Raw genomic sequence first — 55,665 nt, 5'->3', positions numbered from 1 at the left:
GGCCGCGAGGTCCGCGTCGGCGCGACCCTGGGCCTGGTCCTGGGCACCCTCGGCGCGGTCATCGCCGGCGCCCTCTTCGGGGTCGACGTGGGACTGGTCATCGGCGCCACGCTGTTCGGCGTCTGCACCATGTCGGCCACCGTCGGCGGGCTCATGCCGATCGTCGCGAAATCCATCGGCGTCGACCCGGCCGTCTTCTCCAACCCGTTCATCAGCACGTTCGTCGACGCGACCGGCCTCATCCTGTACTTCCTCATCGCCAAGGCGATCCTCCCGATCTGAGCACCACCCTGGAGGGGTGACTCTGCCGTCGCGGCCTTGGTGGTGGTCGCGTCCCCGTAGCGCTACTACGCTGGGGCCGTGCCCCTCGACATCGCCTCGGACCCGATCGACCTCACCGCCGCGCTGGTGGACATCCCCAGCGTCAGCCACGACGAGGAACGGATCGCGAACGAGGTGGAGGTCGCGCTCCGCGCGCTGGAGGGCTTCGAGGTGCTCCGCGTGGGCAACAACGTGCTCGCGCGGACGAATCGCGGCCTGCCGCAGCGGGTGATGCTCGCCGGCCACCTCGACACCGTGCCGATCGCCGACAACGTGCCCAGCCGCCGCGAGGGCGGCATTCTGCACGGCTGCGGCACCGTCGACATGAAGAGCGGCGACGCCGTCTTCCTGCACCTCGCCGCCACGATGGCCGAACCGGCGTACGACCTGACGCTGATCTTCTACGAGTGCGAGGAGATCGCCTCGCAGTTCAACGGTCTCGGCCGCATCGAGCGCGAGCTCCCCGAGTGGCTGGCCGCCGACGTCGCGATCCTCGGCGAGCCCTCGGGCGGGCTCATCGAGGCCGGCTGCCAGGGCACGATCCGGGTGCGCATCACCGCGGGCGGCGTCCGCGCGCACAGCGCCCGGTCCTGGTTGGGCGACAACGCGATCCATAAGCTCGGCCCCGTGCTCACGGCCCTCCAGGCGTACACCGCGCGCACCGTCGACATCGACGGCTGCGAGTACCGCGAGGGCCTGTCCGCCGTGAAGATCGAGGGCGGCGTCGCCGGGAACGTCGTGCCCGACGAGGCCTTCGTCGACGTCAACTTCCGCTTCGCGCCGGACCGCACCGTCGACGAGGCCGTGGCGCACGTCCGCGAGGTCCTCGCCGGACCGCTCGCCGACGGTGCCCTCGCCTTCGAGGTGACCGACGCCGCGCCCGGCGCGCTGCCGGGCCTCGGCGCCCCCGCCGCGGCGAAGCTCGTGGCGGCCGCCGGCGGGCGGTTCCGCGCCAAGTACGGCTGGACCGACGTCTCGCGCTTCGCCGCGCTGGGCATCCCGGCGGTGAACTTCGGCCCGGGCGACCCCAACTACGCGCACAAGCGCGACGAGCACGTCGAGACCGCGCAGATCACCGAGGTGGCCGCCGTGCTGCGCGCCTTCCTCGCTGGGTAGGTTGTGCGTCATGGCCTCCGATAAGAAGCCCTCCCACGACCACTACCTGCGCTACCGCGGACCCGTCCGCGTGCAGGGCGCGGCGGCGACGGAATCGTCGACCACCGACCAGCGGCTCCTCGCTAACGCGGACGACGCCGACTGGCTGCACCGCGACCCCTGGCGGGTGATGCGGATCCAGGCCGAGTTCGTCGAGGGCTTCGGGGCCCTCGCGGAACTGCCGCAGGCCGTCACCGTCTTCGGTTCCGCTCGGATCAAGCCGGATTCGCCCGAGTACGCCACCGGCCGAGAGCTGGGTGCGGAGCTGGTGCGCGCGGGCTACGCGGTGATCACCGGCGGCGGGCCGGGCGCGATGGAGGCCGCGAACCGCGGCGCCAAGGACGCCGACGGCCTCTCCGTGGGGCTGGGCATCGAGCTGCCCTTCGAACAGGGGCTCAACGACTGGGTCGACCTCGGCATCAACTTCCGGTACTTCTTCGTCCGCAAGACGATGTTCGTCAAGTACGCGCAGGCCTTCGTCTGCCTGCCCGGCGGTTTCGGCACCCTCGACGAGCTCTTCGAGGCCCTCACCCTGGTGCAGACGCACAAGGTGACCCGGTTCCCGATCGTGCTGCTGGGCTCCGCCTACTGGGGCGGCCTGGTGGACTGGATCCGGGGCACGCTCACCGAACAGGGCATGGTCTCGCCCGGCGACGCCGACCTGATCACCGTGACCGACTCCGTCGCGGAGGCCATCGACATCATCGTGCGCGCCGACGCCGCCCGCGAGCGCGAGGCCGAGGCCAGCGAGGTGGACCCCTCGTGACCGCCATCGCCGTCTTCTGCGCCTCGCGCCCCGTGCCGCAGGAGTACATCGACCTCGCGACCGAGGTGGGCCGGGGCATCGCCGCCGGCGGGGACTCGCTCGTCTGGGGCGGCGGGCACGTGTCCATGATGGGCGCGGTCGCGCAGGCCGCCCGCGACGGCGGCGCTCATACCCTGGGCGTGATCCCGACGGCGCTCGTCGATCGCGAGGTCGCCGACCACGGCGCCGACGAGTTACTGGTGGTCGCCACCATGCGCGAGCGCAAGCAGCTCATGGACGACAACGCCGGCGCCTTCCTGGTGCTGCCGGGTGGCGTGGGCACCCTCGAGGAGTTCTTCGAGGCGTGGACCGCCGGCTACCTCTCCATGCACGACAAGCCCGTGGTCGTCCTCGACCACGACGGCTTCTACGCGCCGCTGCTCGACTGGATCGACGGGCTCAAGGCCAAGGGCTTCGTGGGTGACGCCGCTCTCGGCAGGCTGCTGCGCGCGACAGACGTCACGGCCGCCCTCGAGGCGTGCCGTGGTACGGCGGTCCCACGGTAGGCTCGCCGCGTGAGCTCTACGCATAAGAACAGCACCGTCGGCATCGCGGATCTGGCGCGCGGCGTCGGCAAGCTGGTGCCCGACCTGCCCCTCCTGATCAAGGAGGGCCCGTCGATCCTGCTGCGCACGCCGAACAGCAAGGAGACCATCGGCACGGTGTTCGCCAAGCGCGCGGCGCAGCACCCGTCGCGCGACTTCCTGCGGTTCCAGGGCGAGGGCATCAGCTACGGCGAGGCGAACGCCACCGTGAACACCTATGCGCGCGTTCTGCTCCAGCGCGGCGTGAAGGTGGGCGACGTGGTCGGCGTCGTCATGCACAACCACCCGCAGATGGTGCTGGTGATGCTCGCCATCGTCAAGGTCGGTGCCACCGCGGGCCTGGTCAACTACAACCAGCGTGGCGCCGTGCTCGCGCACAGCCTCGGCATCCTCGACACCGGCACGATCATCGTGGGCGCGGAGGACCTCGAGGCCTTCGACTCGCTCGACGCCGCGGACCGGCCGGCCGACGGGGTGATCCTCACCGTCGATCGGCTCGCCGAGCAGGCCCGGCAGGCGCGGTCGGAGGACCCCCGGGCCACCGAGAACCCGGCCGTCACCGCCACGCTGCCCGCGAGCACCCGCGCGTTCTACGTGTTCACCTCGGGCACCACGGGCATGCCGAAGGCGTCGATCATGACGCACTACCGCTGGCTCAAGGGCATGGCGGGATTCGGCGCGACCGCCGTCCGCATGCGCCGCGACGACGTCATGTACTGCCCGCTTCCGCTGTACCACAACAACGCCGCGCTCGTGGCCCTCGGCTCGGTGCTGGTCTCCGGCGCCACGCTCGCCATCGGCCGCAAGTTCTCGGCGACGCGGTTCTGGGACGAGGCCAACGAGAACTCGGCCACGATGTTCATCTACATCGGCGAGATCTGCCGCTACCTGCTCAACCAGCCGCCCAAGCCGAGCGATCGGTCGAACACGATCCGGGTGGCCGCGGGCAACGGCATGCGGCCCGAGATCTGGCGGGAGTTCCAAGAGCGCTTCGGGATCGAGCGGATCATGGAGTTCTACGCCGCGAGCGAGACGAACATCGCCTTCGTCAACGTCTTCAACATCGAGGCCACCGTCGGCCTGTGCCCCCTGCCGCACGCGGTCGTCGAGTACGACATCGACACCGCCGGACCGCTGCGCAACGCCAAGGGCCGGCTGCAACGGGTCAAGAAGGGCCAGAACGGTCTCCTGCTCACCAAGATCACCAAGTCCGCCCCCTTCGACGGTTACACCGACGGGAAGGCGGGCGACGCCAAGCTGATCCGCGACGGCTTCAAGGACGGCGACGTCTGGTTCAACACCGGCGACGTGGTCACCAACCAGGGCTTCGACCACATCGCCTTCGTCGATCGTCTCGGCGACACCTTCCGGTGGAAGGGCGAGAACGTCGCGACCACCGAGGTCGAGGGCGCGCTCGACGAGGCCGATCAGGTGGAGGGCGCGATCGTCTACGGCGTCGCGATCCCCGGCGCCGACGGCAAGGCCGGCATGGCCGCCGTCAAGCTCGCCGAGGGCCGGGAGTTCGACGGTGCCGCGCTCGCAGCGCAGCTGCGGAACGAGCTGCCCGCCTACGCGATCCCGCTCTACGCGCGCGTCGTGCCGAGCCTGGAGGTCACCTCCACCTTCAAGAGTCTCAAGGGCGAGCTCCGCAAGCAGGGCTTCGCCGAGACCGGCGACGACCCGCTGTACGTCTTCGTCGGCGGCGCGGACGGCTACGTGCCCGCCTACGACGGGTACGCGGACGACGTCGCGGCCGCCAAGGTCCCGGATCTGCGCTCCTAGGATGACCGCACCGTCGGTGGGCCCGATCCCCGTGCGCCCCACCTTCTGCGGCCGCCCGGTGCCCGTGGACCGGGCGCTGGTGATGGCGATCATCAACCGCACGCCGGACTCCTTCTACGACCGCGGCAGCTACTTCGCCGTGGACGCCGCGCTCGAGCGGGTGGACGCGGCGGTCGCCGAGGGCGCCGATGTGGTGGACGTGGGCGGCGTCAAGGCCGGCCCCGGCCAGGAGGTCGACGCGACCGAGGAGATCGCGCGGACGGTGCCCTTCATCGCGCAGGTGCGCGACCGGCACCCCGACCTGCTGATCAGCGTGGACACCTGGCGGGCGTCGGTCGCCGAGGCCGCCGTCGACGCAGGCGCCGACCTCATCAACGACACCTGGGCCGGCGCCGACCCCGACCTGCCCCGGATCGCCGCCGCGACCGGCGCGGGCCTCGTCTGCTCGCACACCGGCGGCGCGGTGCCCCGCACCCGCCCGTACCGCGTGCGCTATCCCGACGTCGTCGCCGACGTGCGTGATTCCCTGGCCGCCGCCGCGGAGGCCGCGTTCGCGGCGGGCGTGCGGGAGGACGGCATCGTCATCGATCCCACCCACGACTTCGGCAAGAACACCCACCACGGGCTCGCACTGCTGCGGCACCTCGACGAGCTCGTCGGCACGGGCTGGCCGGTGCTGATGGCGCTGTCCAACAAGGACTTCATCGGCGAGACCCTGGATGCCGGGCTCGAAGAACGGGTGGCCGGGACCCTCGCCGCGACCGCGCTCGCCGCGCACGCCGGGGCCCGCATGTTCCGCGTGCACCAAGTGGCGGACACCCGCCGGGTGGTCGAGATGGTGGCCTCGATCGACGGCACCCGCCCGCCGGCCCGCGTCGTGCGGGGGCTCGCGTGAGCACCGCGCACCGGTTCTTCGAGGAGCCCCGCTGGAGCATCGACGAACTCGTCGCCGCGAAGGCGGGACGCACCGTCTCCGTCGTGCTCCCGGCCCTGAACGAGGAGGCCACCGTCGGCGCCGTGGTCGCAACGATCGCACCGCTGGTCGGGACGTTGGTCGACGAGCTGATCGTGCTCGACTCGGGTTCGACCGACGCCACGGCGGAGCGGGCCCGCGCCGCCGGCGCCACGGTGATCAGCCGCGAGGAGGCGATCCCCGGGCTGCCGCCGGTGCCGGGCAAGGGCGAGGCCCTCTGGCGCGGGGTGGCGGCGTCGTCGGGCGACCTGATCGCCTTCGTCGACTCCGACCTGATCGAGCCCGACCCGCGGTACGTGCCGCGGCTGTTGGGGCCCATGCTGTTCCACCCCGAGGTGCACCTCGTCAAGGCGTACTACCGACGCCCGCTGCGCGTCTTCAAGCAGGGCGAGGACCCCACGGGCGGCGGCCGCGTGACGGAGCTCGTCGCCCGGCCGCTGCTGGCGGCGCTGCGGCCGCCGCTGCGCGCGATCCTGCAGCCGCTGGGCGGCGAGTACGCGGGGACGCGGGACTTCCTCACCTCTGTGCCCTTCGCGCCCGGCTACGGCGTGGAGATCGGGCTGCTGCTCGACGCGGAGGCCCGCTACGGCATGGCGGGAATCGCCCAGGTGAACCTCTCCGTGCGCAAGCACCGCAACCGCGACCTGCGCGACCTGGGCGTGATGAGCCGTCAGATCCTCGGGACGGCGTTGCGGCGCTGCGGGATCGAGGACTCGGGGGAGGGCATCACGCAGTACCTGGTGGATCCGGGGCCGGAGGACCGCTTCACCGAGGTCACCACGGAGCTGTCGCTGCAGGACCGGCCGCCGGTGGCCTCGCTGCCGTAGAGGTAACTACTTGACGATGTGGAAAGTACTTTCTATGGTTGGGGGACCGATCACGGAGAGGGCTTCGTCATGACCGAGCACTTCGCACACCCGACCCCCGAGGAAGCGCGCCGCGCCCTCGCCCAGGCCGAGGGGGCGTCCGTCGCGACCCCGGCCGATCGCGCCCGGCTCGAGCGCGGTCTCATCGCGATCGGGCTCGCCGTCGCCGCGTTGGTACCCGCGCTGCGGCTCACCGTGGGGAATCCCGACGCGCCGCAGTGGTTCCGCGTCGGAGGGCTGGTCGTCGTCCTCGCGCTCTACCTGGTCGCGATCGCCGTGGCGACGATCTCCATGCGGCGAGCGTCCGCCGCCCCTCGGGGCTTCACCCTGCGCTACAACCTCGGGCTCGGCGCCACGATGCTGCTCTACGCCGTGTACGTCATCGTCCAGTCCGTGCGCGGCGACGACGCGCTGCCGTGGCCGTGGACGATCACCGCGGCGATGCTCACTCTGACGCCCGCTCTCCTGGGCGCGCGGGCCATCTCGACGCTGGCGCTGCGATGACGGCGACCGGCGGCCACGCGCGCCACCGTCTCGACGATGCGATCCATGCCCCCGTGCGGTTCTCCATCGTCGCGGCGCTGTCGAAGGTCGAGAACGCCGAGTTCGCCGCCGTGCGCGACGCGGTGGAGCTCTCGGACTCGGTGCTGTCCAAGCAGGCCGCACAGCTCGAGGCGGTGGGGTACGTCGCGATCAAGAAGGGGTACGTGGGCAAGCGGCCGCGCACCTGGTTGTCGCTGACGGCGGAGGGGCGCAAGGCCTTCGAGGCGCACCTCGCCGCGCTTCGCGCGATCGCCGAGGGGTAGACGCTCAGCCCAGCAGGGCATCGAGCGCCGCGGCGCCGGAGACGAGGGCGCGGCCCCGTCGGACCAGGTTCGCGTGCCAGCCGTCCAGCGTCGCGCGCAGCGGCTCCACGCCGCCCGCGTCGCGCAGGCGGTCCGCGAGCTCCGCGATCCGGGCGAGGCCGTAGCCGCCGCGCCGCAGCTGCTCGGCCATCCGCGCATCGCGGACGTCGGCGGGGGAGTACACGCGGTATCCGGTGGCGCGGTCCCGCTCCGGCCGGACGATGCCGGCCCGCTCCCACGAGCGCAGCGTGGCCGGGACGACGCCCAGGCGGTGGGCGACCTCGCCGACGAACAGGGCGGGGCCGCCGTCGTCGCCGGGGTCGCCCAGGTCCGCGAGCGCCGCGCGCACCCGGCGGAAGGTGTCGCGGTCGCCGGCCAGCTCCTCGTGCGCCTGGTCGAGCAGCGCGAACGCGGCGTCGGGGTCGTCGCGGTGCACGGCGCGCAGGATCGAGCCCGCCCGTGCGTGCCCGCACCCGGGGATCAGTGCGAGGAAGGCGTCGAGCGCGCGGCGGTGCCGCTCGGTGTAGGCACGGTAGCCCGACGGGGTGCGCCCGGCCGGCGGGAGGACGCCCTGCTCCTCGTAGTTCCGCACCGCCTGGGTGGAGAGCCCGTGCGGGCGCGCGAGGTCGACGGGGCGGAGCATGGATTGAAGGTTATCGGGCATGCTCCACGGATTCCTGCGATCAAGTTTCAACAGACGCTTCAACGATATCGTTGAGGGAATGATTCCGGACCAGGTAGACCTCGTTTCCTTCCTCGACGCCCAGCCCACCCCGACCCGCCTGTTGGCCCTCGGCGAGCCCATGCACGGATCGGAGGAGATCCTCCGCGCCCGTAACGCCGTGATCGAGGACCTGGTGCTCCGCGGCGGCTACCGCTCGATCGCCGTCGAGTCCGACCTGCACCGCGCGCCGCTGGTGAACGACTACCTCGCGGGCGCGGAGATCGACCCGCAGCGGGTCCTCGACGAGGGCTTCAGCCACCCGTACGTCCACGCACTGGAGGCGACGGGTGAACTGTTGCGCACCCTCCGCGCGCTCAACCGGACGCTGGAGACGCCGGTGCGGTTCTACGGCTTCGACGGGCCGATGGAGATGGCGGCGGCCCCGAGCCCGCGCGCGTACCTCCGGCGGCTGAGGGAGGCGCTGGCCGAGGTCGTCCCGGGCGTCGTCGCCGAGCGGGAGCTCGAGGCGCTGCTCGGCGACGAGGCGCGGTGGACCGAGGAGCGCGCGATGTACGAGGCGGACCGGGGCGTCGGGCGCACCGTCGACGCCGATCGCTTGCGCCTGCTGGCCGACGACCTGTTCGCGGTCCTCGACGCGCACGCGCCGGAACTGGCCGAGCGGGAGGACGATTGGTGGTGGCTGCGCGCCGACGCCGCGACCGCCGTCGGCCTGCTGCGGTACCACGCGATCATGGCGACCGAGACCCCCGACCGGCTCGGCCGGCTCAGCGCCCAGCGGGACGTGATGATGGGGCGGAACCTGCTGGCGATCGTCGACCGAGAAGCGCCCCGCGGCGGCACCCTTGCCTTCGCGCACAACCTGCACCTGCAGCGCGGGGTGAGCGAGATGCGGATGGCTCCGCACGTCGTGCGCTGGTTCAGCGGCGGCGCGCAGGCCGCGGCGCGCCTCGGCGACGGCTACCGGCACGTGGCGATGGCCATCGGCGCCGCGCCCGCGCACGGGCTCGCGGCGCCCGCGCCGGGCACCGTCGAGGGCGAGCTGTCGCGGGAGCAGGCCGACCCGGCCCACCTGTACGCGGGGCCGGAGCTCGGCGCGCGGCTGCGCGGCGCGCCCGTGCGGGCCGATCGGGACGCGCTCGGGGCGTACTTTCCGCTGGACGCCGACCGCCTGGCGGAGACCGACGGTGTCCTCTTCCTCAAGGAGGTTCGGGCATGATGGCCTCATGGTGATCGTGTTGTACGCCCTGGGACTGCTGGCCGTCGCGGCCGTGCTGTACGGCGTGGCGGCGCTGGTCTTCGGGCGGGGCGACGACACCCCGCCGCTGGAGACGGGTGCCACGCCGACCGTGCTGCCCGCGGAGGACGTCGCGGGCGTGGACGTCCGCGCGCTCCGGTTCCAGCAGGTGGTACGCGGGTACAAGCCCGCCGAGGTGGACTGGGCGCTCGAACGACTGGCGCGGGAGATCGACGTCCTGCGCGCGCGCCTGGCCGCCGAACAGGCGCCCGCCTCCACCGCGACCGGGGCCTCCGGCGAGGACGACTAGGCCCGCATTGCCAGCGGTCCGCGCCGATCGGTGCAGCGCACAGGCTAGAATGTACAGCGGACCCGCTGCGGGCTGCGCTCGGGCGGGTGAAGGATTTGAAGGGAGCAACGGATGGCGGCTATGAAGCCACGTACGGGGGACGGCCCCTTGGAAGCGACCAAGGAGGGGCGCGGGATCGTGATGCGCGTACCCCTGGAGGGTGGTGGACGACTCGTGGTGGAGCTCACGCCGGACGAGGCCGCCGCGCTCGGCGAGGAGCTGCGCGGCGTCACGTCGTAGCCGGTTGAACTGCTTTCCCTGAGATCCCGCGCGGTGCCACCGTGCGGGATCTCCTCGTTCCGGGGGTGTCCCATGGTGCAAGTCCCGCCCGGCCTGGTCGCTGCGCTGCCCGCGCTGGCCTGCCCGCACTGCGGCGGCGGATTCGACGTCGACGGCGGCACGCTGCTGTGCCCCGCGGGGCACGCCTTCGACGTGGCGCGGCAGGGCTACGTCTCCCTTCTCGCCGGCGATGCGAGCGGCCTCATCGCCGACGACGCCGCGATGATCGCCGCCCGCGAGCGCTTCTTCGCGACCGGCCACTACGAGACCTTCCACGCCGCGGTCGCGGCCGCCGCCACCGGCGCGCCCGCCGGATCCGTCCTCGACTGCGGCGCGGGCGAGGGCGAGTACCTCGCGCGGGCCTGTGCCGCGCGCGACGCGAACGGGCTCCGCGGCACCGGCATCGGGCTGGACCTGTCGAAGCCCGCGGCTCGGCGCACCGCCCGGCGGGGGCCGGCGATCGGTGCCGTGGTCGCGAACGGGTGGGCGCGACTGCCCCTCGCCGACGGTGCGGTCGCCGCAGTGCTGTCGGTCTTCGCACCCCGCAACGCCGCCGAGTTCGCGCGCGTCCTCGCGCCCGGCGGCCGCCTCGTGGTGCTCACGCCCGGGCCGCGGCACCTGCGCGAGATCGTCGAGCCGCTCGGGATGATCTCCGTCGAGGAGGGCAAGGTCGCCCGGCTCGACGGTGCGCTGCACGACTTCTCGCTCATCGCGCGCGAGAAGCACGAGTGGGTCATGGATCTCACCGCCGAGGCAGCGGCCGACCTCGTCGCGATGGGGCCGAGCGCGCACCACGGCGCGCCCGAGGCGCGCGCCGCCGCGATAGCAGACCTCACCGCGGGCGGCACCGCGGCCGTGACGGCGTCCGGCACCGTCAGCGTTTACGAGCTGCGGTAGCGGCGGGGCTCCGCGCTATCCGCGGGCGGCGATGGCGTGCCGGTAGACGTCCAGGGTCTGCGCGGCGATGGACTCCCAGCTGAAATCGGCGACCGCCCGAGCGCGCCCGGCGGCGCCGTACGCCGCGGCCCGCGCCGGGTCCGCGCAGAGCGCGTTCACGGCGTCGGCGAGGCCGGCCTCGAAGACGTCGGTGTGCGCCTCGTCGTAGTGCACGAGGGTGCCGGTCTCGCCGTCGACGACCACCTCGGGGATGCCGCCCACGTCCGATGCGACGACGGCGGTGCCGCAGGCCATGGCCTCGAGGTTGACGATGCCCAGCGGCTCGTACACGGACGGGCAGACGAACACCGTCGCGGCGCTGAGGATCTCGCGCACCTTCGGGGTGGGCAGCATGTCCTGCACCCAGTGCACGCCGTCCCGCGACTCGGCCAGCGCGGCCACCGCGTCGGCGGTCTCCGCGGCGATCTCGGGGGTGTCCGGGGCGCCGGCGCACAGCACGAGCTGGACGTCCGGATCGAACCGGTGTGCCGCGGCCACCAGGTGTTTCACGCCCTTCTGCCGCGTGATGCGGCCGACGAAGGCGGCGATGGGACGGTCCGGGTCGACGCCGCGCTCGACCAGCGGGGAGTCCTCGCCGAAGGTGGGGGCGGGGTGCCACACCTCCGAGTCGATGCCGTTGAGCACCACGTGGACCCGGGCGGGGTCGAGGTTCGGGTAGGCGTCGAGCACGTCGCGCGCCATGCCGCGGCTCACGGCGATCACCGCGTCCGCGTACTCGACGGCGTTGCGCTCGGCCCAGCTGGAGAGGCGGTAGCCGCCGCCCAGCTGCTCGGCCTTCCACGGGCGGTGCGGCTCGAGCGAGTGCGCGGTGAGGATGTGCGGGACGCCGTAGAGCTGCGCGGCGACGTGCCCGGCGAAGCCGGTGTACCAGGTGTGGCTGTGCACCACCTCGGCCTCCGCGGCGAGGTTCGCCATCCGCAGGTCGGTGGAGAACATCTCGAGGGCGGTGTTCGCGCCGGCGAGATCCGGGTCCGGACCGGAGACGGTGACCCCGTCCATGTCCGGGCGCGGGGCGCCCATGCAGTGCACGTCGACCTCGCAGAGGCTGCGCAGTCGCGCGACGAGTTCGGTCACGTGCACGCCCGCGCCGCCGTAGACCTCCGGCGGGTACTCCCTCGTCATCATCGCTACACGCATGGGCACCACGCTAGAGCGTGCCGGGGCCGCACGCAGGCGGTTCGACGGAGCCCGAACGGTGCGGTTCACCTGTGGTTCTCCGCCCGGACGCCTGTGCATCGCCGTGGAACAGGATGCACTGTCGCAGAACGCTGCACGGGTGCCCGGATTGGGGTTAGCGTGGACCCCGTGAGCAACCAGCCTCGAGTCCTGGGAATCGTCCTCGCCGGTGGCGAGGGCAAGCGCCTGTATCCGCTGACCGCGGACCGCGCGAAGCCCGCCGTGCCCTTCGGCGGTTCGTACCGCCTCATCGACTTCGTGCTGTCGAATCTGGTGAACGCCGGGTACCAGAGGTTGTGCGTGCTGACCCAGTACAAGTCGCACTCGCTGGACCGGCACATCAGCCAGACCTGGCGCATGTTCGGCTTCCGCGGCGAGTACATCACCCCGGTGCCGGCGCAGCAGCGCGTGGGCAAGCGCTGGTTCACGGGCAGCGCCGACGCGATCTTCCAGTCGATGAACCTCATCACCGACGACGACCCCGACTACATCGTGGTCTTCGGCGCGGACCACGTGTACCGGATGGACCCGTCGCAGATGGTGCAGGCGCACATCGAGTCCGGTGCGGGGGTCACCGTCGCGGGCATCCGCGTGCCGCGCGCCGAGGCGAAGGCCTTCGGCTGCATCGAGTCCGACGACTCCGGTCGCATCACCCAATTCCTGGAGAAGCCGGCCGACCCGCCCGGCACGCCCGACGACCCCGAGGTCACCTTCGCGTCGATGGGCAACTACGTCTTCAGCCGGCAGGCCCTCGTCGAGGCGATCATCGCCGACGCCGAGAACCCCGACTCCGACCACGACATGGGCGGCGACATCATCCCCGCGTTCGTGGCCCGCGGGGAGGCGGCCGTCTACGACTTCAGCGACAACCAGGTACCCGGCGCCACCGAGCGCGACGCCGGCTACTGGCGCGACGTCGGCACCATCGACGCCTTCTACGAGGCCCACATGGACCTCGTCTCGGTGTACCCGATCTTCAACCTCTACAACCGGCAGTGGCCCATCCGGTGTGAGAACGACAACCTGCCCCCGGCGAAGTTCGCCCGCGGTGGGCTCGCGCAGGAGTCCATGGTGGGCGCCGGGAGCATCATCTCGGGAGCGACGGTGCGCAACTCCGTCATCGGCGCCAACGTCACCATCGGCGACGGCGCGACCGTCGAGGGCTCCGTGCTCATGCCCGGCGTGAAGATCGAGGCCGGCGCCGTCGTGCGCCGCGCGATCCTCGACAAGAACGTCGTGGTCGGGCGCGGGGAGATCCTCGGCGTGAACCTCGAGCGCGAGCGCGAACGGTTCAACGTCTCCGCCGGTGGTGTGGTCACCGTCGGTAAGGGCATCCGGATCGGCTGACGGTGTCGCGACGCCGGGCGTGGGTCTACGCGCTCGGACTGATGCTGCTGTGGTGGTGCGCGACCTACGGGTTCGGCTCACTCGACCACCCCTTGGTGTGGCTGCGGTGGTTCCCGCACGTGGGCATGGTCGTCACGGATGCGCTCAGCTTCCTCGTCGTCCTGTTGGCGTCCTGGCGGCTGGGTCTGTTCGAGGGTGCGCTCTTCCGCCTCGGCCGGGTCCGGGCGTGGGTGTGGCTGCTGCCGCCGCTGCTCGTCGCGTGCCTGTACCCGCTGATCGGGCGCGACGGGGTACCCGGTATCCACGGCCCGTCGTGGGTCCTGCTGTCCCTGGCCGCCGGGACGGCCGCGGTGGGGGATCTCGGAGGAGTTCGGTGCGCGCGGCCCGGCGATGACGGCGCTGCTCCGCGTCGAACGCCCCGTGGTCGCGGCGGTCGCCACGTCGGTGGTCTTCGGCTTGATGCACCTGGGCAACGGCCTGTTCGGGCAGTCCGCGGGCGCGACGGCGTGGCAGGTGGTGACGGCCGGCTCCGCGGGGTTCCTGTGGGCGGGGGCCAGGCTGGTCACCGGATCGCTGTGGCCGGGGATCGTGCTCCACGCGTCCAGCAACTTCCTGCAGATCGCCTCGCCCGGGGCGGCGCCGCTGTGGTTCCAGTGCGCGGTCGTCGGGTTCTCCGTGGTCTGGGGAGCGGTGCTCATTCGCGTGGCGGGCAGGCGCGCGGCGGCCGCGTGAATCGGGCTTGCGTTCGAGCGCGCTCGAAGGCCTAGCTTCGCAGTCATGACGACGAACAGAGAATCGAACTGGCTGATCACCGGAGCTTCGCAGGGCTTCGGCCGGAGCCTGGTGGAGGACGCGCTGCGGCGCGGCGACGCCGTGACGGCGGTGGTCCGCGACGGGGCGTCCGTGCACGACCTCGTCGCCGCCCATCCGGGGCGGCTGGACGTGATCGAGGCGGACCTGCGCGACGAGCGGGCGGTGGATCGGGTCGCCGACCGGATCGCGCGGTCGCCGATCGACGTCCTGGTCAACAACGCCGGGCGCGCGATCAGCGGCTCGGCGGAGGACCTGGGGATGGCGCAGTTGCGGGAACAGCTGGAGCTGAACTTCTTCGCCGCTGCGGCGCTGACCCGCGCGGCGCTGCCGGGGATGCGGCACCGTCGGACGGGAACGATCGTGCAGATGAGCAGCCAGGGCGGCAGGTTGTCGTTCGCCGGCGTCGGCGCGTACTCGGCGAGCAAGTTCGCTCTCGAAGGATGGTCCGAGGCGCTGGCCGCCGAGGTGGCGGAGTTCGGCATCCGCGTGCTCCTCGTGGAGCCCTCGCGGTTCCGCACCGGCTTCAACACGACGCACTCGCTGGCCGTCGCGGCACCGTCCGCCGCGTACGGGGCGACCGTCGGGGTAGCGCAGGAGCGCCTGACGTCGGGCGACGGCCGCCAGGAGGGTGATCCGGTGCGGGCGGCGCGCATCATCGGCGACGTCGTCCGGTCCGACCGCGTGCCGCTGCGGCTGCCGCTCGGTGCGGAGGCGGTCGAGCGGCTGACCCGGACCTACACGACGGCGCTCGCCGACGTCGCGGAGTGGAGTGGGATCGCGCGGTCGGCGGACCATCCCGTGGATGCGCCGTGACGGTCCGCCCCGGCGAGCGTTCGCGGGGCGGCGTCAGGCGGCGTCGGCGCGGGCCAGCAGGCCGCCCGAGGAGCCGCGCAGGATGATCTCGACGACGGCGTCGGCATCGTCGGACATGGGGACGTGCCCGCTGCCCGGGAGCCAGATGTGCTCGGCCTCAGGGAGCAGACGGCGGGCCCGCCGGCCCTGGTAGGGCAGGAGCACGCGGTCCTGGGTGCCCCACGCGATGGTGACGGGGACGTCGGCGGCGATGTCGGCCTCGAACGGGAAGGCGCCGCCGATGATGTCGCGGAGCGTGTGCCGGGCGCCGACCATGTTGCGGAGGTCGCCGAGCACGCGGTCGGCGGTCAGGCGCTCGCCGTGCGTCATCAGCGAGGCGAGCATCAGGCGCCGGCCGATACCGCTGCGGGTGAGAAGCGGTGCGAGGGGCGCCGCCACCCGACCCGCGGTGATCAGCGCGGCGAAGTGCGCGCGGATCAGCTGGAAATCCTTGTCGTCGCGCCAGAAGCCGGCGGGGGAGAGGCCGGTCGCGCTGCTGACGATGCCGCTGGCCGCCGCCTCGAGCGCGATGCGGCCGCCCAGCGAGTTGCCGGCGATGTGCGGCCGGACGAGGCCGAGTTCGGCGAACAGGTCCTCCAGGTGCTGCTGCAACGCCTCCTGCACGGTGCGCCCGCCGAGCTCGAGCGCGGGGGACTCGCCGTGGCCGGGAAGGTCGAAGAGGACGACCTCGCGGTGCTCCGCGAGACGCTCGGCCACGGGGTACCAGGCCTGCCGGCGGTGCGCGATCCCGTGGACCAGGACCAGCGGATCACCCGAGCCGAATCGTTCGTACGCCAACATCTCGTGCCACCTCGTCGTGGTCGGGCGGGCCGGGCCCGCGGGGTCCGACGGTGCGCCGGACGGATTGTTCGGAGCGTACGGATTGATAGATGTGGGCGCAATACCTCTCAGAAAAGTCGCAGCTGATGGGTTTCGGTGGCGCGGGCGTCCTTGCGTCGATCGAGCGGCCCCGCTCGCGCGCCCCCAACGAGCCCTGCGGTCAGTCCCGGGCGAGGGCGGCGCGCACCTGGTGGGCGACGGTCGTGTGCTCCGCCGACTCGGGGAGGGCGTCGACGGGCCACCAGCGCAGGTCGTTCGACTCGTCGCTGATGGCGAGCTCCGGGGTGCCTGCGCCCACGGCGAAAGCGCGGAAGCGCAGGTCCAGGTGGCGGGTCGGGACGCCGAGCGAGCACCGGATCGGGTGGGTGTGCAGCGTGAGCAGGTCGGCGTCGAGGACGAGATCGGCGAGGCCGGACTCCTCGTGCCCCTCGCGCAGCGCGGCGGACGCCACCGTCGAATCGGTGTCCTCGCAGTGCCCGCCCAGCTGCAACCACTCGCCGACCCGGGGGTGGTGCGTGAGCACCACGTGGGTGCGGGCCTCGTTGAGGATGACCACCGACGCCGTGATGTGGCCGGGCACGTTCGCGCGGGCGCAGGCGTTCGGCTGGGCATCCAGGAACGCGAGCACCGTGTGGCGCAGGGCGTCGTCGCCATCGGTGCGGGCGTCGAACCGCGCGAGGACGTCGATCGCGGAGGCGTGCAGGGAGGCGAAAGTCACTCGGCTACCGCCCTTCCCGTGAGTCGGGCTCCGCGGCGCGCGCGCTGGGCCCGACCTCGATGAGCATCTCGCCCGGCGGGAGCGGCGGCCGGGGCGAGGCCAGTACGGACGGATCCGCCGGGTAGCCGACGGCGATCGCGCCCGCGGGGCGGTAGTCGCCGGGCAGTCCCAGTACCTCGCGCACGGTGTCGGCGGCGAAGATCGTCGATCCCACCCAGCAACTGCCGATCCCGCGCACGGCCAGCGCCACCAGGAGCGACTGCACGGCGGCGCCGACCGCAACGGTGAACATCGTCTCCTCGGCGGCGGTGCGCCGGGCGTCGGGGTAGGCGTGGGCGCCGTCGGGCACCATGAACGGCAGGATCAGCTCCGGGGCGTCGTAGAGCAGCTGCCCGCGGCGCACCCGCTTCGCCACGGAGTCGGGCGTGCGCCCGTCACCGTCGAGGTCCGTCGCCCACTGCGCCTTCATGGCGTCCAGCAGCGCCGTACGCCGCTCCGCGTCCCGCACCCACACGAACCGCACGGGATGCGTGTGGTGCGGCGCAGGGGCCGTCAGAGCCTCCGCCACGGCGTCGCGCACGTCGTCGGCCGGCACCGGCTCGTCGGCGAAGGCCCGGACGGAGCGTCGCACCAGCAGCGCCTGGCGGCGCGCGAGCTCGACGCCGGTGTGGAACAGGTCGTCCTCGCCCGGGCGCACGAGGCCGCGGGCGGTCGCGAGGGGCGAATCCGCCTCGGGCGCACGGACCGCGAAGCCGCGCACCACCGCGACGGGGACGCCGCCCAGCTTCCCCTTGACCAGGTCCGCGGCGGCGGCCAGCTCGTCGGCGACGGCGATCTCGGTGACCACCAGGTCGTTGCCGTAGGCGTCGACCGCGCCCGCGTAGCCGTGCAGCACCTCCATGCCCGCGGCGCCGATCGCGGCGTCCGTCTGGCCGTTGCGCCAGGCGCGGCCCATGGTGTCGGTGACCAGCACGGCCACGTCGACGCCGAGGCGCTCGCGCAGGCCTGCGCGCACGGCGGACGCGCTGCCGTCGGGGTCCTCGGGCAGCAGGGCGACGGTGTCGGAGGCCACGTTCGAGGCGTCCACGCCCGACGCCGCCTGGACGATGCCGAGCCTGTTCTCGGTGATCCAGGTGCGGCCCTTGGTCGCCAGGACGCGCACCGACTCCTCGGCGATGAGGCGACGCCGGAAGGCGTCCCGCTCCTCGGGGTCCGACGGCGCGTCGAGCACCCGGCCCTCGGCCTTCGAGAAGACCTTCGAGGTGATCACCACGACGTCGCCGTCCGCGAGCCACGGTGCGGCGTCGGCGAGCAGCGCCGCCACGTCGTCACCGGGCGTCACCTCGGGCACGCCGAGGACGGGGAGGATCTCCAAGGACGCGGCGCCGTGGTCGCGCTCGGGGCGGGAGCTCACAGGCCCACCAGCTCGAGGCCGGCGTCGATCATGGCCGCGGTGGCCTGCGGCGAGCTCATGAGCAGCGGCACCGCCGCGACGGGCAGGCCGTCGATCGCGACGCCCGCGTCCTCCTCCGAGACGAGCCAGCCGTCGAGGATGCCGTTGCTGCTGCGGGCGCCGAAGTGCTCGCCGATCGCCTGGGCGCTGGTCTCGATGCCGAGCACGTCCAGGCAGCGATCGGCCATGCCGCGCAGCGGCGCGCCGCCGATCACGGGGGAGACGCCGACGACCCGGGCCTTCGTGGTGCGCAGCGCGGCGCGGATCCCGCCGACGGACAGGATCGCGCCGATCGACACGACCGGGTTCGACGGGGCGAGGAAGACGACGTCGGCGTCCTCGATGGCGGCGATCGCGGCCCGCGACGCCTGCGCCTTGCCGGAGCCGCTGCCGTCCGCGCCACCCACCTGGGCGAAGCCGAAGGTCTCGATGTCGGCGCGGTACCGCACCCACCACTCCTGGAAGTGGATGGCCTTCTTCGCGCCGTCGGCGGAATCGGGGTCGGCGACCACCACGTGCGTCTCGTGCCGGCCGTCGGTGGCGGGCAGCAGCCGGACGCCCGGCTGCCAGCGGTTGCACAGCGCCGCCGTGACGTCCGTGAGGGGGTATCCCGAGGAGAGCATCTGGGTGCGGATCAGGTGAGTGGCGAGGTCGCGGTCGCCGAGGCCGAACCAGTCCGGATCGGCGCCGTACTTCGCGAGCTCCTCCTTGGCGTGCCAGGTCTCGTTGCGGTGGCCCCAGCCGCGCTCGGTGTCGATACCGCCACCCAGGGTGTACATGCAGGTGTCGAGGTCGGGACAGATCCGCACGCCGTGCATCCACGCGTCGTCGCCCACGTTCACCACTGCGGTCACGGAGTCGCCGACGGCGCCGGCGGGGGCCGGTCCGTCCTTCTCCGGGAACGGCGTCACCCCGAAGCGCTCGCGTGCGCCCTCGAGGAACCGCGCACCGCCGACACCGCCCACCAGCACCGTCACCTTCACTCCTCCGAGGGTAGTGGTCGCCCGGCGGAGGCTCTCGGGACGGGTCGAGGTGCTCGAGGAGGTCGCGCGGACGCCCTCTTTCCTGGCATGATCGAAGGCACGACGGGCCCGGGTGGTGCGTCGGCGAGCGCGTGTGAAATATGACGCGGATCACATCTCAACCACGTGTCGAGGGCTCGCATTCGGGCATCCAGGTGGTATTAGCTAATTTCCCGGTTCAGCTTGACGTGGCAGCTTTGCACGTGTGTAATCACAACCGTGTCATTCAGTGCGGCGATCTCTTCGCCGGCGCGGGGCATGCAGACAGAAAATCCATCGAACACCACGAAAGCAACGAGGGAGGCGGGCCGATGACGATCGACGCTCATCGTGAACCGTTCGGAAGCTTCTCCGGTGGGTCCAGCCGCGCGCACTTGAGTGTCGTGCCCGCGGGTTTCGAGGAACTCTACGAGGCCGTCGAGGATCAGTGGCAGGACCGCGCACTGTGCTCGCAGACGGATCCCGAGGCGTTCTTCCCCGAGAAGGGCGGCTCCACTCGCGAGGCCAAGCGCATCTGCCTGGGCTGCGAGGTCCGCAACGAGTGCCTCGAGTACGCCCTCCAGAAGGACGAGCGATTCGGCATCTGGGGCGGCCTGTCCGAGCGTGAGCGCCGGAAGCTCAAGCGCGGCATCATCTGACCGCTCGTCGAGCCCCGGCCGCTGCTGTTCAGAGCGCGTCCGGGCCGGCGAGCAGAGTCTCCTCGGTCACGCCGAGGTAATCGCTGATCTGATGCACGAGGATCGCGAGGATCTCATCGAGTAGATCCGCCTCCGTCTTCGCGCGACGCTGCAGCGGGCGGCGGAACAGGATCAGCCGCGCCCGCGTGCGATTGCCGCGGCGGTCGATGCCCGCGGGCACCATGCGCGCCAACGGGATCGGGCCGTCCGCCTCCACCTCCGCGGGCCACGACACCGCGTCCGGATCGTGCGGCAGGATGCCGGGAACGTCGTCGACCGCGATGTCCAGGTCGGACAGCTTGTCGTGCCACAGCGAGTCGATCTCCGCGAAGGCGTCGAGCACCACCTCGTCGAAACCCTGCGCCCGCGTCCGGTGTGCCGGGAGATCGCGGGGCACCAGCGGCCCGCGCAGCCCGTGGCCGCGCCGGTCCCGCGACACACGGCGCCGCATCCGCGCGCCGCCCTCGGGCGTCCTTCTCCTGCTTCTCATCGTGTTCTCAGTCTAGGTGGAACGGCCCGAGACGGCCGCCGCGCGGCCCCGTCCGGTGTGTCGGAAGCGCGCCGCCAGAGCCAGGGGTTAACCTTCTTGCTGTGAACCCCGTCCGTCAGTGCTGCCGCCCCGGCTGCAGGAACATCGCCGTGGCGACGCTGACGTTCGACTACCGCCAGTCGATCGCGGTGTTGGGCCCCCTGGGGACCACCAGCGAACCCCATTCCTGGGACCTCTGCGAGTTCCACGCCACCCGCATGACCGCGCCGCGCGGCTGGGAGATGCTCCGCAACCTGCCCGCGTACAGCGCGGCCTCCGTCGGCAACGCCGCCCTCGACGACGACCTGACCGCGCTGGCCGACACGGTCCACGAACGCGCCACCCGGGACCAGGGGCGCCACGCCCCCGAACCCGCCGACGGACCCCTGCGCTCCCTCCCGCCGATCGGTGCCATGCGCCCCGTCCACGACGGCCTCGGTGGGCCCCAGGTCACGCCCTCGGCCCAGCCTGGGGGATCGGCGCCCAAGCGCGCCGCCCGGCCCGGTCGCCGCGGCCACCTGCGGGTGCTGCCCGACCCCGTCGACTGAGAGTCGCCCGAGAAGCCGTCACGTCCCCCGCGCCGAATGCCGGTCCGCGCCCTGATTGCCGATAGGGTGGGGCGTCCGCACGGAGCCCGCCGGGTTTCCGCATGCCGTTTCACAGGAGGTCGTCGAGCGTGGTTCGAGCGCTGGAGTCGGTGCAGGCTGTCATCAAGGCGTACGACGTGCGCGGCCTGGTCGGGGAGCAGATCGACGAGGCCTTCGTCCGCGACGTGGGCGCCGCGTTCGGCGCGCTGATCCGCGGCGAGGGCGCGACCGACGCCGTCGTGGGCCACGACATGCGCGACTCGTCGCCGTCGCTGTCCGCGGCCTTCGCCGAGGGCGTGACCGCGCAGGGCGTGAACGTCACCCTCATCGGCCTCGCCTCCACCGACGAGCTGTACTTCGCCTCCGGCCTGCTCGACTGCCCGGGCGCGATGTTCACCGCCTCGCACAACCCCGCCGCCTACAACGGCATCAAGCTGTGCCGCGCCGGCGCCAAGCCCGTCGGGCAGGAGACCGGGCTGAAGCAGATCACCCAGCAGGTGGCCGACGGCGTCCCGTCGTACGACGGTGCCGCGGGCCGCGTGTCCGAGCGGGACGTGCTCGACGAGTACGGCGACTACCTCCGGAAGCTCGTCGACCTGTCCGGCTCGCGCGCGCTGCGCGTCGCCGTCGACGCCGGCAACGGCATGGGCGGCTTCACCGTGCCCTCGGTGCTCGGCCCCGTCGACGCGCTCGACGTGCGGCCCCTGTTCTTCGAGCTGGACGGCACCTTCCCGAACCACGAGGCCAACCCGCTGGACCCGAAGAACCTCGTCGACCTGCAGAAGTTCGTCGTCGAGCAGGGCGCCGACATCGGTCTCGCGTTCGATGGCGACGCCGACCGCTGCTTCGTCGTCGACGAGAAGGGCGAGCCGGTCTCGCCGTCGGCCGTGACGGCCCTCGTCGCCGAGCGCGAACTCGCGAAGAACCCGGGCGCCACCGTGATCCACAACCTGATCACGTCCAAGGCGGTGCCGGAGATCATCGTCGAGAACGGCGGCACCCCCGTCCGTACCCGCGTCGGCCACTCCTTCATCAAAGCGCAGATGGCCGAGACGGGCGCCGTCTTCGGCGGCGAGCACTCCGCGCACTACTACTTCCGCGAGTTCTGGGGCGCCGACTCCGGGATGCTGGCGGCGATGCACGTGCTGGCCGCGCTCGGCGAGCAGAGCAAGCCCTTGTCGGAGCTGATGGGCGTCTACGACCGGTACGCCGCGTCGGGCGAGATCAACTCGACGGTGGCGGACCAGGGCGAGCGCACGCGTGCCGTACTCGATGCTTTCGCAGACGAAATCCAGAGCACCGATGAACTGGACGGCGTGACGGTACAGTTGGATTCGGGCGCCTGGTTCAACCTGCGCGCTTCCAACACCGAGCCGCTGCTCCGGCTGAACGTCGAGGCGGCGACCACGGACGAGGTGCGCGCGCTGACCGAGCGGATCCTGGCGATCGTACGTGCCTGATCGCGCGATGTGCCCCGGCGGTCGGAACGGTGCCGACGGGACGCGGCGCCGATGGGACGGGAGGAAGCCGTGACCGAGATTGCCGATCTCGATGATCCGGCGGGTCTGATCGCGGCCGACGTGGGCGGTCATCTGCGCGCCGCCGCACTCGCGGGCGCGCAGGCGCGCGCCGTCGCCACCGCCGTCGACGAGGGCGCGCTCGCCCAGCTCGACGGCCTCACGCCGCGCGCCGTCGTCGTGGTCTGCGGCGCGGGCCCCGCGGCCGCCGCAGCGGGTTTCGTCGAGGCCCTCACCGCCGGCCGGTTCGACGTCCCGCTCGTCCGCTCCACCGAGCTGCCGCCCTGGGTGGGCGCGCTCGACGTGGTCGTCGTCTGCGGGTTCGACGCGGGCGATCTCGTGCTCGCCCGGGCCGTCGCCACCGCCGCGCGCCGCGGCGCCGTCGTCGTGGTCGCCGTCCCGATGGAGGGCCCCGTCGCCGAGGCGGCCGCGGGCCGCGCCGTCGACCTCTCGCCCCGCCTGCGGGTGCCGGAGCGCTTCGGCTTCGTCGGCGTCGCCGCCGCGCTGCTCGCCGTCCTCGGTCGCCTCGCGGGCACCGACCGCGGCGACGCTCCCGGGGAGGGCTTCCTGCACACGCTCGCCGAGACCCTCGACGACGAGGCCGTGCGCGGCGCGCCGGACCGCGACGTCGAGTCCAATCCCGCGAAACGCCTCGCCGCCCGGATGACGGGCCGGCGGGTCGCGCTCACCGCCGACACCGCGCCGGGCCTCGCCGTCGCCGAACACGCGGCGTCGCAGGCGCTCACGCTCGGCGGCCAGGTCGTCGCGGCGGTCGGCCTCGCCGACGTCGAGCTGGCCACGCCCGAGTTGGCGGCCGCGCCGTCCGGCGGGGCGCTGGAGACGGGCGCGGCGGTGGATCCGCTGTTCCACGACCCGTTCCTCGACGGCCCGGCGGCGCAGACGCCGTTGCGGGTCCTGATCCTGACCACGGAGCAGCGCGCGCCGCTGGTGGAGGCGCGGCTGCGCGCCCTGCCCGACGTGGAATCGCTGCCCGTCGACGAGGGTGCGGAGCGCGCGCCGGAGACGACGGGGCCGCGCGCCGACGCGCTGGATCTCCTGGCGCTGGCGGTACGGTTCGATCTCGCGTCGGTCTACCGGCGCCTGACGGGGGAGGCGTGATGCAGCGGATCGAGGGAGTCATCCGGCCGTACGCCTGGGGCTCGCGGACGGTCCTGGCGACGATGCAGGGACGGCACGTGCCGTCCAACCATCCCGAGGCCGAGCTGTGGTTCGGCGCGCACCCCGCGGACCCTGCCAAGCTGTACGACGCCGCCGACACCGCGTCGGACGGCGATCTGCTGTCCGCGATCGGCGCCGACCTCGACGGCCAGCTCGGCTCCGCCTGCCGCGGCGAGTTCGGCGACCGCCTGCCCTACCTGGTCAAGGTGCTCGCGGCCGACGAGCCGCTCTCGCTGCAGGCCCATCCCTCGCGGGAGCAGGCCGAGGAGGGCTTCGCCCGGGAGAACGCCGCGGGGATCCCGCTCGACGCCCCCGAGCGGAACTACCGCGACGCCGCGCACAAGCCCGAGGTCGTCATCGCGCTGAGCCGGTTCGAGGCGCTCGCCGGCTTCCGCGACCCGGCGGTCACCGTCGAACTGCTGCGCGTGCTGGCGGTCCCGGAGCTGGACAGCTACCTGGGCCTGCTCGCCGGGCAGCCGGATTCGCAGGGGCTGCGCGCGCTGGTCACCACCTGGATCACGCTGCCGCAGCCCGCGCTGGCGGTGCTGGTGCCCGCGGTCCTAGCGGGCTGCGTGCGCTACCTGGAGAGCGGCGCCGAGCAGTTCAAGGGCGAGGCGCAGTTGGCGTTGACCCTGGGGGAGCGCTACCCGGACGACGCCGGGGTGCTGGCGGCGCTGCTGCTCAACCGGATCGTGCTCGATCCCGGGCAGGCGCTGTACCTCTCGGCGGGCAATCTGCACGCCTACGTGAGCGGCGCGGCCGTCGAGGTAATGGCGAACTCCGACAACGTGCTGCGCGGCGGCCTCACGCCCAAGCACGTCGACGTGCCGGAGCTGCTGCGGGTGCTGGACTTCACGCCCCGGGCACCGTCGGACCTGGCGCCCCGCACGGCGACGGTCGGCCCGGAGGTCGTTTTCTCGACGCCCGCGCCGGAGTTCCGGGTCTCGCGCGTGCGGCTGGACGGGACCGCGCTCAAGCGCGCCGCGTCGGTGGAGCTGGACGCACGCGGCCCGCAGCTGCTGGTGGTCACCGAGGGAACGGTGACGGTGCGCAGTGCGGGCCGGGCGATCGACGTGCCGGCGGGCAGCGGCCTGTGGATGGCCGCGTCCGATCCGGGCGTCGTGGTGACGGCCCACTCACCGGCGGCGGAGTTCTTCCGCACCCTGGTGGGCGGGCACTAGGTCACCGACGGATCAGACGCCGCCGAGGTTCTCGTAGAACGTCTCGGGGATGTCGAAGGTCTGCATGTCACCTACGGCGACGGCCGTCGGCTGCGCCTTGCTGAGCACGGCGAGCGGCTTGCCGTCGCGCGTGAGCAGCACGTCGTCCCCGCCCTCGACGATGTTGAGGAGCTGGGCGACCGTCTGGTCGGTGGTGTGCGCGAAAGTCTTGGTCATAGGCCCGACGGTAAGTGTTACTTGCCGGTACGCCAACAGTTTTCGCCTACCAACGAGTAACACTCGTCGGTAACTTCGGCGCTCCCATGGGACTGCCAGCCGCGCGGCAGAGTCCGCCCAGGCGGAGCCGCGAGAGTGGTCCTTGCAACGGAAAGAACGGCCGACGAGGCCACGACGCAAGGAGATGAACACATGGCAGCACCGGGACAGGGCAACGGTCAGGGACAGCGACCGGGACAGCCGAAGCCGCAGCAGCCCCAGCGCCGCCGCGTGCGTCGCTGGAACCCGCAGGCCCGCCGCTGGGACTGGGTCTGGCAGTGACCCGAGGAGTCCGATGACGTCCACGGACATGCTGCGGCTGCTGTGGGCCCACACGCCGGGCCACCGACGATCCCTCGTCGGTGGCCTGGCGCTGTTGGTCGCGGCGGCCCTGGTCGAGGTGGCGTCGGTGCTGGTCATGGCCGACGTTCTCACCGCGGTCCTCGGCTCCGCCTCGCTCGTGGGCGCCGCACGCGGGGTCGCCGCCTGGATCGGCGCGACCCTCCTGGGTGCGCTGTTGACCTACGCCGGCACCCTCGCGACCTGCCGCGCCGCCGAGGGCACCGTCCTCGCCCTCCGCGACGAGGTGCTCGCCCGCGTCCTGCGGCTGCCGATGGACGAGGTGCACCGCCTCTCCACCGGCGACGTCGTGGTCCGGCTGACCGAGGACGTCGTGGTGCTCGAGACCGCGCTGTCGGTCTCGGTGGTGCAGGCCGTGGTCGCGGTACTGACGACCGGCGGGTTGGTCGCGGTGGCGTGGTGGCTGAGCTGGCAGCTCACGGTGATCGCGCTGGTCGCGGTGCCGGTTCTGACCGGGCTGGCGCGCGCCTTCCGCGGCGCGCAGGAGCGGGCGACCGCGCGGGAGCGGGCGGCCCACTCCGCGCTCGGGACGGTGATCGCGGAGGTGACCGGCACCGTCGAGCTCGCGCGCCTGCACGGCATGGAGGACGCGGAGGCGGCCGAGGTCCACCGGCGGGGTGCGGCGCTCTTCCGCGCGCGGATGCGCGAGGCGCGGGTGCACGCCACCTTCGGTGGGGTGCTCGGCTCGGCGCAGGCGCTCACGCTGATCGCCGTCTCCGTCGCGGGCGTCGCGCTCGTGCGCACGGGGAACCTCACCTACGGCGCGCTGATCGCGCTCACCGGCTACCTCGGCTACCTCTATCCCCGGGTGCAGGACGTCGCCGAGAGCCGGCTCGCCCTCGTCGGCGCGCGCATCAGCGCCGAACGCCTCGTCGAGCTGGCGGGGCCGCTCGGTCGGCCGGTTCGGAGTCTCGGGGTCGACGGTGCCTTGTCCGGGCCTGTCGATGACACCCGCCCCGACGGGACGCGGCTGGTGCCGACCGGCGTGCCGGTGCGGGTGACCGGGCTCCGCGCGCGGCGCGGCGACTTCGTGCTCGAGTGCCCCGAGTTCACGGCCGAGCCCGGCGTCCTCACCGCCGTGACGGGCCCGTCCGGCTCGGGCAAGTCGACGCTCGCGCACGTGCTCGCGGGACTGACGGCGGCCGAGGGCACCGTCGAACTGGGGGAGCGGGCGGGGCCGAGCGGACCGGAGTCGCGTGAGCTGGTGACCCTCGTGCCGCAGCGCGCCGTGATCCGCACCGGAACCCTGGCGTCGAACATCGCCTACGGCAGCGGGGCCGATCCGTGCGTCGCGGGCGAGCTCGCGGGCGCCGACGAGTTCGTGAGGCGGCTGCCCGACGGCTACGCGACGCCGACCTCACTGGGCGGGGAGCAGTTCTCGGGCGGGCAACGGCAACGGATCGCGCTCGCCCGCGGCCTGGGACGGCTCACGCCGGTGCTGATCCTCGACGAACCGAGCACGGGGTTGGACAGGGCCAACACCGAACGCCTGGCGGGTGTGCTGCGGTCGATCGCGGTGCGCCGCACCGTCATCGTGATCACGCACGATCCGCTGCTCCGCGCCGCCGCGGACCGGCGGTACCGGGTCGTGGACGGTCGGGTGTCGGCGGAGGTGGGTGCAGACGCCTGAAATGCCCCGCTGCGGTGCCGCAGTGGTGTTTGATGAGTCGTCACACACCCGAGACGACTCAACACACCCGAGACGACACAGGAGCACGCATGGCCAACCCACTGCTGCGCACCAAATCGGTGGAACAATCGATCGCCGACACCGAGGTGGTCGGCACCCGGCTCAAGAAGCAGCTGACCGCATGGGACCTCACGATCTTCGGTGTCGCCGTGGTCGTCGGTGCCGGCATCTTCACCATCGGCGCCTCGACGGCAGGTGACTACTCGGGCCCGGCGGTGTCGGTGTCGTTCATCATCGCCGCGATCGCGTGCGGCCTCGCCGCGCTCTGCTACGCCGAGTTCGCGTCGACGGTGCCCGTGGCGGGTTCGGCGTACACGTTCTCCTACGCCACTTTCGGCGAGTTCGTCGCGTGGATCATCGGCTGGGACCTGGTGCTGGAGTTCTCCATCGCCGCCGCGGCGGTCGCGAGCGGCTGGTCGAGCTACCTCGGCACGGTCTTCGGCACCGGGCCGGCGGCGGTCGAGATCGCAGGGCACACGATCGACTGGGGCGCCATGCTCATCGTCGGAGTCCTGACGGTGCTGCTCACCTTCGGTGCGAAGGTCTCCTCGCGCGTGTCCGCCGTCATCACCGCGATCAAGGTCGCCGTGGTGCTGCTGGTCATCGTGGTCGGCGCCTTCTACATCAAGGGCTCGAACTACTCGCCGTTCGTCCCCGAGTCCGTACCCGGCGAGAAGTCCGGCGTCACCCTGGACTCCACGCTGTTCCAGGCGATCTTCGGCAGCGGCTCGTCGTACGGCTGGTTCGGCGTGCTCGCAGGCGCGGGCATCGTGTTCTTCGCGTTCATCGGCTTCGACATCGTGGCGACCTCCGCCGAGGAGACCGTGAAGCCGCAGCGCGACGTGCCGCGCGGCATCCTGGGCTCGCTCGCGATCGTCACCGTCCTGTACATCGCGGTCACCGTGGTCGTCACGGGCATGGCGAGCTACAAGGACCTAGCCACCAGCGCCGGCGACGGCGGCGAGAAGAACCTGGCCTACGCCTTCTCGCTCAACGGCGTGGACTGGGCCGCGACGATCATCTCGATCGGCGCGCTCGCGGGCCTGACCACCGTGGTCATGGTGCTGCTCATGGGCCAGAACCGCGTGCTCTTCGCCATGGCCCGCGACGGCCTGCTGCCGCGTCAGCTGGCCAAGACCTCCGACCGCGGCGTGCCGGTGCGGATCTCGATCGGCGTCGGCGTCGTCGTCGCGTTCCTGGCCGGGATCTTCCCGCTCAAGGAACTGACCATGCTGATCAACATCGGCACCCTCTTCGCCTTCGTCCTGGTGTCCATCGGCGTCGTCGTGCTGCGCAAGCAGCGTCCGGACCTCAAGCGCGGCTTCACCGCTCCGCTGGTGCCGCTGGTCCCGATCCTCTCCGTCCTCGCCTGCGGCTGGCTGATGTTCAACCTGACCCTCGAGACCTGGGTCCGGTTCCTGATCTGGATGGCACTCGGCGTGGTCGTCTACTTCGTGTACTCGAAGAACCACTCCATCCTCGGCAAGCGCGAGCGCGGCGAGGTCATCGAGTCGCTGGCCGACTGATCGAAGCGTCCCCACACACGGAACCGCGGCCGGAGCACCTGCTCCCGCCGCGGTTCTGCGTTTCGCGGGGGCGTCGGAGGGGTGCCGGACAGCGCTCTCGGATTCCGTCCGCTGCGGACAGGCGTGGGCTATATTCAGAATCGTGAACACCGACGTGGGGGTAGCACGCTGGCGGGAGCTGATCGACGCCTTCCTGGAGCAGCGGGAGCGTCTGATCCGGATCCACCCCGACCTGTACGAGATGTCGCAGCCGAATCCCGGAGCAACCGAGGAGCAATTGCTTGCTGCTGAGGCGCGCCTGGGGCACCGTATCCCCGCGCAGTACCGCGAGTTCCTCGCCGTCGCGGACGGGTGGAGCGAGTGGAACAGCGACGTCAGCCTGCTCTCGTGCGCGGAGATCGGCCATGGCACGATCAGCGAAACGGAGGGATTGGGAATCCGGCTGGCCGAGGGCGACGTCCTCGTGAACTGGTCGACCGACGTCGACTGGATTCGGATCGCCGACAGTGAGGGAACCTACTGGGAGACTTTTCTGCTGCACCGTGACAGTCAGGGCTACCGGGCCGGGCAGCTCATGATGACGCCCCACGGCGACCACTTCTACGAGTCCTTCGAGCAGTACCTCGTCGAGGAGCTGGCGGACCTGACGACGATGCTCGACGGGGAGGAGCTCGGGCCGCACGGCAAGTACTGGGGAAGGGACCTCCGGCTCGACCCGCCGACGATGCAGCAGATCGTCGAAAGGCTTGCTGCCCTCCGCGTCGAGTTCGCCGAGCTCTGTAGTGACCCCGCCCCCGGATCGCCGAACCCCGGCGCGGCACCGTCGGACATCGCCGCGCTCGAAGGGCACCTGGGCCGCCCGTTGCACCGGGAGCACCGCGAGCTCCTGGAGGTCGCCGACGGATGGCCGGGCAACCCCCGCATCCTGAGCTGCGCGGAGATCATCGCCGGTGACGCATGGGCCGAGACGCTGGCGGCGCGCGACCGGCACAACGACTGGCAGGCAGCGGACTTCGCGAGATGCGGTGTCTCCACGTGGCAGAAGCCCGGTCCGGCGGCAGACGCCGCCGACACCGTTTCGGTGACGCCGTTCGCGACGCAAGTCATCGCGGTGTGGGGGATCGACACCGACGATGGCAGTGTCCTCGACGTGCTCGCGTACGTGGAGGACGTCGCGCGCGGCTACAAGCGGTCGTACGGCACAGTGCGCGAACACCTGTTGTCGCAGATCGACGGGCTGTGTCAGCAGATCGAATCATGGCGGCGGACGTTCAGGTAGTCGTCGCTCGGGGAATCGGCGGATAACGGCGTGGCGCCGGGCATATCCGTTCCCACTCGGGAATCGGCCGATTTCGCGATCGCAATAAGGGCGACGGCGACGTCCGGCACCAGGAGCGATAGCCTGTAGCGCGTGACTTCTACGCTGACCGCCGTTACGGCGAACGGAATCGACTTCAAGGTCGCCGACCTCTCCCTCGCGGAGGCGGGCCGCAAGCAGCTGAGCCTCGCCGAGCATGAGATGCCGGGCCTGATGGCGCTGCGTCGCGAGTACGCCGACGTCAAGCCGCTCAAGGGCGCGCGGATCTCGGGCTCGCTGCACATGACGGTGCAGACCGCGGTGCTCATCGAGACCCTCGTGGACCTCGGCGCCGAGGTGCGCTGGGCCTCCTGCAACATCTTCTCCACCCAGGACGAGGCCGCCGCGGCCGTCGTCGTGGGCCCGCACGGCACCGTCGAGGCGCCGCAGGGCGTGCCGGTCTTCGCCTGGAAGGGCGAGACCCTCGAGGAGTACTGGTGGGCCGCCGAGCAGATGCTCACCTGGCCGAACGAGCCCGCCAACATGATCCTCGACGACGGCGGCGACGCCACCATGCTCGTGCTGCGCGGCGCGCAGTTCGAGGCCGCGGGCGTCGTCCCGCCCACCGACGAGGACGCCGACAGCCACGAGTACCAGGTCTTCCTGGCCCTGCTGCGCGAGTCGCTGGCCAAGGACGCCACCAAGTGGTCGAAGATCGCCGCGTCGGTCAAGGGCGTCACCGAGGAGACCACCACCGGCGTGCTGCGCCTGTACCAGTTCGCCGCCGCCGGCGAGCTGGCCTTCCCGGCGATCAACGTCAACGACTCGGTCACCAAGAGCAAGTTCGACAACAAGTACGGCACCCGCCACTCGCTGATCGACGGCATCAACCGCGGCACCGACGTGCTGATCGGTGGCAAGAAGGTCCTCATCACCGGCTACGGCGACGTGGGCAAGGGCTGCGCCGAGTCGCTCGCGGGCCAGGGCGCGCGCGTCCAGGTCACCGAGATCGATCCCATCAACGCCCTGCAGGCGCTCATGGACGGCTTCGACGTGGTCACCGTCGAGGACGCGATCGGCGACGCCGACATCGTCATCACCTCGACGGGCAACAAGGACATCATCCTGCTCGAGCACATGAAGGCGATGAAGGATCACGCGATCCTCGGCAACATCGGCCACTTCGACAACGAGATCGACATGGCCGGCCTCGAGAAGTCGGGCGCCGTGCGCCTGAACATCAAGCCGCAGGTCGACCAGTGGACGTTCGGCGATTCCGGCAAGTCGATCGTCGTGCTCTCCGAGGGCCGACTGCTGAACCTGGGCAACGCGACCGGCCACCCGTCGTTCGTCATGTCCAACAGCTTCAGCAACCAGGTGATCGCGCAGATCGAGCTGTGGACCAAGCCCGACGAGTACGACAACGAGGTCTACCGCCTCCCCAAGCACCTCGACGAGAAGGTCGCGAAGATCCACGTCGAGGCCCTGGGCGGCACACTCACCAAGCTCACCAAGGAGCAGGCCGAGTACATCGGCGTCGACGTCGAGGGCCCGTACAAGCCCGAGCACTACCGCTACTGAGCGCTAGCGCACGCGCGACGAACTGATACACACCTTCCACCCTCCGGATTCCTTCCGGAGGGTGGTCGTGTCTGTGAGGGACCGGGAGACGACCGTCGACGAGCCCACCGGGGTCGACGTGACCTCGGCCTCCGCCTTGCCCGCGGCACCGTCGACCCGGACCTCCCCGACGACGACCTCCCAGCGCCCGTCCGGCCCGAGCAGCGTGTCGATCTCGGCGGCGAAGGTCTGCGAGGTGAACTGCGTCTGCAGCATCGCCACGTCCGCGGCGCAGCGGACGCCGATCAGCGCCGCCAGGTCCCGGTCGTTGAGGGTCTTGGTCTCGGCTGCGATGACGTTCCGAATCTGCTGCTCGTCGTCGGCGCCGCCGCGGTGGGACAGGATGTACCAGGTGGCGCCGAGGATGATCGCGATGATCAGCACGGTCGCGCCCAGCACGATCGCCAGGGACCGGTCCTTCGCCGGCGGCGGGCCCGTGGGCGCGCCCGGGACGTAGGGCGGCGAGCCCGGCACGTACGGCGGCCCGACGGTGCCCGGGCCGGCCGTCGCACTGCCCGACGGTGCGGGCGAGGCCTGCCCCGACGGTGCCGGGGTCCCCGTCACCGCGCGCCCCGTCAGGTAGGGCGTGCCCGCCGAGGAGACGGGCCCGCCCGTGCCGTACAGCTGCGGCGGACGCGGCGGCGCGATCCCCAGCCGCTGGTAGGTCTCCGGCGTGAGGACGGGATGCAGCAGCTCGCGCGGGTCAGTCGGGCGCATCCGCGCGCTCCTCGTCGACGTTGCGCGCGTGCTGCATCGACTGCAGCAGCGCGGTGAGCGCGTCCAGCTTCTCGTGCACCTCGTCGAGCTCGCGGCGCATGTAGTCGCGGCTCGCCGCCTCGCCGACGGCCAGGCGCACCGAGGCCAGCTCGCGGGCCAGGAACTCGGTGTCGGCCTTGGTCTGCGCGGCGCGCGTCCGGTCCTCGTCGAGCGAGACGCGGTCGCGGCTCTCCTGCCGGTTCTGCGCGAGCAGGATGAGCGGCGCGGCGTACGCGGCCTGCGTGGAGAAGGCCAGGTTGAGCAGGATGAACGGGTACGGGTCGAAGTGGAACGTGAACCACAGGACGTTGAGCAGGATCCAGATGATCACGATCACGGTCTGGATCGCGAGGTAGCGGCCGGTACCCAGGAAGCGGGCGACGCGCTCGGCGCCCTGGCCGATCATGTCGTCGCCGAGGTTCAGGTGGAAGCTGCGGCCCAGCCGCGGAGTGTCGAGGCGGGAGCGTTCCTTCATCCGGTGACCTCCTCAGTGCCGTCGTCCAGATCCTCGTCGCGCCAGTCCTCCGGCAGCAGGTGATCGAGCAGGTCGTCGACCGAGACCGCGCCCAACAGGTGGTTCTCCGTGTCGACGACGGGCCCGGTGACCAGGTTGTACGCCGCGAAGTACCGGGTCACCGCGCCCAGGGGATCGTCCGGCCCGAGGCGCGGCAGGTCGGTGTCGACGATTCCGCCCACCAGGTCGGCCGGGGGCTCGCGCAGCAGCTGCTGCAGGTGCACCGCGCCCAGGTAGCGCCCCGTCGGCGTCGCGGTGGGGGGGCGCACCACGAAGATCATGCTGGCCAGCGCCGGGGTGATGTCGGGGTTGCGGACCCGGGCCAGGGCCTCGGCCACCGTGGTCGACGGGGTGACCACGATCGGCTCCGGCGTCATCATGCCGCCCGCGGTGTAGGGGGAGAAGGTGAGCAGGCGGCGGACGGTGCCCGAGTCCTCGGGGTCCATCACCGCGAGCAGTTCCTCGCGCTGGGTGTCGGGCAGCTCGCCCAGGAGGTCGGCGGCGTCGTCGGGGTCCATGGCCTCGAGCACGTCGGCGGCGCGCGCCTTGGACAGGTGGGCGATCACCTCGGCCTGGTCGTCGTCGCCGAGCTCCTGGAGGACGTCGGCGAGCCGTTCGTCGTCGAAGGCGGCGGCGATGGACAGCCGGCGCTGCGTCGGCAGCTCGCGCAGGGCCTGCGCGACGTCGGTCGCGCGCATGTCCTCGAACACGGTCAGGGCTTCCGCGATGTCGTGGTCGGCGCCGGTGAGCGCGGTCGTGGTGAAGCCGGAGACGTGGGGGAGGTCCACCACCTGGACGCCGCCGCGCCGGTTCCAGCCCGTCGCGCGGATCTTCACGGCCAGGCGGTGCACCACCCAGTCGCGGGTGCGGGTCTGCTCGATCCCGACGTCGACCACGGTGGCGTCGGCACCGTCGTACGGCTCGCCCGGCTCCTCGATGCGGACCTTGGTGCCCAGGAGCTGGCCGAGGGCCAGCGCCTCGCCGGGGCGGATGTGCAGGCGGCGCAGGCTCACCGAGCCCGTGTTCAGGGTGACGGCGGCCGGTTCGATGCTGGTCACGCGCAGCATCGGCACGAAGATGCGGCGGCGGTTGGCGAGCTCCACGGCGAGTCCGAGGACACGCGGAGCCTTGCGGTCGGCGCGCAGACCGATCACCGCATCGCGGACGCGGCCGACGGATTCGCCGTCCGGGCCGACGACGGGCAAGCCGGACAGTCGCGCGACGAATACTCTGGAGACAGCCGACATGTACTTCAGGGTAGTTTCGTTCTACGCATCGCACGTGAGGGAGGGCGCCGAATGTCGCAACCGATACCCGGTCCCGGGTCGCCGAACCAGCCGGGAGGGCCCGCCGGACGGGGCCTGCCGACGCCGCCGAAGGGCTGGCCGATCGGCTCGTACAGCACCTACGCCGAGGCGCAGCGCGCCGTCGACTACCTCTCGGACGAGGAGTTCCCGGTCCAGAACGTGACCATCGTGGGCGTCGACCTGATGCAGGTCGAGCGGATCACCGGCCGCCTGACCTGGGGCCGCGTACTCAGCGCCGGCGCCGCCTCCGGCGCGTGGCTGGGCCTGTTCCTCGGCCTGCTCGTGGGCCTGTTCGTGGGCGGCGGCGACGCACTCGTGTCGACGGTGATCGCCGGCATCATCGGCGGCATCGTCTTCGGCCTGATCAGCGCGTCGGTGCCCTACTGGGCCTCGCGCGGCACGCGCGACTTCTCGTCGACGATGCAGCTCGTCGCCGGCCGGTACGACGTGCTGTGCGACCCCCAGGTCGCCGAGCGCGCCCGCGACATGCTGGCGCGCCTGAACATCCAGTAGCCCTCGTACTTCAGCGGGCGGCACCTGCACCGGACTGCGGCGCCGTCGGACTCCCGCTATCGCTCCTGCTTCTTCATACCGTTGCAACGCTATGAAGAAGCAGGAACGTTGTGAGAATCGCGAGCCGGTGGTCGATGAGCGGCGAGAATCGTTGCCGCTGTGGAAACGATCCGTTATCGTTTCCGACATGGAAACGAACTCGGAGAACGGTGGCACGCTCGCCGATGTCGAGGCCGCGGGGGTGGCCGGGCGTCGAGCGGCGCAGCCGTGGTGGTTGCTCGCGCTCGAGGTGCTCGTCGTCGCCGGCGTATGGGCGGTGGTCTTCGGTCGGGAGCCGACCCTTCGGAACATCGCCGTCGCCTTCGCGGTCTTCGCGGTGCCGGTCCTCGCCCTCAGGGTGATCGCCAAGCGGCGCGGACGCGCCGGAGCGTTCGCCTCGGGCTCGCGCGCCGCGGCCGTCTACTGGACGGGCTTCTTCGCGGCGATGATCGCCAGCATGCTGTCCACCGATGTTCTCGAGCCCGGGCGGCCGCTCACTTTCGCCGCGGTGTTCCTCCTGACGATCGCGGTGTACGGCGGTTGTCTCGTGGCGGCGGAGCGGATCGCCGTGCGGCCGTCGTCATGAGCGGAACGACGCACGGCCCGCCGGCCTTCGACGACCTCATCCACCCGCGGCAGCGGCTCATGATCTGTGCGGCCCTGGCACAGGCGCAGGAACTCCGGTTCGACCTGCTCGCGAAGGTGCTCGAGATGAGCGCCCCCACGCTGAGCAAGCATCTGGCGAAACTGGAGGAGGCTCAGTACGTCGCCTTCCGGCGTGACTCCGCGGACTCCCGGCGGCAGTGGGTCGAGTTCACGCCGACAGGGAAGTCCGCCTTCGCGCGCCACGTCGCGGCGCTGCGCGAGCTCACGACCTGACCCTGGCGCGCTGCGGCGCCCCGCGACGAGGCACGACCGATCGGGCCTGCCGGTGCGGGCAGCGCCCCGTCGACCTTGTTGACCTGCGACGACGGCGCGAATCTCCGCGAACTGTTTACCGGGTCACGAAGTCCTGCTAAATTCCGAAGTGATAGCGATCACAAGGAGGACTCTCATGGCGGACATCCTGGGGCGTGTGAGCCGGCGCGAGCTGGAGCAGGGCTACCGCGACGTGCTGGAGGACCTGTCGGAGGGATCGGTGCACCGTCGGTTCGACCCGTTCCTCGACATCGACTGGGACGCGCCGGAGCTGCAGCTCGATCCCAACGACCCGCGCTGGGTGCTGCCGCCGACGCTCGACTCGCTCGGCGCGACGCAGTGGTACCGCGACCTCCCGCTGGAGCGCCGCATCGAGATCGGGAAGTGGCGGATGGCCAACACCATCAAGGTGGGCGCCGCCTTCGAATCCATCCTGATCCGCGGAATGATGCAGTACATCATGAAGCTCCCGAACCAGTCGCCGGAGTTCCGGTACTCCCTCCACGAGATGACGGAGGAGTGCAACCACATCCAGATGTTCCAGGAGCTGGTCAACCGCGTCGACGTGGACGTCCCCGGCATGCGGAAGTGGTTCCGGCGGGCCTCGCCCATGATCGGCGTGCTCGGCGGCTACGCGCACGTGATCCTCTTCATGGGCATCCTGGGCGGCGAGGAGCCGATCGACCACTACCAGAAGGCGATCATGCGGCACGGCGGCCAGGTGCCGCCGCTCGTCCTGCGCACCATGGAGATCCACGTCGCCGAGGAGGCGCGGCACATCTCCTTCGCGCACGAGTTCCTGCACGCCCACCTGCGGGACATGACCAAGCGGCAGAAGCGGATCTGCGCGCTGGCCTTCCCGCTCGCGATGCGCTGGCTGGTGGGGGAGATCTTCACCCCGCCGAAGGAGTTCTTCGAGACGTTCGAGATCCCGCGCGAGGTCAAGCGCGAGGCCTTCTGGCGCGGCCCGACGGCGCGGGCCCTGCTCAACGACTACTTCGCCGAGATGCGTGCCCTCGCCGACGACTTGGGGCTCATGACGCCCGTCGGCAGGCTCATGTGGAAGCTGCTCAAGATCGACGGTCACAAGGCGCGCTACCGCGGCGAGCCCACGCGGCCCGCGCAGCTCGCCGCCTGAGGTCCACCGGGGCGGCCCACCGGTCTGCCCCGGTGGGCCCGGGACGCCGCCGGGCGGGCGTAACATCGCCCGGTATGGCGACGGCGCACGAGCCCGAGAGCGGGTACGAGTTGCGCTGGCGCGCCCACAATTCGCAGCGCCGCGACCTCATCCTGCGCGCGGCCGCCGAGCTCGTCGAGGAGTCGGAGCCCGGCGCCCCGATCCCGGTGCGGCGCATCGCCGAGCGCGCGGGGCTCGTGAAGTCCGTGGTGTACCGGCAGTTCAAGAGCAAGGACGATCTGGCCCGCGGGCTCCGCGGCTTCGTCGTCGACCAGTTCGCGGCCGAGCTCGAGGCCGATCTCGACGTCTCCGCCGGCTCGCTGCGGGAGATCCTGCGCCGCTCGATCGCCAGCGCCGCCACCTGGATGCAGGACAATCCGCGCCTCGTCGACCTGCTGCGCGCCGGCCCGACGGACGCCGCCGGCCCGGACGGCGTGCCCGTGGCGCCCGATGCCGTCGGCGAGCTCCGGCACCGCGTGGTCGCCCGGGCTGAGCAGACGATCGACGGCCTCGCCGCCCTCACCGGCCTGGATCCCGCCGCCTTCGCCGGCGTTCCCTTCGTGGTGTTCACCATGGTCGAGGGCACGCTCACCAGCTGGGTGCGGGGCGAGGCCGCCGTCCGCGGCCGCACGCGCGCGGAGGTGGTCGAATCGCTCACGGACATCACGTGGTTCGTGCTCGACGGTGCCGCCCGCACCCTGGGGGTGCACGTCGATCCGGACGCGGAGCTGACCATCTTCCTCGAGTCCCTGGCGCCCGGCGGCGCGGGCTCGGGACGGACATCCGGTGGCAGGTGAACGGCAGGTCCGGAAACAAACACAGGTAGATCCGTGCTCTCGCGCGTGAGTCTGGCACGATTATCCCGAATGTGGTTCACCTCACCGGTCGGGTCGACTAGCTTTTCGAATCGACGCTTCCGGTCGGTAGCGGGGATAGGAGCGGCGCGTGGCGGGCAGAACGAGTCGAACACGGAACGGCCTGCCGGCCAGGCTCGGCGCCGTGGGGTTGACGTCCGCCCTGGGCGCGACCCTGCTCGCCGGTTGTGGCACAGGGTCGAGCGGCACGGAGATCAGCGTGTACGTCGGCGCGGACAGCGCCGCGACCGTCCAGCGGGTGGCGGAGAAGTGCTCGACGTCCGAATACAAGGTGGTCGGCTACGGGCTGCCCAAGTCGGCCGACGACGCGCGGCTCCAGCTCGCGCGCCGGATCACCGGCGGCGACAAGTCGCTGGACGTGATGGCCCTCGACGTCACCTGGACGGCGGAGTTCGCACAGGCCGGGTGGGCGGTGAAGGTGCCGGACGACGTGGCGCAACGCACCGAGAAGCGGGTCCTCGCCGGTCCGCTGAAGACGGCCAAGTTCACCGACGAGTTGTACGGCGTCCCGGCGTGGACGAACACTCAGCTGCTCTGGTACCGCAAGGACATCCTGTCCCAGCTGACCGGCAAGCCCATCACGGCGCCACCGAAGTTCACATGGGCCCAACTGCTGGACTTCACCGGGCAGTCGCTCGCCAAGCGTGGCCCCGCGCAGATCGGCGTCACCGCAGCGCAGTACGAGGGTATGACGGTGTGGTTCAACTCGCTGCTGGAATCGGCCGGAGGCAAGGTCGTGGACGAGACCGGCAAGCGGGTGGTGCTCGGCGAGGGCAAGAACCGTGAGGCCGCCGTGCAAGCACTGCGGACGATGAAGGACGTGGCGACCGCCCCCGGGCACGATCCGAGCTTCACCCAGACGATGGAGACGGAGGTCCGCCTCGGCATGGAGCGCGGTGACGCGCTGTTCGAGGTGAACTGGCCGTTCGTCCTTTCCGCGATGCAGCAAAACTCGGCCGCCGGGACCGTGCCCTTCCTGCCCGAGATGACGCGCTTCGCCGACGTGGTCAAGAAGCCCACGAACGATCAGCTCAAGCAGATGAACGCGGTGATCCAGAAGAAGTTCGACTTCACGACGTATCCGCGGATCGCGCCCGGGGTGCCCGCGCGCCCCACGATCGGCGGCGCCAACTACGCCGTTTCGCCGACGTCGACGAAGAAGGACCTGGCCTGGAAGGCCATCGAGTGCATGACGAATGACGAGTCGGAGAAGGCCTACGGCCTCGACGCCGGCACGCCGCCCGTCCTGCCCTCGCTCTACGACGACCCGGAGTACCTGGCCGTGTACCCGATGGCGAAGCTCATCCGGGACCAGTTGCAGGAGAACACTTCCTCGGTGCGCCCGGTCACGCCCGTCTACCAGGCCATGTCCACGTTGCTGCAGGCGAAGCTGAGCCCGGTCGGATCGTGGGATCCGGGCTCCCTCGTCGACGAGTTGGTCACCGCCGCCACGAAGGCGATCGATCAGAAGGGGCTGGTCCCGTGACGACTGCGACGACGAACGGGGGCGCCGCGCCGGCACCCGCGGAGCAGAAGGCGGCGCTGTCCCAGGGGCAGCGCGAGGAACGCAAGCTGGGGCTGATGCTCATCGCTCCGGCGGCGCTCGTGATGCTGCTGGTAACGGCGTACCCCATCGTGTACGCGTTCTGGCTCAGCCTGCACAAGGCGTCCCTGGCGGCGCCGGGACAGGACGAATTCATCGGCCTGGGCAACTACGGCACGGTGCTGCAGGATTCGTACTGGTGGCAGGCGCTCGGGGTCACCTCGTTCATCACGGTGATCTCTGTGATCATCGAGTTCGCGTTGGGCCTGGCGATCGCGCTGGTGATGCACCGGACGATCGTGGGCCGGGGGATCGTGCGGACGGTGGTGCTGATCCCGTACGGCATCGTGACGGTGGCGGCGTCGTTCTCGTGGTTCTACGCGTGGACGCCGGGGACGGGCTATCTGGCGAACCTGTTGCCGGACGGCAGTGCGCCGTTGACGGAACAGATCCCGTCGCTGTTCATCATCATCCTGGCCGAGGTATGGAAGACCACGCCGTTCATGGCGCTGCTCCTTCTCTCCGGCCTGGCGCTGGTTCCGGATGACCTGCTCAAGGCGGCGGCGATGGACGGCGCCGGCCCGTGGACGCGGCTGACGAAGATCATCATCCCCCTGATGAAGCCCGCGATCCTCGTCGCGCTGCTGTTCCGCACGCTGGACGCCTTCCGCATCTTCGACAACATCTACGTCCTCACCAAGGGCGCCAACGGGACGGGCTCGGTGTCCATCCTCGGTTACGACAACCTGTTCAAGGCGTTCAACCTCGGTGTCGGTTCGGCGATCTCGGTGCTGATCTTCATCTGCGTGGCGATCATCGCGTTCATCTTCGTCAAGGCGTTCGGCACCGCAGTGCCGGGCTCCGACCAGGACCAGAGGTAAGGGGCGCTCGGCGATGGCAACGAGTACCGCAGGGCGCAAGGTCGCCTGGAGTGTTATCGACCTTCTGGTCGTCTGTTACGCGCTGATTCCCGTGTTGTGGATCGTCTCCTTGTCCCTGAAATCGCCGGCGACGGTGACGGACGGGAACTTCATCCCCAAGGGCGTGACGATGGAGAACTATTCGGCGATCTTCGAGGGCAGCGGGTTCGTGCGCCCGCTGATCAACTCCATCGGCGTGGCGTTGATCTCGACGGTGATCGCCGTGATCATCGGCATGTTCGCCGCGTACGCGGTGGCGCGGTTGAACTTCCCGGGTAAGAAGCTGTTCATCGGGGCGGCCCTGTTGATCGCGATGTTCCCGCAGATCTCGCTGATCACCCCGCTGTTCAACATCGAGCGGGCCGTCGGGTTGTTCGACACCTGGCCCGGCCTGATCCTGCCGAACGTGACGTTCGCGCTGCCGCTGTGCGTGTACACCTTGTCCGCGTTCTTCCGGGAGATCCCGTGGGAACTGGAGAAGGCCGCCAAGATGGACGGCGCCACCCCGGCGCAGGCGTTCCGTCAGGTGATCGCGCCGCTCGCGGTTCCCGGTGTGGTGACCGCGGCGATCCTGGTGTTCATTGCGGCCTGGAACGATCTGCTCTTCGGCGTGTCCCTGACCGCGACGGAGCGGTCGATCACCGCCCCGGTGGCGATCGTGAACTTCACGGGCAGTTCGCAGTTCGAGGAGCCCACCGGGTCGATCGCCGCGGCTGCGGTCATCATCACGATTCCCATCATCATCTTCGTCCTGATCTTCCAACGACGGATCGTCGCCGGACTGACCTCCGGTGCGGTCAAGGGCTGACGCCGGAAAGTATTCGAGGAGCAATCACATGGCCGACATCGTCCTGGACCACGTCAAGAAGACCTACCCCGACGGCTCCACCGCCGTCAGCGACATCAACCTGCAGATCGCCGACGGCGAGTTCGTGATCCTGGTGGGTCCGTCGGGCTGCGGCAAGTCCACCACGCTCAACATGATCGCCGGCCTGGAGGACATCTCCTCCGGCGAGCTGCGGATCGGTGGCGAGCGGGTCAACGAGAAGGCGCCGAAGGACCGCGACATCGCGATGGTCTTCCAGTCCTACGCCCTGTACCCGCACATGACGGTGCGCGAGAACATCGCGTTCCCGCTCAAGCTGGCGAAGCTGCCCAAGGAGCAGATCAACGCGGCCGTCGAGGATGCCGCCCGCACCCTGGATCTCACCCAGCACCTCGACCGCCGACCCTCGCAGCTTTCGGGCGGCCAGCGCCAGCGCGTCGCGATGGGCCGCGCGATCGTCCGCAGTCCCAAGGCGTTCCTCATGGACGAGCCGCTGTCGAACCTCGACGCGAAGCTGCGCGTGCAGATGCGCACCGAGGTCAGCCGCCTGCAGAAGCGGCTCGGCACCACCATGGTCTACGTCACGCACGACCAGACCGAGGCCATGACCCTCGGCGACCGCGTCGTCGTGCTCAAGAGCGGCGACGTGCAGCAGATCGGCGCGCCGCAGGAGCTCTACGACCGCCCGTCGAACATCTTCGTCGCGGGCTTCATCGGCTCGCCCGCGATGAACTTCCTGCCCGGCCGCCTCACCTCGGTGGGCATCGACACCGCGCTCGGCGAGATCCTGCTCCTCGACGCGCCGCAGTTGGCCGAGAAGGCCTCCGCCGCAGGCAACAAGACCGGCGAGGTGATGGTCGGCATCCGGCCCGAGCACTTCGAGGACGCCCGGCTCCTGGACCCCAACCAGCGCGTCGGTGGCCTCACCTTCCGCGCGCGGGTCGACGTCCTCGAGTCGATGGGCTCGGACAAGTACGTCCACTTCGCCGTCGCGCCGGACGACGCCCGCACCGACGTGCTCAGCGATCTCAAGGCCCAGCAGACGCCGCCGCCCGCGGGGGCCGACGAGATCGTCGCGCGGCTGTCGGCCGATTCGACGGCGACGCGCGGCGCGGAGGTCGATCTGTACTACGACCCCACGAAGATCGCGGTCTTCGACGCCGCGACCGGGCGCAACCTGGCCCTCTAGGCCCGTCGTGCGGGTGCTCGCCGTCAGCGACGAGGAGGTACCGGGCCTGGCCCTGTCCTCGTCGACGCTGCGGCCCGACCTGATCCTCGGCGCGGGGGACCTGCCCGGCGCGTACCTCGAGGCGCTCGTCGACCGGTACGGCGTGCCCTGCGTCTTCGTGCCCGGGAACCACGATCCGGACCACTCCGGATACCGCCGCACCCGCGGCGGCTACGTGCGCGGTGGGCTGCCGTGCGAGCCGCCAGGCCCCCGCGGCGGCATCAACGCCGACGGGCGCGTCGTCAGCGTCGAAGGCCTGACGGTCGCGGGCCTCGGCGGCTCGATCCGGTACCGCGGCGGACCCAACCAGTGGACGCAGTCGCAGGCCGGGCGCCGCGCGTGGCGGTTGCGGTTCGCGGCCCGGCGGAGGACCGTCGACGTGGTACTCGCGCATTCGCCCGCCGAGGGGGTGGGTGACGGCGACGACGGGCCGCACCGTGGCCTCGCGGCGCTCGGGCGCCTGGTCGCGAAGCTGCGGCCGCAGGTCTTCGTGCACGGGCACGTGCACCCGTTCGGGTGCCCCGGCCCGGACCGTGAGATCGACGGTGTGCCGGTGCTGAACACCGTCGGGTACACCTATTTCGACATCGTGCCGGGCCGGCCCGGCACCCTGCAGATCCTGGAGCGACGACGTGGCGCGTGACACCGGCTTCCCCGACGAGGACGCCCGCACCGACTTCGAGCGATCGCGGCGGCGAGCGAACATCGCGCGTCTCGCGTCGTGGGTGCGCGGTCAGCCGGGAGACGTCAATGAGGTGCTGCCCTACGACGAGGTGGTCTCGGCGCTGGGGTTCGTCTCGGAGCGTGCGCTCGGGGCTCAGGTGGTACCGGTCGCGCAGATCGTCGGCAGCGTGGACCGCACGCGTGATTTCGATCGCTACTTCCGGCCCCGCTCGCCCGCGCTGCGCGCCCGCTGGCAGCGGCTGGCGGCCGCGCAGCGGCGAGGCGAGGCGATGCCTCCCGTCGAACTGAAGAAGGTCGGCGACATGTATTTCGTGGTCGACGGCCATCATCGGGTGTCGATCGCCTTCGCGCGCGGCTTCACCACCATCAACGCCGACGTGACCGAGGTGATCACTCGGATTGGCTCGGGCGGCATCGCGGTCCGTTCCGACCTGCTGCTCAAGGATCACCGGCGGTTGTTCCTTGAGCGGGTGCCGTTAGAGGGCGCCGCGCGGGAGCGGATCCGGTTCACGAATGCCTGGGACTACTCGGTCCTTGCGGAATCGGTGGAGGCCTGGGGCTTCCGGCTCATCCAGGAGGTGGGCGAGTACCTCTCGCGCGCCGTCGTCGCCCGCCGCTGGTACGAGGAGGAGTTCGCTCCCGTGATCGAGATGGCGCGGGCCGCGGGGATCATGGAGTCCTCCACCGACGCCGAGGTCTACCTGTTCGTCGCCTGCGAGCGGTACCGCCTGGTCCGCAAGCATGTGTGGACGCCGGAGATCATCTCCGAGGTCTCCGCGCAGAACCCGCCTTGGCAACCGGGCAAGTTCTTCTAGGCCGGCACCGGGATCGGAGTCGATGCTCCGACCCCGGCGTGCGGGGGACGCGGCCCCGGGTCAGCGCATCCAGACGGTCGTCGCTCCGGGAAGCCGGTAGCCCTCGAACTCCGTGCTGGCGAGCAGGATCCGGCCCTCGGGCAGCTCCACTGGCTCCGCGCCGAAGTTGGTGTACGACCGCCATCCGCCGGGCCGCTCGAAAGCGAGCACCGATGCCGACGGATGCGAGATCCAGGTCAGCGACTCCGCGCTCTGCAGGTCGGCGCGCAGTGCCAGCGCCCGCCGGTACAGGTTCAGGGTCGACCCGGGATCGTCGTCTTCGACCGAGACCGCGTAGTCCGCGAACCACACCGGCTGCGGCAGGTGGGCACCATCGGCCCCGAAGCCGTACGAGGGCCCGGTACCGGTCCAGGGAAGGGGCACGCGACAGCCGTCCCGTCCGACCTCCTTGCCCTCGGTCCGGAAGAAGGTCGGGTCCTGGCGCGCCTCGGCGGGGATGTCGCCCACCTCGTGCAGGCCCAGTTCCTCGCCCTGGTACAGGTAGGTGGAACCGGGGAGGGCCAGGAGGAGCGTCGTCGCTGCGCGGGCCCGCCGCTCACCGAGCGCGGTGTCGACCTCGTCGTGCGCTCCGCCCGCCAGCGTCCAGGCAGCGGCGTGGTGCCCGAGGCCGGCCGGAAGGCCGTAGCGGGTGGCGTGCCGGGTCACGTCGTGGTTCGACAGGACCCATGTGCTCGACGATCCGGTCTCCGCAGCCCGCTGGACGTTCTCGTCGATGATCTCGCGGAACTGCGAGGCCTCGAACTCCGAGACCAGCAGGTCGAAGTTGAAGGCCTGCCCGAGGCCGTCCGGGCTCGCGTACGGGGCGAGCCGGGACTTGTGGACCCACGCCTCTGCGACCGCGGTGCGGGGCGGGGCGTACTCGTCGAAGACCTTGCGCCAGGCGCGGTAGATCTCGTGCACCTCGTCGCGGTCCGAGAACGGGTGATCGGGATTGAGGGTCAACTCGCCCAGTCCCACCACGGCGAACGGTGCGAAGGGCTCGCTGAGGTCCTTGCGCAGGTAGTGCGCGACGTCGATGCGGAAGCCGTCGACACCGCGGTCGGACCAGAAGCGCAGGGTGTGCTCGAAATCGGCGCGGACGTCGTCCCGCTCCCAGTTCAGGTCAGGCTGTTCCCGGGCGAACATGTGCAGGTACCACTGGCCGGGCGAGCCGTCGGGCTCGGTGACGCGGTGCCACGCGGGCCCGCCGAAGTGCGACTGCCAGTCGTTCGGCGGCTGATCGCCGTTCTCGCCCTTGCCCTCGAAGAAATGGTAGCGGGCCCGCTCGTCGGAGCCGCGGCCCGCAGCGAGGGCCGCCTGGAACCATTCGTGCTGATCGGAGGTGTGGTTGGGCACGATATCGACGATCAGTTTGATGCCGGCGTCGTGCAGTGCCGCGCTCATCGCGTCGAAGTCGTCGAGGGTGCCGAGACGCGGGTCGACGTCACGGTAGTCCGCCACGTCGTAGCCGCCGTCGGCGAGCTCGGAGGGGTAGAACGGGCTCAACCACACCGCGTCGATGCCGAGTTCGCGAAGGTACGGCACTCGCGAAGTGATACCCGGCAGGTCGCCGATCCCGTCGTCGTTCGAGTCGGCGAAGCTACGCGGATAGATCTGGTAGACCGCCGCCTGGCGCCACCAATCGGCCGTTCCGAGGTCCTGGAGAACCACAACACTCCCTTCGAAGGCGTCTCCGTCGACGGGAATCGTCGACGCGCGTCGATGACGTCCCTCGAGCGTAACGGATCCGTAGGATCGGATGCGGTGTTTCGCCGCTCGCCCGGCGGCGGGTGAGGGGAGGTGTACCCATGGCGACCATGGCCGACGTCGCGCGTCTGGCGGGTGTCTCGCGCAGCACTGTTTCCTACGTCCTCAGTGGCACCCGCCCGATCTCGGCGGACACCCGCGAGCGGGTCCTCGCCGCGCTGGAGTCGCTCGACTACGCGCCCAACGTGCTCGCCCGCGCCCTCGCCGGAACGCGTACAGGTCTGCTCGGACTGCTGCTCTCGACCGAGGCGCTCGGCCAGGGCGTGGACACCGCGGGCTATCTCACCGCCGCCGCGGACGAGGCGCGCGCACGGGGCTCGCACCTGATGCTGTTGCCGGGGCCCGCCGACGACGCGGGGCCGGTGCGGGAGACTGTGCGACAGGGGCTCGTCGACGGCTTCGTGGTGATGGAGGTGTACACCGAAGACGCGCGCGTCGACTACCTCCGCGAGGCCGGTGTCCCGTTCGTCCTCGTCGGTCGGACCGACGACGTCGCGGGAACGGCGTTCTGCGACGCGGACTTCGACGCCGCGGCCGAGGAGGCGGTCGCGCACCTCGCGGACCGGGGACACCGCGACGTGGCCGTCCTCACCGGACCCGCGGTGGACCGATCCCACGCCCCGGGTTTCGCCGTGCGCTCGCTCGTCGCCGTTGACGCGGCCGCCCGCCGGCACGGCGTTCGATCCCGCGCCGTCCCGACCGCGGCCACCTTCGCCGGGGGATGGGACGCCTACGCCGGCATCGCCGCCGCGGGCGCGACCGCCGTGCTCCTCTGCAACGAGCCGGCCGGGCTGGGCATGATCTCGGCCGCCGTCGCCGCGGGCGCCCGCATTCCGCAGGACCTCTCGGTGCTCACGGTGTTCGCGGGAACGGAGACCGGGGAACTGACCCGCCCGAGGGTCACCAGCATCGGGCCGGACCACAGCGCGATGGCGCGCCGCGCGATCGAGTTCCTGCTGCGCCGCGTCGCCGGCGAGCCTGCGGCGGACCTGCAGATGCTCAGTGCCCCGGTGTTCCTCGACCGCGGCAGCACGGCGGCCCCCCGCTCGCCGCGCCCGGCGTCGCCGGGGCCGTAGGATCGGAACCCGTGACTTCCGTCGTCGACGCCGTCCGGGCGCACCTCGCCGAGCACTACGCGGGCCGCGGCTTCGCGCCACCCGCCTCGGCGTCGGTCACGTTCCTCGGGCTCGAGCCGATGACGATCCAGCGCTGGGTGGGTGAGCCGCTCGTCGCCTTCGCCAGCGTCGGGTGCTCGCGGCACGCGATGACGGACCCCAATGCGCTGCTCACCGTCGAGGACGGGCCGCGCGCCGAGGTGGTCCTCGAACTTCGTCCCGCGGACGACGGTCCCGGCGCCGCACTCGACGGGGTGCACCGGTCGCTGGCGATCCTCGCCGCCACGCCGGCGGTCGAGGGCCTGGTGCTCGCGCCCGATGCCCTCGTCGACCTGAGCGCGCCGCTCTGGGCGGGCGCGCCGTTCACGGCGGTCCTGCTGGGGGAGTCGGCGGTGCCCGATCTCGCCCGCGAGGACGGGGAGCCGGTGCGGTTCCTGCGCGCCGACCCCATCACCGCGAACGAGGCCGCCTGGGTGCGGCTCAAGGGCGCCGCCGCGCTGCGCGAGGCGTGGGCGGAGGCGGGCATCGACCCCGCCGACCCCGGCCGCCCCGCCGCCCGCGCGGTCTAGTTCACGAATTCGACTTCTGCGGGCTTACGCGTGCGTGAGAGCACTCGTGTGGCCGCAGGACTCGACATCGTGAGCCACTACAGCCACTTGATCTTCCGGAAGACGGCGAACAGGCCGAGACAGGCGACGAGCATGATCGCGAGCACGATGAAGTAGCCGTACTGCCAGTGCAGCTCGGGCATGTTGTCGAAGTTCATGCCGTAGACACCGGCGATCATCGTGGGCACTGCGACCAGGCCGATGATCGCGGACATCTTGCGCATGTCCTCGTTCTGCTGCATCCCGATCTTCGCGACGGCCGCGTCGATGAGCGAGCTCAGCACGTCGTTGTAGGTCTCCACGTGGTCGGCGACCATCGCCTGATGGTCGAGCACGTCGGAGAAGTAGCGCTGGATCTCGTGCGGGATGATGTCGCTGAAGTCGCAGGTCAGCCGCTTCAGCGCGTGGGAGAGCGGGTGGATGCCGCGGCGCAACTCCACGATGTCGCGCTTGAGCTGGTAGATCTCGTCGACCTGGGTCCGGGCGCCGGCGCGGAAGACGTCCTCCTCGACCCGGTCGATGTCGTCCTCGAGCAGGTCGGAGACGGCGACGTAGGTGTCCACCACGTGGTCGGCCACGGCGTGCATCACCGCCGACGGACCCAGCTTCAGCAGCGCCGGGTTGGCCTCGAGATTGCGGCGCACCCGGCGCAGGCTCCCGTGGTCGCCGTGCCGGACGGTGATCACGTGATCGGGGCCGAGGAGCACCATCACCTCGCCCGTCTCGACGATGCGCGCCATCGGGTCCGTGCGGTCGTGGCCCACGTAGTTCACGGTCTTGAGGATGAGGAAGAGGGTGTCGTCGAACCGGTCGACCTTGGGCCGGGTGTGGGTGACCAGCGTGTCCTCGACGGTCAGCGGGTGCAGGCCGAAGACGCGGGCCACCTCGTCCATCTGGTGCTGATCCGGGTCGAGCAGGCCCACCCACACGTAGCCCTCGCCGCGGCGCCGGACCTCCTCGATCGCCTCGACGTAGCCGAACCGGCCGGGGAGGCGCACCCCGTCGACGTAGACGCCGCAGTCGACGACGGCGCGGGCCACGGGCACGGGGACGCGCGGGACGTCGGCCTCGCGGACCTCGCGGCGCCCGGCGCCGGGCCGGGGCATGGACGGGATGGAGGGCATGGACGAGATAGTAGACCCGGGCCAGGCTGCCGGGCCGCGGCGGCGCCGGGTAGAAAGTAGGCGTGAGAACTCGCACGCCCCGCCTCGCCGCCGCGGCCCTCGCCGCGCTGGTCCTGGCGGGCTGCTCGGACCCCGGCGATGCCGCCGACCTGGGCCCGCGCACCGCGCCCGGCACGGTGACGGTCGGCTCGTCGGGCGCCGCCGCCTCGAAGATCGAGGCCCTGATCTACGCGGGCGCCCTGCGCATGGCGGGAACCCCGGTCGAGACCCGGCTGGGGCTCGGGCCGGGGGAGGACGCGGCCGTCGCCGCCGTCGAGCGGGGCGACATCACCGTCGCGCCCGCGCTGACCGGCGCCCTGTGGGACCGGTACCGGCCGGGCACGCCGCAGCCGACGAAGGCGAAGGAAGAGGAGTCCGACAACCCGCGGGCGCAGTGGGACGCGCAGTTCGTCGCGCTGAGCGCAGTCCTCCCCGAGGGGCTCGGCCTGGGCGACCCGACGCTCGCGCTCGACCAGCCGATGCTCTTCGCGTCGAAGGACGCCCCGTCCGCGACGCTGCGGGGATGCGAGGGCCTGTCCGGCGCCGTCGCCGTGCCGGCCGGGACGCCGCAGGACGTCCGCGCCCGCTACGGCTGCCCGACGGGGCCGGTCGTCGCCGTCGCCGACGAGGCCGCCGCGGCGCGCGCCGTCCGCGAGGGGCGGGCCGCGCTGGCGCAGCTCGGCACGCTCTCGGCGGCGTCCAAGGATCTCGCCCAGGTCGCCGATCCCGACGGTGCCGTGCCCTCGCGCGCCGTCGTGCCGCTGGTGCGGCGCGACGGGCTGACGGTGGCGCAGACGAAACGGCTCTCCGCGATCGCGGGCGAGCTCACCACAGCCGACCTGGCGAAGCTGGTCGCGCAGGTCGAGTCGGGGGAGCGCACGCCCGAGCAGGCGGCCGGCGACTGGGCCGCCGAGCACACGCTGAACTGAGCCCGCACAACCGCCTCGCGAACGCGACCGCCCCGCGCTCGACGGGCGAGGCGGGGCGGCTGCGAACGCGGAGCGGCTACTTCAGCCGCTTGTTGAGCTGCTGGTCGACGAGGGCGTTCACCCGCTCGTAGGCCGAGCCGCCGAGACGCACGAGGACGTCGATGATCTTGGCGTCGGCGCCGACGAGCACGCGGCCGCGGTTCTTCTTGACGCCGTTCAGGATCGTGCGTGCGGCGTCGTCGGCCTCGGTGCGCGCGAGGTACTTGTCGAAGAGCTCCGCCGTGGCGGACTGGTCCCTGCCCTCGGCGACGGTCGCGTTGCGCGCGATCGCGGTCTTGATGCCGCCGGGGTGCACGCAGGTCACGCCGACGTTGTGGTCGCTCGAGAGCATCTCGATGCGGAGCGCCTCGGTGAAGCCGCGCACGCCGAACTTGGCGGCGTTGTAGGCGCTCTGGCCGCCCACGGACAGCAGGCCGAACAGCGAGCTGGTGTTGACGATGTGCGCGTCGCCGGAGGCGATGAGGTGCGGCAGGAAGGCCTTCGTGCCGTTCACCACGCCCCAGAAGTCGATGTCCATGACCCGGTCGTAGTCCTTGAAGGACGTGGTCTCGACGGGCTCGTGGTGCGCGATACCGGCGTTGTTGAACAGCAGGTTGACCGTGCCGTAGTGCTCGACCACGTCGTCGGCGTAGGCGAGGAGCTGCTCGCGCTCGCCCACGTTGACGACTTTGGTGTGCACCTCGGCGCCGCGGGCGCGGGCCAGCTCGGCGGTCTGCTCGAGGCCGGTGGGGTCGTAGTCGCAGAGCGAGAGCTTCGCTCCCTCGTCGGCGAGCTGGAGTGCCAGCTCACGGCCCATGCCGGAGGCTGCTCCGGTGATGACGGCGACCTTGCCGCGGAAACTCTTCATGCCTGTGTTCATCCCTCACGCTGGTTCTTGCCGGGCTGCGGCGCTGCACCGCCGCCGGCGTTCTTACTCGACAGTAGGGTCGGGATACGAGGTCTGTCAACGACCTATTGAGTATGATTCAGTAGGTGACCAGAAAGTCCGTTGCCGCAGCGGTGGGGCGCAAGCGCACCCGGCTCAGCCCCCAAGCCCGGCGCCAGCAGTTCATCGACCTCGGCCTGCTCAGTCTGAAGCACCAGGCGCTCGAGCAGGTGTCCATCGAGGAGATCGCGAGCCAGGCCGGTGTCTCCGCCGGCCTGCTGTTCCACTACTTCGACTCGAAGCTCGACTTCCAGGTCGCGCTCGTGGAGGAGCAGGCGCGGATCGTCGGCGAGGTCGCGACCCCGGACCGCGATCCCGCGGACATCACCGACGTCATGCCGATCCTCACGTCGACCCTGGGCACCTACGTCGACCACATCATGGAGAACCGGCAGTCCCTGCTGCCGATGCTCGCGGGCGTCAGCTGGTCCGAGCCGCGGATCCGCACCGCCGTGAAGTCGGTCCGGGAGCAGATCGTCGACCAGTTCGTGAGCCAGGCCGAGAACATCGGCATCGACCGCTCGCCCCGCTTCGTGCTCGCCGTGCACGGCTGGATCGCCGTCGTCGAGGAGACCCTCGTGCAGTGGCTCGACGAGAACACCGGCTTCGCCACCATGACCCGCGACGAGGTCGTCGACCACCTCGCCACCATGTTCGTGGGGATGGCGGGAGCGGTCGGGCTGGATCTCACGTCGGGCGTGGCCTGACGGTGCGCCGCAGGCCCCGGCGTGGGCTGAGCGTGCGTGGGTCGGGCTGGGTGGCCCGGTGGGCCGGGCCGGGTGGCGGCGACGCCGCTCGCTTAGACGTCACTCCCTCGCCGAGCGGCTCGGTCGCTCCGATGCGCTCGACGGCGTCGCCGCCACCCGCCCCTCCTCCGGTATCCGCCACTCCGTCTCAGTCTGCGCACGTGCCGCGTGCGCGGGTGAGTAGATGCGCATGAGGCGCCGCTATCCGGACGTGGCGCGTGCGCGCGGAATCGGGGAGGTCGGGCGCACCGTCGGAACACCAAGAAGGGCCGGTCCTCCCGAGGGAGGACCGGCCCTTCTACTGGCTCAGCGGATCAGAGGACGAAGGCCTCGTCGATGATCTGGGCCTGCTCCACGGCGTGCACCTTCGACGAGCCCGAGCACGGGGCCGACATGGCGCGGCGCGAGACGCGCTTGATGCCGACGAGGCGGCCGTCGAGCTCCGGCAGGGCGAGGCCGAAGAACGGCCACGCACCCTGGTTGGCCGGCTCCTCCTGCACCCAGCGCACGTCCGTGGCGTTGGGGTACAGGTCGAGCGTGGCGGGCAGGCGCCGCGAGGGCAGCGGGTAGAGCTGCTCCATGCGGACGATCGCGACGTCGTCGCGGCCGTCCTTCTTCCGGCGGGCCTCCAGCTCGTAGTAGAGCTTGCCGGAGACCAGCAGCAGCTTGGTGACCTTGCTGCGGTCGCCGCCCTCCACCTCGAACGCCGGGTCGTCGATGACCGAGCGGAACTTGCCGCTCGTGAAGTCCTCGACGGGGCTGACGGCGGCCTTGTTGCGCAGCATCGACTTCGGCGTCGCGACCACCATCGGACGGCGCACGCCGTCGAGGGCGTGGCGACGCAGGAGGTGGAAGTACGAGGCGGGCGTCGACGGCATGGCGACCGTCATCGAGCCCTCGGCGCACAGCTGCAGGAAGCGCTCGATGCGCGCCGACGTGTGGTCGGGACCCTGGCCCTCGTGGCCGTGGGGGAGCAGCAGCGTCACGCCCGAGGTCTGGCCCCACTTGGCCTCGCCCGAGCTGATGAACTCGTCGATGATCGACTGGGCGCCGTTGACGAAGTCGCCGAACTGCGCCTCCCAGCAGACCAGCGCCGACTCGTCGGCCACGGAGTAGCCGTACTCGAAGCCCAGGCCCGCGAACTCGGTGAGCGCGGAGTCCAGCACCTCGAATCGGCCGGGCGACGGGGTGCCGTCGGGCCCGAGGTGCTCGAGCGGGGTGTACTCGGCGCCCGACTGCCGGTCGATCAGGACCGCGTGGCGCTGCGTGAACGTGCCGCGGCGGCTGTCCTGGCCGGCGAGGCGGACCGTGCGGCCCTCCTCGAGCAGCGTGCCGAAGGCGAGCAGCTCGCCGAAGGCCCAGTCGATGCCGCCGTCGCGCGACATCTCGAAGCGGCGCTTGACCACGGGGGCCACGCGCGGGTGCACGGTGAAGCCCTCGGGGACGTTGGCGTAGGCGTCGCCCACCCGCTGGATCTGCTCCAGCGGCACCGCGGTCACCAGCGAGCTGGGCAGCGGCTGGTCGGCGATGATCGACGGCGCGGGCTCGGCCTGGAACTTCTCGAGCTCCTTGACCTCGTTGAACACCCGCTCCAGCTGGCCCTGGTAGTCGCGCAGCGCGTCCTCGGCCTCCTTGGTCGAGATGTCGCCACGACCGATGAGGGCCTCGGTGTAGGACTTGCGGACACCGCGCTTGGTGTCGATCACGTCGTACATGCCGGGCTGGGTCATCGACGGGTCGTCGCCCTCGTTGTGGCCGCGGCGGCGGTAGCAGACGAGGTCGATGACGACGTCCTTGTCGAACTTTTCACGGAAGTCGACGGCCAGCTTGGCCACCCACACGCAGGCCTCGGGGTCGTCGCCGTTGACGTGGAAGATCGGCGCGCCGATCATCTTCGCCACGTCGGTGCAGTACTTCGAGCTGCGCGAGTTCTCCGGCGAGGTGGTGAAGCCCACCTGGTTGTTCACCACGATGTGGATCGTGCCGCCGTTGGAGAAGCCGGGCAGGTTCGCCATGTTCAGCGTCTCCGCCACGACGCCCTGGCCGGCGAAGGCCGCGTCGCCGTGCAGCATCAGCGGCATGATCGGGTGCTCGCCCTCGGGCGGGTTCTTCATGTCCTGCTTGGCGTGCACGATGCCCTCGAGCACCGGGTCGACCGCCTCGAGGTGCGAGGGGTTGGCGACCAGCGAGACGGTGATCTCGTTCTCGCCGAACATCTGGTAGTACTTGCCCTCGGCGCCGAGGTGGTACTTCACGTCGCCGGAGCCGTGCGCCTGCGACGGGTTCAGGTTGCCCTCGAACTCGGTGAAGATCTTGCTGTAGGGCTTGCCGACGATGTTCGCCAGCACGTTCAGCCGGCCGCGGTGCGGCATGCCGATGACGACCTCGTCGAGCTGGTGCTCGGCGGCCTGGTCCAGCACCGCGTCCATCATCGGGATGACGGACTCCGCGCCCTCGAGCGAGAAGCGCTTCTGGCCGACGTACTTGGTCTGCAGGAAGGTCTCGAAGGCCTCGGCGGCGTTGAGCTTGCTGAGGATGTACTTCTGCTCGGCGACGGTGGGCTTGACGTCCTTCGTCTCCACGCGCTCCTGCAGCCACTTCTGCTGCTCGGGCTCGAGGATGTGCGCGTACTCGATGCCGACGTGGCGGCAGTAGGCGTCGCGCAGCACCGAGAGCACCTTGCGCAGCTTGAGCCGCTCGGCGCCGTGGAAGCCGCCCACGTTGAACGTGCGGTCCAGGTCCCACAGGGTGAGCTCGTAGGTGAGCACGTTCAGGTCGGGGTGCGACTCGAGGCTCTCGTTGTTGTAGCGCAGCGGGTCGACGTCGGCCATGAGGTGGCCGCGCGCCCGGTACGCCGCGATGAGCTCGAGGACGCGGGCGTCCTTGTCGATGCCGTGGGCGGGGATGTCCTGCCGCCAGCGGATCGGCTCGTAGGGCACGTGCATCGTGCGGAAGATGTCGTCCCAGAAGTCGTCGCTCAGCGTGAGCTCGTGGACGTACCGCAGGAAGTCGCCCGACTCGGCGCCCTGGATGATGCGGTGGTCGTAGGTCGAGGTCAGCGTGGTGAGCTTGCCGACCGCGAGCTCGGCGATCTTCTCGTCGCTCGCGCCCTGGAACTCGGCGGGGTACTCCATCGCGCCGACGCCGATGATGGCGCCCTGGCCGACCATCAGGCGGGGAACGGAGTGCACGGTGCCGATGCCGCCGGGGTTGGTCAGCGAGATCGTGACGCCGGCGAAGTCCTCGGCGCCCAGCTTGCCGGTGCGGGCCCGGCGGACGATGTCCTCGTAGGCAGCCACGAACTGGCCGAAGTCCATCGTCTCGGCTTCCTTGACGCCCGCGACTACGAGGCTGCGGCTGCCGTTCTTGCCGACCAGGTCGATAGCGATGCCGAGGTTCACGTGCGGCGGGGTCACCGCGTTCGGCTTGCCGTCGATCTCGGCGAAGTGCCGGTTCATGTTCGGGAAGGCCTTGACGCCCTGCACCAGGGCGTAGCCCAGGATGTGGGTGAAGCTGATCTTGCCGCCGCGGGTGCGCGCGAGGTGGTTGTTGATGACCACGCGGTTGTCGAACATCACCTTCACCGGCATCGAGCGCACCGACGTCGCGGTCGGCACCTCGCGGCTGGCGTTCATGTTCTTGACGACCGCGTTGGCGGCGCCGCGGAGCACGGTGCGCTCCTTCTCGGACGGGAAGGAGGCGGGGGCCGGGGCCTTGGGGGCCGGGGCGGGCTTCGCGGGCGACGACGGTGCCGGCGTCACCGGGGCGGACGGCGCGGGGGTCAGGGTCGTGTCGGCCGTCTTCGGGGCCTTCGCCGCCGGCGCTGCCGCCGGAGGGGCGGGCTGCGCCGCGGGGGCCGCTGCGGCGGGGGCGGCCGCAGGGGCCGCGCCGTTACTCGCCGCGCTGCTACCCTCTGCAGCTCCCGGGGTGTACTTCGAGAGGAATTCGTGCCAGCTCGGGTCGACCGAATTAGGGTCGGCCTTGAACCGCTCGTACATCTCCTCGACCAGCCATTCGTTTTGGCCGAAATCCGATACAGAACTGCTGCTCACGGCAGGTCCTCGCCTCGATTCATCATCGTCGTATCAAGCGCGCGCCGCCCTGGATCGCAGAGGGCGCAGGTCCGCGCGGTCCAGGGTAGTCCACCACGGAAAACCTGTGTCGGTTACTCCCGTTCCGCGGCCCTGGATCAGTCGCTGCCGGGCCCCGGCAGACCGGGCGTGGATCCGTCGGAGACGGACCCGTCGATCACCCGCAGGTGGGCTGTGGGCCACGTGGCGGGGACGGGGCCGAAGGCCGTCCGGGAGTTCTTGATCACGCCCTTGCCCAGGACCCGGTTGCCGCCCGCGCCCACGACGGCGCCGATCCCCGCGGGGAGCAGCTTGCCGAGGATCAGCGGCGACTTCTTCGCCAGGAACCGGCGGCTGAACATCTTCATCAGCTGCTTGTTCAGGTTGCCCAGCCCGGGGAGCTGGGTGGGGTTCTTCTTGAGGTTCATCAGCGAGGCGTTCTTGGCGCCGACGGTGGCGCGCAGCGCGCCGAGGCCGGCCTCGCCGAGCACCGCGGTGAGCACCAGCGCCTTACGCAGCTCCCGGTCCTCGGGGGAGATGCCGTACACCTCCGCGACGGCAAGGGCGTACAGCGCCGAGGCCTCCATGAACACCACGGTCTCGGCGCCGATGGTGCCGATCGCGGCCAGGGTGCCGACGCCCGGGACGGCGGCGGTGGCGCCGGCCGCGCCGCCCGTGCCGGTCACGGTCAGC

At 71.2% G+C, this 55,665-nt stretch carries 58 protein-coding genes (2 of these 58 running past the window's edge); 41 read left to right on the top strand and 17 right to left on the bottom strand.

Annotated elements, in window-relative coordinates:
• The 9 genes from mgtE to WFK95_RS21555 all read left to right on the top strand — a co-directional run.
• A protein-coding gene (mgtE, locus tag WFK95_RS21595) for a magnesium transporter (RefSeq protein ID WP_224646067.1) crosses the window boundary here: on the top strand, positions 1-282 show its 3' end. 1,071 nt of this gene lie to the left of the window's left edge; only the last 282 of its 1,353 coding nucleotides appear in the window; its start codon lies beyond the left edge, outside the window; the stop codon is at positions 280-282.
• A 78-nt stretch (positions 283-360) separates the two neighbouring features.
• A complete protein-coding gene (gene dapE / locus WFK95_RS21590) occupies positions 361-1,437 on the top strand; it encodes a succinyl-diaminopimelate desuccinylase (protein WP_224646066.1) in 1,077 nt (358 codons plus the stop codon).
• A gap of 10 nt (positions 1,438-1,447) precedes the next feature.
• On the top strand, positions 1,448-2,242 hold the full coding sequence (locus WFK95_RS21585) for a TIGR00730 family Rossman fold protein (protein WP_224646065.1): 795 nt from the start codon (positions 1,448-1,450) through the stop codon (positions 2,240-2,242).
• On the top strand, positions 2,239-2,787 hold the full coding sequence (locus WFK95_RS21580; protein WP_068524574.1) for a TIGR00730 family Rossman fold protein: 549 nt from the start codon (positions 2,239-2,241) through the stop codon (positions 2,785-2,787). The genes WFK95_RS21585 and WFK95_RS21580 overlap by 4 nt, the downstream gene beginning before the upstream one ends.
• Positions 2,788-2,796: 9 nt before the next feature.
• A complete protein-coding gene (locus WFK95_RS21575; protein ID WP_336671917.1) occupies positions 2,797-4,608 on the top strand; it encodes a long-chain-acyl-CoA synthetase in 1,812 nt (603 codons plus the stop codon).
• Between the two features lies 1 nt (position 4,609).
• Positions 4,610-5,503 (top strand): dihydropteroate synthase, encoded by an 894-nt coding sequence (gene folP / locus WFK95_RS21570; RefSeq protein WP_336671916.1) that lies wholly within the window; start codon positions 4,610-4,612, stop codon positions 5,501-5,503.
• Positions 5,500-6,408, top strand: coding sequence for a glucosyl-3-phosphoglycerate synthase (locus tag WFK95_RS21565; RefSeq protein WP_336671915.1), 909 nt, complete (start codon positions 5,500-5,502; stop codon positions 6,406-6,408). The genes folP and WFK95_RS21565 overlap by 4 nt, the downstream gene beginning before the upstream one ends.
• A gap of 69 nt (positions 6,409-6,477) precedes the next feature.
• Positions 6,478-6,951, top strand: coding sequence for a hypothetical protein (locus WFK95_RS21560; RefSeq protein WP_336671914.1), 474 nt, complete (start codon positions 6,478-6,480; stop codon positions 6,949-6,951).
• Positions 6,948-7,253 carry a winged helix-turn-helix domain-containing protein gene (locus tag WFK95_RS21555; protein WP_224646060.1) on the top strand — a complete coding sequence of 102 codons (306 nt, stop codon included), beginning with the start codon at positions 6,948-6,950 and terminating at the stop codon, positions 7,251-7,253. The genes WFK95_RS21560 and WFK95_RS21555 overlap by 4 nt, the downstream gene beginning before the upstream one ends.
• 4 nt (positions 7,254-7,257) lie before the next feature.
• On the opposite strand, the gene WFK95_RS21550 is transcribed toward WFK95_RS21555, so the two are convergent.
• Positions 7,258-7,935: a MerR family transcriptional regulator gene (locus WFK95_RS21550; RefSeq protein ID WP_336671913.1), complete on the bottom strand. Its 678-nt coding sequence runs from the start codon at positions 7,933-7,935 to the stop codon at positions 7,258-7,260.
• Positions 7,936-8,014: 79 nt separating this feature from the next.
• Between WFK95_RS21550 and WFK95_RS21545 the strand changes: the two genes are divergently transcribed.
• The 4 genes from WFK95_RS21545 to WFK95_RS21530 all read left to right on the top strand — a co-directional run bounded on the left by WFK95_RS21545 (position 8,015) and on the right by WFK95_RS21530 (position 10,736).
• A complete protein-coding gene (locus WFK95_RS21545; RefSeq protein ID WP_336671912.1) occupies positions 8,015-9,193 on the top strand; it encodes an erythromycin esterase family protein in 1,179 nt (392 codons plus the stop codon).
• Between the two features lie 7 nt (positions 9,194-9,200).
• Positions 9,201-9,521, top strand: a complete 321-nt coding sequence (locus WFK95_RS21540; RefSeq protein ID WP_224646057.1) for a DivIVA domain-containing protein — start codon at positions 9,201-9,203, stop codon at positions 9,519-9,521.
• A gap of 111 nt (positions 9,522-9,632) precedes the next feature.
• Positions 9,633-9,800, top strand: coding sequence for a DUF3117 domain-containing protein (locus tag WFK95_RS21535; RefSeq protein ID WP_068532479.1), 168 nt, complete (start codon positions 9,633-9,635; stop codon positions 9,798-9,800).
• 72 nt (positions 9,801-9,872) lie between these two features.
• Positions 9,873-10,736, top strand: coding sequence for a putative RNA methyltransferase (locus tag WFK95_RS21530; protein ID WP_336671911.1), 864 nt, complete (start codon positions 9,873-9,875; stop codon positions 10,734-10,736).
• Between the two features lie 15 nt (positions 10,737-10,751).
• Here the strand turns inward: WFK95_RS21530 and glgA are convergent, their stop codons facing one another.
• Entirely contained in the window at positions 10,752-11,933 is a 1,182-nt protein-coding gene (glgA, locus tag WFK95_RS21525) for a glycogen synthase (RefSeq protein ID WP_336671910.1), read from the bottom strand.
• Positions 11,934-12,101: 168 nt separating this feature from the next.
• On the opposite strand from glgA, the gene glgC reads away from it, so the two are divergent.
• The 3 genes from glgC (at position 12,102) to WFK95_RS21510 (ending at position 14,945) form a co-directional block, all read left to right on the top strand.
• The gene (gene glgC / locus WFK95_RS21520; protein WP_336671909.1) at positions 12,102-13,319 is read left to right on the top strand and encodes a glucose-1-phosphate adenylyltransferase; all 1,218 of its coding nucleotides are present in this window, start codon (positions 12,102-12,104) and stop codon (positions 13,317-13,319) included.
• Positions 13,320-13,676: 357 nt separating this feature from the next.
• On the top strand, positions 13,677-14,051 hold the full coding sequence (locus WFK95_RS21515; protein WP_336672012.1) for a CPBP family intramembrane glutamic endopeptidase: 375 nt from the start codon (positions 13,677-13,679) through the stop codon (positions 14,049-14,051).
• 45 nt (positions 14,052-14,096) lie between these two features.
• Positions 14,097-14,945 (top strand): SDR family NAD(P)-dependent oxidoreductase, encoded by an 849-nt coding sequence (locus WFK95_RS21510; RefSeq protein ID WP_336671908.1) that lies wholly within the window; start codon positions 14,097-14,099, stop codon positions 14,943-14,945.
• Positions 14,946-14,978: 33 nt separating this feature from the next.
• Here the strand turns inward: WFK95_RS21510 and WFK95_RS21505 are convergent, their stop codons facing one another.
• The 5 genes from WFK95_RS21505 to WFK95_RS21485 form a co-directional block, all read right to left on the bottom strand.
• A complete protein-coding gene (locus WFK95_RS21505) occupies positions 14,979-15,785 on the bottom strand; it encodes an alpha/beta fold hydrolase (protein WP_336671907.1) in 807 nt (268 codons plus the stop codon).
• Positions 15,786-15,984: 199 nt separating this feature from the next.
• Positions 15,985-16,542: an NUDIX hydrolase gene (locus WFK95_RS21500; protein WP_224646051.1), complete on the bottom strand. Its 558-nt coding sequence runs from the start codon at positions 16,540-16,542 to the stop codon at positions 15,985-15,987.
• Positions 16,543-16,546: 4 nt separating this feature from the next.
• A complete protein-coding gene (locus WFK95_RS21495; RefSeq protein WP_336671906.1) occupies positions 16,547-17,956 on the bottom strand; it encodes a coenzyme F420-0:L-glutamate ligase in 1,410 nt (469 codons plus the stop codon).
• A complete protein-coding gene (gene cofD / locus WFK95_RS21490) occupies positions 17,953-18,978 on the bottom strand; it encodes a 2-phospho-L-lactate transferase (protein WP_336671905.1) in 1,026 nt (341 codons plus the stop codon). The genes WFK95_RS21495 and cofD overlap by 4 nt, the downstream gene beginning before the upstream one ends.
• A gap of 200 nt (positions 18,979-19,178) precedes the next feature.
• Positions 19,179-19,346, bottom strand: coding sequence for a hypothetical protein (locus WFK95_RS21485; protein WP_224646136.1), 168 nt, complete (start codon positions 19,344-19,346; stop codon positions 19,179-19,181).
• Here WFK95_RS21485 and WFK95_RS21480 point away from each other — a divergent pair.
• Positions 19,329-19,655 carry a WhiB family transcriptional regulator gene (locus WFK95_RS21480; RefSeq protein ID WP_068524587.1) on the top strand — a complete coding sequence of 109 codons (327 nt, stop codon included), beginning with the start codon at positions 19,329-19,331 and terminating at the stop codon, positions 19,653-19,655. The two genes, WFK95_RS21485 and WFK95_RS21480, sit on opposite strands and share 18 nt — an antisense overlap.
• A gap of 28 nt (positions 19,656-19,683) precedes the next feature.
• Here WFK95_RS21480 and WFK95_RS21475 read toward each other — a convergent pair whose 3' ends face one another.
• A complete protein-coding gene (locus tag WFK95_RS21475; protein WP_224646048.1) occupies positions 19,684-20,184 on the bottom strand; it encodes a metallopeptidase family protein in 501 nt (166 codons plus the stop codon).
• Positions 20,185-20,285: 101 nt separating this feature from the next.
• On the opposite strand from WFK95_RS21475, the gene WFK95_RS21470 reads away from it, so the two are divergent.
• The 4 genes from WFK95_RS21470 (at position 20,286) to manA (ending at position 24,687) form a co-directional block, all read left to right on the top strand.
• The gene (locus WFK95_RS21470; RefSeq protein ID WP_336671904.1) at positions 20,286-20,771 is read left to right on the top strand and encodes a DUF3499 domain-containing protein; all 486 of its coding nucleotides are present in this window, start codon (positions 20,286-20,288) and stop codon (positions 20,769-20,771) included.
• 128 nt (positions 20,772-20,899) lie between these two features.
• On the top strand, positions 20,900-22,270 hold the full coding sequence (locus WFK95_RS21465) for a phosphomannomutase/phosphoglucomutase (RefSeq protein ID WP_224646046.1): 1,371 nt from the start codon (positions 20,900-20,902) through the stop codon (positions 22,268-22,270).
• Between the two features lie 69 nt (positions 22,271-22,339).
• Positions 22,340-23,446, top strand: a complete 1,107-nt coding sequence (locus WFK95_RS21460; protein ID WP_336671903.1) for a tobH protein — start codon at positions 22,340-22,342, stop codon at positions 23,444-23,446.
• A complete protein-coding gene (manA, locus tag WFK95_RS21455) occupies positions 23,446-24,687 on the top strand; it encodes a mannose-6-phosphate isomerase, class I (RefSeq protein WP_224646129.1) in 1,242 nt (413 codons plus the stop codon). Before WFK95_RS21460 ends, manA begins: the two co-directional genes overlap by 1 nt.
• A gap of 12 nt (positions 24,688-24,699) precedes the next feature.
• Here the strand turns inward: manA and WFK95_RS21450 are convergent, their stop codons facing one another.
• Positions 24,700-24,903 carry a hypothetical protein gene (locus tag WFK95_RS21450; protein ID WP_224646044.1) on the bottom strand — a complete coding sequence of 68 codons (204 nt, stop codon included), beginning with the start codon at positions 24,901-24,903 and terminating at the stop codon, positions 24,700-24,702.
• Positions 24,904-25,095: 192 nt separating this feature from the next.
• Here WFK95_RS21450 and WFK95_RS21445 point away from each other — a divergent pair, with 192 nt between their 5' ends.
• The 5 genes from WFK95_RS21445 (at position 25,096) to ahcY (ending at position 31,396) form a co-directional block, all read left to right on the top strand.
• Complete coding sequence (locus WFK95_RS21445) at positions 25,096-25,224, top strand: hypothetical protein (protein ID WP_255603085.1); 129 nt, start codon at positions 25,096-25,098, stop codon at positions 25,222-25,224.
• Positions 25,225-25,237: 13 nt separating this feature from the next.
• Positions 25,238-26,932, top strand: a complete 1,695-nt coding sequence (locus tag WFK95_RS21440) for an ABC transporter ATP-binding protein (RefSeq protein ID WP_336671902.1) — start codon at positions 25,238-25,240, stop codon at positions 26,930-26,932.
• Between the two features lie 89 nt (positions 26,933-27,021).
• Complete coding sequence (locus WFK95_RS21435) at positions 27,022-28,518, top strand: amino acid permease (protein ID WP_336671901.1); 1,497 nt, start codon at positions 27,022-27,024, stop codon at positions 28,516-28,518.
• 142 nt (positions 28,519-28,660) lie between these two features.
• A complete protein-coding gene (locus tag WFK95_RS21430; protein ID WP_336671900.1) occupies positions 28,661-29,797 on the top strand; it encodes an SMI1/KNR4 family protein in 1,137 nt (378 codons plus the stop codon).
• 132 nt (positions 29,798-29,929) lie between these two features.
• The gene (ahcY, locus tag WFK95_RS21425) at positions 29,930-31,396 is read left to right on the top strand and encodes an adenosylhomocysteinase (RefSeq protein ID WP_336671899.1); all 1,467 of its coding nucleotides are present in this window, start codon (positions 29,930-29,932) and stop codon (positions 31,394-31,396) included.
• Between the two features lie 3 nt (positions 31,397-31,399).
• Here ahcY and WFK95_RS21420 read toward each other — a convergent pair whose 3' ends face one another.
• The 3 genes from WFK95_RS21420 to WFK95_RS21410 are packed head-to-tail and all read right to left on the bottom strand — an operon-like array spanning position 31,400 to position 33,952.
• Complete coding sequence (locus WFK95_RS21420) at positions 31,400-32,152, bottom strand: Rv0361 family membrane protein (protein WP_336671898.1); 753 nt, start codon at positions 32,150-32,152, stop codon at positions 31,400-31,402.
• Positions 32,139-32,666, bottom strand: coding sequence for a DUF1003 domain-containing protein (locus tag WFK95_RS21415; protein WP_224651347.1), 528 nt, complete (start codon positions 32,664-32,666; stop codon positions 32,139-32,141). The genes WFK95_RS21420 and WFK95_RS21415 overlap by 14 nt, the downstream gene beginning before the upstream one ends.
• Positions 32,663-33,952 carry a magnesium transporter MgtE N-terminal domain-containing protein gene (locus tag WFK95_RS21410; RefSeq protein ID WP_336671897.1) on the bottom strand — a complete coding sequence of 430 codons (1,290 nt, stop codon included), beginning with the start codon at positions 33,950-33,952 and terminating at the stop codon, positions 32,663-32,665. The genes WFK95_RS21415 and WFK95_RS21410 overlap by 4 nt, the downstream gene beginning before the upstream one ends.
• A gap of 51 nt (positions 33,953-34,003) precedes the next feature.
• On the opposite strand from WFK95_RS21410, the gene WFK95_RS21405 reads away from it, so the two are divergent.
• The 11 genes from WFK95_RS21405 to WFK95_RS21355 all read left to right on the top strand — a co-directional run bounded on the left by WFK95_RS21405 (position 34,004) and on the right by WFK95_RS21355 (position 43,550).
• The gene (locus tag WFK95_RS21405; protein WP_224651328.1) at positions 34,004-34,525 is read left to right on the top strand and encodes a general stress protein; all 522 of its coding nucleotides are present in this window, start codon (positions 34,004-34,006) and stop codon (positions 34,523-34,525) included.
• A gap of 91 nt (positions 34,526-34,616) precedes the next feature.
• Entirely contained in the window at positions 34,617-35,150 is a 534-nt protein-coding gene (locus WFK95_RS21400) for a hypothetical protein (RefSeq protein ID WP_336671896.1), read from the top strand.
• Positions 35,147-35,443: a transcriptional regulator gene (locus tag WFK95_RS21395; RefSeq protein ID WP_336671895.1), complete on the top strand. Its 297-nt coding sequence runs from the start codon at positions 35,147-35,149 to the stop codon at positions 35,441-35,443. The genes WFK95_RS21400 and WFK95_RS21395 overlap by 4 nt, the downstream gene beginning before the upstream one ends.
• A gap of 175 nt (positions 35,444-35,618) precedes the next feature.
• The gene (locus WFK95_RS21390; protein WP_336671894.1) at positions 35,619-36,620 is read left to right on the top strand and encodes an AurF N-oxygenase family protein; all 1,002 of its coding nucleotides are present in this window, start codon (positions 35,619-35,621) and stop codon (positions 36,618-36,620) included.
• A 74-nt stretch (positions 36,621-36,694) separates the two neighbouring features.
• Entirely contained in the window at positions 36,695-37,456 is a 762-nt protein-coding gene (locus WFK95_RS21385; RefSeq protein ID WP_336671893.1) for a TetR/AcrR family transcriptional regulator, read from the top strand.
• Between the two features lie 202 nt (positions 37,457-37,658).
• A complete protein-coding gene (locus WFK95_RS21380) occupies positions 37,659-39,020 on the top strand; it encodes an extracellular solute-binding protein (RefSeq protein ID WP_336671892.1) in 1,362 nt (453 codons plus the stop codon).
• Positions 39,017-39,958 (top strand): carbohydrate ABC transporter permease, encoded by a 942-nt coding sequence (locus WFK95_RS21375; protein ID WP_336671891.1) that lies wholly within the window; start codon positions 39,017-39,019, stop codon positions 39,956-39,958. Before WFK95_RS21380 ends, WFK95_RS21375 begins: the two co-directional genes overlap by 4 nt.
• Before the next feature lie 13 nt (positions 39,959-39,971).
• On the top strand, positions 39,972-40,805 hold the full coding sequence (locus WFK95_RS21370; RefSeq protein ID WP_336671890.1) for a carbohydrate ABC transporter permease: 834 nt from the start codon (positions 39,972-39,974) through the stop codon (positions 40,803-40,805).
• A 28-nt stretch (positions 40,806-40,833) separates the two neighbouring features.
• Entirely contained in the window at positions 40,834-42,012 is a 1,179-nt protein-coding gene (locus WFK95_RS21365) for an ABC transporter ATP-binding protein (RefSeq protein ID WP_336671889.1), read from the top strand.
• A gap of 7 nt (positions 42,013-42,019) precedes the next feature.
• A complete protein-coding gene (locus WFK95_RS21360; RefSeq protein WP_336671888.1) occupies positions 42,020-42,694 on the top strand; it encodes a metallophosphoesterase family protein in 675 nt (224 codons plus the stop codon).
• Positions 42,684-43,550: a chromosome partitioning protein ParB gene (locus WFK95_RS21355; RefSeq protein WP_336671887.1), complete on the top strand. Its 867-nt coding sequence runs from the start codon at positions 42,684-42,686 to the stop codon at positions 43,548-43,550. The genes WFK95_RS21360 and WFK95_RS21355 overlap by 11 nt, the downstream gene beginning before the upstream one ends.
• Before the next feature lie 60 nt (positions 43,551-43,610).
• Here WFK95_RS21355 and WFK95_RS21350 read toward each other — a convergent pair whose 3' ends face one another.
• A complete protein-coding gene (locus WFK95_RS21350) occupies positions 43,611-45,260 on the bottom strand; it encodes a glycoside hydrolase family 13 protein (protein WP_336671886.1) in 1,650 nt (549 codons plus the stop codon).
• A 137-nt stretch (positions 45,261-45,397) separates the two neighbouring features.
• Here WFK95_RS21350 and WFK95_RS21345 point away from each other — a divergent pair, with 137 nt between their 5' ends.
• The gene (locus WFK95_RS21345) at positions 45,398-46,432 is read left to right on the top strand and encodes a LacI family DNA-binding transcriptional regulator (protein ID WP_336671885.1); all 1,035 of its coding nucleotides are present in this window, start codon (positions 45,398-45,400) and stop codon (positions 46,430-46,432) included.
• Between the two features lie 11 nt (positions 46,433-46,443).
• Positions 46,444-47,040 carry a suppressor of fused domain protein gene (locus WFK95_RS21340; RefSeq protein WP_336671884.1) on the top strand — a complete coding sequence of 199 codons (597 nt, stop codon included), beginning with the start codon at positions 46,444-46,446 and terminating at the stop codon, positions 47,038-47,040.
• 77 nt (positions 47,041-47,117) lie between these two features.
• Here the strand turns inward: WFK95_RS21340 and corA are convergent, their stop codons facing one another.
• The gene (gene corA, locus WFK95_RS21335; RefSeq protein ID WP_374201368.1) at positions 47,118-48,212 is read right to left on the bottom strand and encodes a magnesium/cobalt transporter CorA; all 1,095 of its coding nucleotides are present in this window, start codon (positions 48,210-48,212) and stop codon (positions 47,118-47,120) included.
• Between the two features lie 53 nt (positions 48,213-48,265).
• On the opposite strand from corA, the gene WFK95_RS21330 reads away from it, so the two are divergent.
• On the top strand, positions 48,266-49,171 hold the full coding sequence (locus WFK95_RS21330; RefSeq protein ID WP_336671883.1) for a glycine betaine ABC transporter substrate-binding protein: 906 nt from the start codon (positions 48,266-48,268) through the stop codon (positions 49,169-49,171).
• A gap of 76 nt (positions 49,172-49,247) precedes the next feature.
• On the opposite strand, the gene WFK95_RS21325 is transcribed toward WFK95_RS21330, so the two are convergent.
• Complete coding sequence (locus WFK95_RS21325) at positions 49,248-50,078, bottom strand: SDR family NAD(P)-dependent oxidoreductase (RefSeq protein ID WP_224651311.1); 831 nt, start codon at positions 50,076-50,078, stop codon at positions 49,248-49,250.
• Between the two features lie 125 nt (positions 50,079-50,203).
• Here WFK95_RS21325 and WFK95_RS21320 point away from each other — a divergent pair, with 125 nt between their 5' ends.
• Complete coding sequence (locus WFK95_RS21320; protein WP_224651309.1) at positions 50,204-50,863, top strand: TetR/AcrR family transcriptional regulator; 660 nt, start codon at positions 50,204-50,206, stop codon at positions 50,861-50,863.
• A 353-nt stretch (positions 50,864-51,216) separates the two neighbouring features.
• Here WFK95_RS21320 and WFK95_RS21315 read toward each other — a convergent pair whose 3' ends face one another.
• Positions 51,217-54,954: a multifunctional oxoglutarate decarboxylase/oxoglutarate dehydrogenase thiamine pyrophosphate-binding subunit/dihydrolipoyllysine-residue succinyltransferase subunit gene (locus WFK95_RS21315; RefSeq protein ID WP_336671882.1), complete on the bottom strand. Its 3,738-nt coding sequence runs from the start codon at positions 54,952-54,954 to the stop codon at positions 51,217-51,219.
• Positions 54,955-55,091: 137 nt separating this feature from the next.
• A protein-coding gene (locus tag WFK95_RS21310; RefSeq protein WP_224652161.1) for a hypothetical protein crosses the window boundary here: on the bottom strand, positions 55,092-55,665 show its 3' portion. 206 nt of this gene lie beyond the right edge of the window; 574 of the gene's 780 nt are visible here — the last part of the coding sequence; the start codon falls outside the window, past its right edge; it ends in the stop codon at positions 55,092-55,094.

Origin of the sequence: Tsukamurella sp. USMM236, assembly GCF_037148755.1 — a bacterium.
GTDB lineage: Bacteria > Actinomycetota > Actinomycetes > Mycobacteriales > Mycobacteriaceae > Tsukamurella.
The sequence above is the reverse complement of the archived record's forward strand: the minus strand, read 5'-3'. Positions and strand labels throughout refer to the sequence as shown.

Excerpts from the sequence above, each read along its gene's own strand:
- WFK95_RS21585 (WP_224646065.1), top strand. The coding sequence starts at position 1,448 with ATGGCCTCCGATAAGAAGCCCTCCCACGACCACTACCTGCGCTACCGC.
- folP (WP_336671916.1), top strand. The coding sequence starts at position 4,610 with ATGACCGCACCGTCGGTGGGCCCGATCCCCGTGCGCCCCACCTTCTGC.
- WFK95_RS21560 (WP_336671914.1), top strand. The coding sequence starts at position 6,478 with ATGACCGAGCACTTCGCACACCCGACCCCCGAGGAAGCGCGCCGCGCC.
- WFK95_RS21555 (WP_224646060.1), top strand. The coding sequence starts at position 6,948 with ATGACGGCGACCGGCGGCCACGCGCGCCACCGTCTCGACGATGCGATC.
- WFK95_RS21550 (WP_336671913.1), bottom strand. The coding sequence starts at position 7,935 with ATGCTCCGCCCCGTCGACCTCGCGCGCCCGCACGGGCTCTCCACCCAG.
- WFK95_RS21545 (WP_336671912.1), top strand. The coding sequence starts at position 8,015 with ATGATTCCGGACCAGGTAGACCTCGTTTCCTTCCTCGACGCCCAGCCC.
- WFK95_RS21540 (WP_224646057.1), top strand. The coding sequence starts at position 9,201 with ATGGTGATCGTGTTGTACGCCCTGGGACTGCTGGCCGTCGCGGCCGTG.
- WFK95_RS21535 (WP_068532479.1), top strand. The coding sequence starts at position 9,633 with ATGGCGGCTATGAAGCCACGTACGGGGGACGGCCCCTTGGAAGCGACC.
- WFK95_RS21530 (WP_336671911.1), top strand. The coding sequence starts at position 9,873 with ATGGTGCAAGTCCCGCCCGGCCTGGTCGCTGCGCTGCCCGCGCTGGCC.
- glgA (WP_336671910.1), bottom strand. The coding sequence starts at position 11,933 with ATGCGTGTAGCGATGATGACGAGGGAGTACCCGCCGGAGGTCTACGGC.
- WFK95_RS21510 (WP_336671908.1), top strand. The coding sequence starts at position 14,097 with ATGACGACGAACAGAGAATCGAACTGGCTGATCACCGGAGCTTCGCAG.
- WFK95_RS21505 (WP_336671907.1), bottom strand. The coding sequence starts at position 15,785 with ATGTTGGCGTACGAACGATTCGGCTCGGGTGATCCGCTGGTCCTGGTC.
- WFK95_RS21480 (WP_068524587.1), top strand. The coding sequence starts at position 19,329 with ATGACGATCGACGCTCATCGTGAACCGTTCGGAAGCTTCTCCGGTGGG.
- WFK95_RS21485 (WP_224646136.1), bottom strand. The coding sequence starts at position 19,346 with ATGAGCGTCGATCGTCATCGGCCCGCCTCCCTCGTTGCTTTCGTGGTG.
- WFK95_RS21475 (WP_224646048.1), bottom strand. The coding sequence starts at position 20,184 with ATGAGAAGCAGGAGAAGGACGCCCGAGGGCGGCGCGCGGATGCGGCGC.
- manA (WP_224646129.1), top strand. The coding sequence starts at position 23,446 with ATGCAGCGGATCGAGGGAGTCATCCGGCCGTACGCCTGGGGCTCGCGG.
- WFK95_RS21450 (WP_224646044.1), bottom strand. The coding sequence starts at position 24,903 with ATGACCAAGACTTTCGCGCACACCACCGACCAGACGGTCGCCCAGCTC.
- WFK95_RS21445 (WP_255603085.1), top strand. The coding sequence starts at position 25,096 with ATGGCAGCACCGGGACAGGGCAACGGTCAGGGACAGCGACCGGGACAG.
- WFK95_RS21440 (WP_336671902.1), top strand. The coding sequence starts at position 25,238 with ATGACGTCCACGGACATGCTGCGGCTGCTGTGGGCCCACACGCCGGGC.
- WFK95_RS21435 (WP_336671901.1), top strand. The coding sequence starts at position 27,022 with ATGGCCAACCCACTGCTGCGCACCAAATCGGTGGAACAATCGATCGCC.
- WFK95_RS21420 (WP_336671898.1), bottom strand. The coding sequence starts at position 32,152 with ATGCGCCCGACTGACCCGCGCGAGCTGCTGCATCCCGTCCTCACGCCG.
- WFK95_RS21415 (WP_224651347.1), bottom strand. The coding sequence starts at position 32,666 with ATGAAGGAACGCTCCCGCCTCGACACTCCGCGGCTGGGCCGCAGCTTC.
- WFK95_RS21410 (WP_336671897.1), bottom strand. The coding sequence starts at position 33,952 with ATGTCGGCTGTCTCCAGAGTATTCGTCGCGCGACTGTCCGGCTTGCCC.
- WFK95_RS21405 (WP_224651328.1), top strand. The coding sequence starts at position 34,004 with ATGTCGCAACCGATACCCGGTCCCGGGTCGCCGAACCAGCCGGGAGGG.
- WFK95_RS21400 (WP_336671896.1), top strand. The coding sequence starts at position 34,617 with ATGAAGAAGCAGGAACGTTGTGAGAATCGCGAGCCGGTGGTCGATGAG.
- WFK95_RS21395 (WP_336671895.1), top strand. The coding sequence starts at position 35,147 with ATGAGCGGAACGACGCACGGCCCGCCGGCCTTCGACGACCTCATCCAC.
- WFK95_RS21390 (WP_336671894.1), top strand. The coding sequence starts at position 35,619 with ATGGCGGACATCCTGGGGCGTGTGAGCCGGCGCGAGCTGGAGCAGGGC.
- WFK95_RS21385 (WP_336671893.1), top strand. The coding sequence starts at position 36,695 with ATGGCGACGGCGCACGAGCCCGAGAGCGGGTACGAGTTGCGCTGGCGC.
- WFK95_RS21370 (WP_336671890.1), top strand. The coding sequence starts at position 39,972 with ATGGCAACGAGTACCGCAGGGCGCAAGGTCGCCTGGAGTGTTATCGAC.
- WFK95_RS21365 (WP_336671889.1), top strand. The coding sequence starts at position 40,834 with ATGGCCGACATCGTCCTGGACCACGTCAAGAAGACCTACCCCGACGGC.
- WFK95_RS21345 (WP_336671885.1), top strand. The coding sequence starts at position 45,398 with ATGGCGACCATGGCCGACGTCGCGCGTCTGGCGGGTGTCTCGCGCAGC.
- WFK95_RS21325 (WP_224651311.1), bottom strand. The coding sequence starts at position 50,078 with ATGAAGAGTTTCCGCGGCAAGGTCGCCGTCATCACCGGAGCAGCCTCC.